This window comes from Pseudomonas sp. GW821-FHT07G06, from assembly GCF_058986625.1.
Genome location: NZ_JBYSVW010000017.1, coordinates 115,343 through 171,650 on the forward strand (window position 1 = coordinate 115,343; position 56,308 = coordinate 171,650).

The 56,308-nt window shown below is 60.4% G+C and carries 55 protein-coding genes and 1 pseudogene (1 of these 56 only partly in view); 36 read left to right on the top strand and 20 right to left on the bottom strand.

What is annotated here, in order from left to right:
• Window positions 1–19: 19 nt before the first annotated feature.
• Window positions 20–784, bottom strand: coding sequence for an SDR family NAD(P)-dependent oxidoreductase (locus tag AC3WJW_RS24450; protein ID WP_493727718.1), 765 nt, complete (start codon window positions 782–784; stop codon window positions 20–22).
• A gap of 168 nt (window positions 785–952) precedes the next feature.
• The gene (locus tag AC3WJW_RS24455; RefSeq protein ID WP_493727719.1) at window positions 953–1,441 is read right to left on the bottom strand and encodes an ester cyclase; all 489 of its coding nucleotides are present in this window, start codon (window positions 1,439–1,441) and stop codon (window positions 953–955) included.
• Between the two features lie 112 nt (window positions 1,442–1,553).
• On the opposite strand from AC3WJW_RS24455, the gene AC3WJW_RS24460 reads away from it, so the two are divergent.
• Together AC3WJW_RS24460 and AC3WJW_RS24465 are read left to right on the top strand one after the other, a co-directional pair.
• Window positions 1,554–2,471 (top strand): LysR family transcriptional regulator, encoded by a 918-nt coding sequence (locus AC3WJW_RS24460; RefSeq protein WP_493727720.1) that lies wholly within the window; start codon window positions 1,554–1,556, stop codon window positions 2,469–2,471.
• A 371-nt stretch (window positions 2,472–2,842) separates the two neighbouring features.
• The gene (locus AC3WJW_RS24465) at window positions 2,843–3,736 is read left to right on the top strand and encodes a LysR family transcriptional regulator (protein WP_493727721.1); all 894 of its coding nucleotides are present in this window, start codon (window positions 2,843–2,845) and stop codon (window positions 3,734–3,736) included.
• On the opposite strand, the gene AC3WJW_RS24470 is transcribed toward AC3WJW_RS24465, so the two are convergent.
• The 3 genes from AC3WJW_RS24470 to AC3WJW_RS24480 all read right to left on the bottom strand — a co-directional run bounded on the left by AC3WJW_RS24470 (window position 3,724) and on the right by AC3WJW_RS24480 (window position 7,135).
• Window positions 3,724–4,896, bottom strand: coding sequence for a (R)-mandelonitrile lyase (locus AC3WJW_RS24470; protein ID WP_493727722.1), 1,173 nt, complete (start codon window positions 4,894–4,896; stop codon window positions 3,724–3,726). The genes AC3WJW_RS24465 and AC3WJW_RS24470 overlap by 13 nt on opposite strands.
• Before the next feature lie 18 nt (window positions 4,897–4,914).
• Window positions 4,915–5,970 (bottom strand): alpha/beta hydrolase, encoded by a 1,056-nt coding sequence (locus AC3WJW_RS24475; protein WP_493727723.1) that lies wholly within the window; start codon window positions 5,968–5,970, stop codon window positions 4,915–4,917.
• Between the two features lie 61 nt (window positions 5,971–6,031).
• On the bottom strand, window positions 6,032–7,135 hold the full coding sequence (locus AC3WJW_RS24480; RefSeq protein WP_493727724.1) for an alpha/beta hydrolase: 1,104 nt from the start codon (window positions 7,133–7,135) through the stop codon (window positions 6,032–6,034).
• A 206-nt stretch (window positions 7,136–7,341) separates the two neighbouring features.
• Between AC3WJW_RS24480 and AC3WJW_RS24485 the strand changes: the two genes are divergently transcribed.
• The gene (locus AC3WJW_RS24485) at window positions 7,342–7,641 is read left to right on the top strand and encodes a DUF4189 domain-containing protein (protein ID WP_493727725.1); all 300 of its coding nucleotides are present in this window, start codon (window positions 7,342–7,344) and stop codon (window positions 7,639–7,641) included.
• Window positions 7,642–7,800: 159 nt separating this feature from the next.
• Window positions 7,801–9,540 (top strand): dipeptidase, encoded by a 1,740-nt coding sequence (locus AC3WJW_RS24490; protein ID WP_493727726.1) that lies wholly within the window; start codon window positions 7,801–7,803, stop codon window positions 9,538–9,540.
• 442 nt (window positions 9,541–9,982) lie between these two features.
• Here AC3WJW_RS24490 and AC3WJW_RS24495 read toward each other — a convergent pair whose 3' ends face one another.
• Together AC3WJW_RS24495 and pdxR are read right to left on the bottom strand one after the other, a co-directional pair.
• A complete protein-coding gene (locus tag AC3WJW_RS24495; protein ID WP_493727727.1) occupies window positions 9,983–10,510 on the bottom strand; it encodes a GNAT family N-acetyltransferase in 528 nt (175 codons plus the stop codon).
• A gap of 3 nt (window positions 10,511–10,513) precedes the next feature.
• Window positions 10,514–11,998 carry a MocR-like pyridoxine biosynthesis transcription factor PdxR gene (gene pdxR, locus AC3WJW_RS24500; RefSeq protein WP_493727728.1) on the bottom strand — a complete coding sequence of 495 codons (1,485 nt, stop codon included), beginning with the start codon at window positions 11,996–11,998 and terminating at the stop codon, window positions 10,514–10,516.
• A gap of 116 nt (window positions 11,999–12,114) precedes the next feature.
• On the opposite strand from pdxR, the gene AC3WJW_RS24505 reads away from it, so the two are divergent.
• The 3 genes from AC3WJW_RS24505 (at window position 12,115) to AC3WJW_RS24515 (ending at window position 15,711) form a co-directional block, all read left to right on the top strand.
• Window positions 12,115–12,879, top strand: a complete 765-nt coding sequence (locus AC3WJW_RS24505; RefSeq protein ID WP_493727729.1) for a sulfite exporter TauE/SafE family protein — start codon at window positions 12,115–12,117, stop codon at window positions 12,877–12,879.
• Between the two features lie 175 nt (window positions 12,880–13,054).
• Window positions 13,055–15,181: a TonB-dependent receptor family protein gene (locus tag AC3WJW_RS24510; RefSeq protein WP_493727730.1), complete on the top strand. Its 2,127-nt coding sequence runs from the start codon at window positions 13,055–13,057 to the stop codon at window positions 15,179–15,181.
• Between the two features lie 188 nt (window positions 15,182–15,369).
• Window positions 15,370–15,711, top strand: a complete 342-nt coding sequence (locus tag AC3WJW_RS24515; RefSeq protein WP_493727731.1) for a hypothetical protein — start codon at window positions 15,370–15,372, stop codon at window positions 15,709–15,711.
• Between the two features lie 51 nt (window positions 15,712–15,762).
• Here AC3WJW_RS24515 and AC3WJW_RS24520 read toward each other — a convergent pair whose 3' ends face one another.
• The 4 genes from AC3WJW_RS24520 to AC3WJW_RS24535 form a co-directional block, all read right to left on the bottom strand.
• Window positions 15,763–16,551 (bottom strand): transporter substrate-binding domain-containing protein, encoded by a 789-nt coding sequence (locus AC3WJW_RS24520; RefSeq protein WP_493727732.1) that lies wholly within the window; start codon window positions 16,549–16,551, stop codon window positions 15,763–15,765.
• 88 nt (window positions 16,552–16,639) lie between these two features.
• Window positions 16,640–17,809, bottom strand: coding sequence for an NAD(P)/FAD-dependent oxidoreductase (locus AC3WJW_RS24525; protein ID WP_493727733.1), 1,170 nt, complete (start codon window positions 17,807–17,809; stop codon window positions 16,640–16,642).
• 4 nt (window positions 17,810–17,813) lie between these two features.
• Window positions 17,814–19,469, bottom strand: coding sequence for an FAD-dependent oxidoreductase (locus tag AC3WJW_RS24530; RefSeq protein WP_493727734.1), 1,656 nt, complete (start codon window positions 19,467–19,469; stop codon window positions 17,814–17,816).
• Window positions 19,470–19,505: 36 nt separating this feature from the next.
• On the bottom strand, window positions 19,506–20,852 hold the full coding sequence (locus AC3WJW_RS24535) for an NAD(P)/FAD-dependent oxidoreductase (RefSeq protein ID WP_493727735.1): 1,347 nt from the start codon (window positions 20,850–20,852) through the stop codon (window positions 19,506–19,508).
• A gap of 126 nt (window positions 20,853–20,978) precedes the next feature.
• On the opposite strand from AC3WJW_RS24535, the gene AC3WJW_RS24540 reads away from it, so the two are divergent.
• Window positions 20,979–21,860, top strand: a complete 882-nt coding sequence (locus tag AC3WJW_RS24540; RefSeq protein WP_493727736.1) for a LysR substrate-binding domain-containing protein — start codon at window positions 20,979–20,981, stop codon at window positions 21,858–21,860.
• An 87-nt stretch (window positions 21,861–21,947) separates the two neighbouring features.
• Here the strand turns inward: AC3WJW_RS24540 and AC3WJW_RS24545 are convergent, their stop codons facing one another.
• On the bottom strand, window positions 21,948–22,778 hold the full coding sequence (locus AC3WJW_RS24545) for an oxidoreductase (protein ID WP_493727737.1): 831 nt from the start codon (window positions 22,776–22,778) through the stop codon (window positions 21,948–21,950).
• A gap of 130 nt (window positions 22,779–22,908) precedes the next feature.
• Here AC3WJW_RS24545 and AC3WJW_RS24550 point away from each other — a divergent pair, with 130 nt between their 5' ends.
• From AC3WJW_RS24550 to AC3WJW_RS24565, 4 genes are all read left to right on the top strand, one after another.
• Window positions 22,909–23,820, top strand: a complete 912-nt coding sequence (locus AC3WJW_RS24550; RefSeq protein WP_493727738.1) for a LysR family transcriptional regulator — start codon at window positions 22,909–22,911, stop codon at window positions 23,818–23,820.
• Window positions 23,821–23,858: 38 nt separating this feature from the next.
• A complete protein-coding gene (locus tag AC3WJW_RS24555; protein ID WP_493727739.1) occupies window positions 23,859–25,136 on the top strand; it encodes a tyrosine/phenylalanine carboxypeptidase domain-containing protein in 1,278 nt (425 codons plus the stop codon).
• 172 nt (window positions 25,137–25,308) lie between these two features.
• Complete coding sequence (locus AC3WJW_RS24560; RefSeq protein WP_493727740.1) at window positions 25,309–26,877, top strand: DUF3300 domain-containing protein; 1,569 nt, start codon at window positions 25,309–25,311, stop codon at window positions 26,875–26,877.
• A gap of 26 nt (window positions 26,878–26,903) precedes the next feature.
• Window positions 26,904–27,797, top strand: coding sequence for a DUF2950 domain-containing protein (locus AC3WJW_RS24565; RefSeq protein ID WP_493727741.1), 894 nt, complete (start codon window positions 26,904–26,906; stop codon window positions 27,795–27,797).
• Between the two features lie 30 nt (window positions 27,798–27,827).
• Here the strand turns inward: AC3WJW_RS24565 and AC3WJW_RS24570 are convergent, their stop codons facing one another.
• Window positions 27,828–28,331, bottom strand: coding sequence for a GNAT family N-acetyltransferase (locus tag AC3WJW_RS24570; RefSeq protein ID WP_493727742.1), 504 nt, complete (start codon window positions 28,329–28,331; stop codon window positions 27,828–27,830).
• Window positions 28,332–28,475: 144 nt separating this feature from the next.
• On the opposite strand from AC3WJW_RS24570, the gene AC3WJW_RS24575 reads away from it, so the two are divergent.
• The 4 genes from AC3WJW_RS24575 to arsH are packed head-to-tail and all read left to right on the top strand — an operon-like array spanning window position 28,476 to window position 31,336.
• A complete protein-coding gene (locus AC3WJW_RS24575; RefSeq protein WP_095966895.1) occupies window positions 28,476–28,823 on the top strand; it encodes a metalloregulator ArsR/SmtB family transcription factor in 348 nt (115 codons plus the stop codon).
• 23 nt (window positions 28,824–28,846) lie between these two features.
• Window positions 28,847–30,130: an arsenic transporter gene (locus AC3WJW_RS24580; protein WP_493727743.1), complete on the top strand. Its 1,284-nt coding sequence runs from the start codon at window positions 28,847–28,849 to the stop codon at window positions 30,128–30,130.
• A gap of 28 nt (window positions 30,131–30,158) precedes the next feature.
• Window positions 30,159–30,629 carry an arsenate reductase ArsC gene (locus AC3WJW_RS24585; protein WP_493727744.1) on the top strand — a complete coding sequence of 157 codons (471 nt, stop codon included), beginning with the start codon at window positions 30,159–30,161 and terminating at the stop codon, window positions 30,627–30,629.
• Between the two features lie 11 nt (window positions 30,630–30,640).
• Window positions 30,641–31,336, top strand: coding sequence for an arsenical resistance protein ArsH (arsH, locus tag AC3WJW_RS24590; protein WP_493727745.1), 696 nt, complete (start codon window positions 30,641–30,643; stop codon window positions 31,334–31,336).
• 142 nt (window positions 31,337–31,478) lie between these two features.
• On the opposite strand, the gene AC3WJW_RS24595 is transcribed toward arsH, so the two are convergent.
• Window positions 31,479–32,204, bottom strand: a complete 726-nt coding sequence (locus AC3WJW_RS24595; RefSeq protein ID WP_493727746.1) for a hypothetical protein — start codon at window positions 32,202–32,204, stop codon at window positions 31,479–31,481.
• Window positions 32,205–32,469: 265 nt separating this feature from the next.
• The gene (locus AC3WJW_RS24600; protein ID WP_493727747.1) at window positions 32,470–32,856 is read right to left on the bottom strand and encodes a YkvA family protein; all 387 of its coding nucleotides are present in this window, start codon (window positions 32,854–32,856) and stop codon (window positions 32,470–32,472) included.
• Between the two features lie 237 nt (window positions 32,857–33,093).
• Here AC3WJW_RS24600 and AC3WJW_RS24605 point away from each other — a divergent pair, with 237 nt between their 5' ends.
• Together AC3WJW_RS24605 and AC3WJW_RS24610 are read left to right on the top strand one after the other, a co-directional pair.
• Window positions 33,094–33,834, top strand: coding sequence for an NAD-dependent epimerase/dehydratase family protein (locus tag AC3WJW_RS24605; protein WP_008047277.1), 741 nt, complete (start codon window positions 33,094–33,096; stop codon window positions 33,832–33,834).
• A 199-nt stretch (window positions 33,835–34,033) separates the two neighbouring features.
• Window positions 34,034–34,930: a serine hydrolase domain-containing protein gene (locus tag AC3WJW_RS24610; protein ID WP_493727748.1), complete on the top strand. Its 897-nt coding sequence runs from the start codon at window positions 34,034–34,036 to the stop codon at window positions 34,928–34,930.
• On the opposite strand, the gene AC3WJW_RS24615 is transcribed toward AC3WJW_RS24610, so the two are convergent.
• Window positions 34,924–35,493 carry a hypothetical protein gene (locus AC3WJW_RS24615; RefSeq protein WP_493727749.1) on the bottom strand — a complete coding sequence of 190 codons (570 nt, stop codon included), beginning with the start codon at window positions 35,491–35,493 and terminating at the stop codon, window positions 34,924–34,926. The genes AC3WJW_RS24610 and AC3WJW_RS24615 overlap by 7 nt on opposite strands.
• Window positions 35,494–35,631: 138 nt before the next feature.
• Here AC3WJW_RS24615 and AC3WJW_RS24620 point away from each other — a divergent pair, with 138 nt between their 5' ends.
• From AC3WJW_RS24620 to AC3WJW_RS24705, 18 genes and pseudogenes are all read left to right on the top strand, one after another.
• Complete coding sequence (locus AC3WJW_RS24620; RefSeq protein WP_493727750.1) at window positions 35,632–37,329, top strand: molecular chaperone HscC; 1,698 nt, start codon at window positions 35,632–35,634, stop codon at window positions 37,327–37,329.
• A gap of 3 nt (window positions 37,330–37,332) precedes the next feature.
• Window positions 37,333–38,925: a J domain-containing protein gene (locus AC3WJW_RS24625; protein WP_493727751.1), complete on the top strand. Its 1,593-nt coding sequence runs from the start codon at window positions 37,333–37,335 to the stop codon at window positions 38,923–38,925.
• Between the two features lie 38 nt (window positions 38,926–38,963).
• Window positions 38,964–39,464 (top strand): SMI1/KNR4 family protein, encoded by a 501-nt coding sequence (locus AC3WJW_RS24630; RefSeq protein ID WP_493727752.1) that lies wholly within the window; start codon window positions 38,964–38,966, stop codon window positions 39,462–39,464.
• A 40-nt stretch (window positions 39,465–39,504) separates the two neighbouring features.
• On the top strand, window positions 39,505–40,086 hold the full coding sequence (locus tag AC3WJW_RS24635) for a hypothetical protein (RefSeq protein WP_493727753.1): 582 nt from the start codon (window positions 39,505–39,507) through the stop codon (window positions 40,084–40,086).
• Window positions 40,087–40,665: 579 nt separating this feature from the next.
• Entirely contained in the window at window positions 40,666–41,517 is an 852-nt protein-coding gene (locus AC3WJW_RS24640; protein WP_116582688.1) for a sugar phosphate isomerase/epimerase family protein, read from the top strand.
• A 14-nt stretch (window positions 41,518–41,531) separates the two neighbouring features.
• A complete protein-coding gene (locus AC3WJW_RS24645) occupies window positions 41,532–42,602 on the top strand; it encodes an isopenicillin N synthase family dioxygenase (protein WP_493727754.1) in 1,071 nt (356 codons plus the stop codon).
• Window positions 42,603–42,647: 45 nt separating this feature from the next.
• A complete protein-coding gene (locus tag AC3WJW_RS24650; RefSeq protein WP_493727755.1) occupies window positions 42,648–43,442 on the top strand; it encodes an ABC transporter substrate-binding protein in 795 nt (264 codons plus the stop codon).
• Between the two features lie 64 nt (window positions 43,443–43,506).
• A complete protein-coding gene (locus AC3WJW_RS24655) occupies window positions 43,507–45,054 on the top strand; it encodes an amino acid ABC transporter permease/ATP-binding protein (RefSeq protein ID WP_493727756.1) in 1,548 nt (515 codons plus the stop codon).
• A 45-nt stretch (window positions 45,055–45,099) separates the two neighbouring features.
• Complete coding sequence (locus AC3WJW_RS24660; RefSeq protein ID WP_429393034.1) at window positions 45,100–45,888, top strand: SDR family oxidoreductase; 789 nt, start codon at window positions 45,100–45,102, stop codon at window positions 45,886–45,888.
• 774 nt (window positions 45,889–46,662) lie between these two features.
• Window positions 46,663–47,439 carry an ABC transporter substrate-binding protein gene (locus AC3WJW_RS24665; protein ID WP_095966922.1) on the top strand — a complete coding sequence of 259 codons (777 nt, stop codon included), beginning with the start codon at window positions 46,663–46,665 and terminating at the stop codon, window positions 47,437–47,439.
• A 111-nt stretch (window positions 47,440–47,550) separates the two neighbouring features.
• On the top strand, window positions 47,551–48,240 hold the full coding sequence (locus tag AC3WJW_RS24670; RefSeq protein ID WP_493727757.1) for an ABC transporter permease: 690 nt from the start codon (window positions 47,551–47,553) through the stop codon (window positions 48,238–48,240).
• A 12-nt stretch (window positions 48,241–48,252) separates the two neighbouring features.
• Entirely contained in the window at window positions 48,253–48,951 is a 699-nt protein-coding gene (locus AC3WJW_RS24675) for an ABC transporter permease (protein WP_493727758.1), read from the top strand.
• A 9-nt stretch (window positions 48,952–48,960) separates the two neighbouring features.
• Window positions 48,961–50,073 (top strand): succinylglutamate desuccinylase/aspartoacylase family protein, encoded by a 1,113-nt coding sequence (locus AC3WJW_RS24680; protein ID WP_493727759.1) that lies wholly within the window; start codon window positions 48,961–48,963, stop codon window positions 50,071–50,073.
• A gap of 18 nt (window positions 50,074–50,091) precedes the next feature.
• A complete protein-coding gene (locus AC3WJW_RS24685) occupies window positions 50,092–50,856 on the top strand; it encodes an ABC transporter ATP-binding protein (RefSeq protein ID WP_493727760.1) in 765 nt (254 codons plus the stop codon).
• A 123-nt stretch (window positions 50,857–50,979) separates the two neighbouring features.
• Entirely contained in the window at window positions 50,980–51,888 is a 909-nt protein-coding gene (locus tag AC3WJW_RS24690; RefSeq protein ID WP_493727761.1) for a MurR/RpiR family transcriptional regulator, read from the top strand.
• 296 nt (window positions 51,889–52,184) lie between these two features.
• Window positions 52,185–52,703 carry a hypothetical protein gene (locus tag AC3WJW_RS24695; protein ID WP_493727762.1) on the top strand — a complete coding sequence of 173 codons (519 nt, stop codon included), beginning with the start codon at window positions 52,185–52,187 and terminating at the stop codon, window positions 52,701–52,703.
• 8 nt (window positions 52,704–52,711) lie between these two features.
• Complete coding sequence (locus AC3WJW_RS24700) at window positions 52,712–53,026, top strand: hypothetical protein (RefSeq protein WP_493727763.1); 315 nt, start codon at window positions 52,712–52,714, stop codon at window positions 53,024–53,026.
• Between the two features lie 170 nt (window positions 53,027–53,196).
• A pseudogene (locus AC3WJW_RS24705) lies at window positions 53,197–53,440 on the top strand (hypothetical protein).
• A gap of 378 nt (window positions 53,441–53,818) precedes the next feature.
• Here AC3WJW_RS24705 and AC3WJW_RS24710 read toward each other — a convergent pair.
• The 4 genes from AC3WJW_RS24710 to AC3WJW_RS24725 form a co-directional block, all read right to left on the bottom strand.
• Window positions 53,819–54,586 (bottom strand): ABC transporter ATP-binding protein, encoded by a 768-nt coding sequence (locus AC3WJW_RS24710; RefSeq protein ID WP_493727764.1) that lies wholly within the window; start codon window positions 54,584–54,586, stop codon window positions 53,819–53,821.
• Between the two features lie 20 nt (window positions 54,587–54,606).
• Complete coding sequence (locus AC3WJW_RS24715) at window positions 54,607–55,320, bottom strand: ABC transporter permease (protein ID WP_007978207.1); 714 nt, start codon at window positions 55,318–55,320, stop codon at window positions 54,607–54,609.
• Entirely contained in the window at window positions 55,317–56,006 is a 690-nt protein-coding gene (locus AC3WJW_RS24720) for an ABC transporter permease (protein WP_493727765.1), read from the bottom strand. The genes AC3WJW_RS24715 and AC3WJW_RS24720 overlap by 4 nt, the downstream gene beginning before the upstream one ends.
• Window positions 56,007–56,092: 86 nt before the next feature.
• Window positions 56,093–56,308 carry the final stretch of an ABC transporter substrate-binding protein gene (locus tag AC3WJW_RS24725; RefSeq protein ID WP_493727766.1) on the bottom strand. It continues 573 nt past the right edge of the window, so 216 of the gene's 789 nt are visible here — the last part of the coding sequence; the start codon falls outside the window, past its right edge; its stop codon occupies window positions 56,093–56,095.

The window sequence follows — 56,308 nt, forward strand, 5'->3', positions numbered from 1 at the left end:
CGCAACTACAACCGGCCACTCAACTGCCCACGGGAATGCTCATGCCGCCATCGGCCATGACGACCGAGCCGACAATGAAACTGGCGCGCTCGGAGGCCAGGAACGCCACGATCTCGGCAATTTCATCGGGCGAAGCGGCACGGCCGATCGGAGCCGACTTGCCGTGCTCTTGCAGGAAGCCCGGGCCGTCTTCCATGAAGTGATTGAGCAGATTGGTGACCACGTCGCCCACGCCAATCGCATTGACCCGAATACCGTGCTCTATCGCTTCCAGGGCCTGGGTTCGGGTCAGTTGCGCCAGTGCCCCTTTCGATGCGGTGTAGGCCGCGATGCCCGGGAACGCGAAGTAAGAGGCATAGGACGCGATGTTGACGATGGCACCTGACTTGCGCTTCATCATTTCCTTCGCCGCTTCACGGGAATGGAGGAACGCGCCCGTCACGTTGGTCTCCATCTGCCAGCTCCAGTCCTCGCGCGTCATCTCGACCAGAGGCTTGTAGATGATCCGTCCCGCGTTGTTGACCAGCACATCGAGCTTGCCGAAGTGCTGAACGGCCAGGGCAACCGCTTTTTCCGCCGAGCCATCGAGCGTGATATCCGCGACCAGGGGCACCAATCCAGGGCGCTCGAGGGCGTTCACTTCAGGGTTGATGTCTTCGGCAACGACCTTGGCGCCACGGGCATGGAACAGCTCGGCGATGGCACGGCCGATACCGCTGGCGGCGCCCGTGACAATCACGACTTTCCCGGCGATCTCGTTGGGGGTAGCAATAAAATCAGTCATCTCGTTTCTCCTGGCAAGAGAGCAGCTGAACCATTCCAGCCGCTGCGCATACGCCTGAACGTATGCGGGTTGTCGCTTTCGACGACTCAACCTTCGCCGATTGCGATCCGCCACTCTTTAGGAGCCTTGCTCACCCTGTCGGGGCTTTGCGCTTATCTGCCTGGGGTTTCAGTTTTTCAGCACGCCGAGCTGATGCAACCCGGTCATCCAGTCTTCCATGTGCCAGGTACGAACGATTTTGCCGTTTTTGAATTCATGGATATCGGTGGCCATGATGTCGATACGTTGACCGGTGGGCGCCACACCGACAAAGACTCCACTTTGAATGCCGGAAATGCGCGAGCGCACGATGACCTTGTCACCGTCCTGCAACACCTCTTCTATCTTGATGCTGAAATCCGAGAAGGTGCTGTGCAGATGGTGCAATACCGCTTTGGCCCCCTCTGGACCTGGCGCCTGGTTCGCGCCGGCGGGGATGTCTACCCAGTCCTTGCTCAAAATGCGGTCGATAAGGCCGGGATCGTTCTGGTCGAACGCGGTGTACCAGAGTTCGACATCCTGCTTGTAGCGGCTGGACTGTCCGCCGCTGGCCAATGTACTGACACACACCAGGGCAACAACACACAACGCTGCCTTCCAGTTTTCTATTGTCTTCATTTCAGTCTCCCTGTGGGTCGGATGGAATCCGCAAGCCGGACAGGCAATCTAGACTGATGAAGCTTTCAGCAATACCGGGATAATATTGGCCATTACGTTCGAGGAAATCGGCATGATCTCTGATCCCGGAACACCGACACTGGACCAACTGCGCGTGTTCCTGACGGTCGTGGAAGTCGGCAGTTTTGCCGCGGCCGCCAGAAAACTGCACCGGGCCACCTCGGTCATCAGTTACTCGATCGCCAACCTGGAAATGCAGCTCGGCGTGTCGCTGTTTGACCGTCAGACCACCCGCAAACCCCAGCTCACCGATGCCGGCCGCACCGTGCTGGCCGAAGCCCGGACCATCGCCAACGGTGTTCATGGATTGCGCGCCAAAGTGAAGGGCCTGCTCCAGGGGCTCGAAGCCGAGGTTCACGTGGTACTCGATGTGATGCTTCCCCCCGAGCGCGTGGTGGACGCGCTCAAATCCTTTCGCGAAGCGTTCCCGACCGTTGCCCTGCACTTGCATATGGAAGCACTCGGCGCCGTCACTGAGCTGGTGATCAACCGTGGCGCGATCATCGGCGTCAGTGGGCCCATGAATGAAGGCATCGACGGTATCGAAAGAATTGGCGTCGGCAGTGTCGAGTTGATTCCGGTGGCCGCCCCCAATCATCCACTGGCATCGAGCGACTCGAATGTTCCGGGCGCCGGGCGAGAGTTCACGCAACTGGTGCTGTCCGACCGTTCGCTGCTGACCAAGGACAAGGATTTCGCCGTGCTCAGTAACCGCACCTGGCGGCTGGCGGACCTGGGCGCCAAGCACATGCTGCTGCGTGAAGGCATCGGCTGGGGCAACATGCCGGCCCCGATGGTCCAGGAAGATCTGGAGAGCGGCCGACTGGTGCAACTGAACATTCCGGAATACAAAAGCGGCCAATATTCCTTCGACGTCATCTACCGCACGGATCTGCCACCGGGGCCGGCCGCGCGATGGTTGATTGACCGCTTCGTCCAACAAGGCTCGGTGCAGGAGGCAACGGCTTGAGGATGGAACTTGTCGATTTTCTGGAGCCAGGGGATCGAAAAATGGTTTTTCGAGCAGAAATCCCCGGGGCATTTTTTGGGTTCTTCACGGAATCCCGGGGGATCTGTAGGAGCTGCCGAAGGCTGCGATCTTTTGATCTTGCTTTTGCGATCTGAAGATTGCTGAAGATCAAGATCAAAAGATCGCAGCCTTCGGCAGCTCCTACAGGGGAACGTGTGCACCACCAGACAACGAGGTTGAGCGTTAGCTCGCCTCGCGGTGCTCGCCCCCCTCGAGAGGTCGAACGTCAGGGGTATGAGCCCTTGGTTACTTGGGGCCATTACTCACTTCAGATGGCATAATCGCAACCGGTTCATAACAGGTGCGAATCAATGACCGTCGAAAGCTACGACCAACTGGCGATCTTCTCGGCCGTGGCACAGGAGCGCAGTTTCACCCGTGCCGCCGCCAGGCTGGGTATGTCGCAGCCGGCCTTGAGCCGCGCCATGCGCCAGCTGGAGGATCGACTGGGTGTCCGGTTGCTGTCTCGCACCACGCGCAGCGTTTCGCCGACTGAAGCCGGCGAGCATCTGCTGCGGGTGATTGCCCCCAGGTTCGAAGAGATCGACAACGAACTGGCCCTGCTCAGCGCGTTCCGCGACAAGCCGGCGGGCAAATTGCGGATCACGGCCGGCGAGCATGCAGCGATCACGGTTCTGCACCCCGTACTGGCCAAATTGCTGCCGGACTATCCTGACCTCAACATCGAAATCATCGTCGACTACGGCTTTACCGACATAGTGGCCGAAGGCTTCGACGCTGGCGTGCGGTTGGGTGAGCAGGTCGCCAAGGACATGATCGCCATGCGCATCGGCCCCGACATGCGCATGGCGGTGGTCGGCTCCCCGGCGTATTTCACCCGATACTCAAAGCCCGTCGTCCCGATTGATCTGATGCAGCACAATTGCATCACCTTGCGCATGCCGACTCACGGTGGGCTGTATTCGTGGGAATTCGAGAAGAATGGCCAGCCAGTGAACGTCCGCGTCGAGGGCCAACTGGTGTTCAACAACATTGCCATGCGCCTGCAGGCCGCCCTGCAGGGGTTGGGCCTGGCCTACATGCCGGAAGACCTGGTGCAGGAGCATGTCGCACAGGGCCGGTTGATCCGCGTGCTCACGGACTGGTGCGAGCCATTCTCTGGCTACCACCTCTATTACCCGAGCCGGCGGCAGAGCTCGCCGGCCTTTACCCTGCTGCGCGAAGCCTTGCGCTATCCGGGCTGATTGGCCTGGGTGATGTCCAGCGCCTCGGCGGCCCGCTTGGCTGCTTCGGCATCCCCCTGGTCGGCCAGTAGCCGGGTCAACTGACGCAATTGCCCGACAGTCAGGCCGACCCGCAGGCTGGCGGCCATGTGCGAACGCAGTTGTGACTCTACGCCCGGCGTGGCGGCCAGCGCCGCGACGGTCGCCAGCTCCCGACTTTGCCAGTCAAGGTTGTCGCGCTCGAAAATGTCGCCGAACAGATGCGTTTGCAGGTACTGATTGATGACAGGGACGAAGTCGAACAGCGGCCCCTGGACAGGCGCCCCGGCAATACGCGTCTGGTTGGCCTTGCCAACCGCCAGCAACTCATCGCCGACGGGAATGGTGCGACCGGGCTCGCGCCCCGCAACATCCTCGATACCCCGCTGTTTGCGTGCCTGGACCACGTTCATCAACTCGCCAAGGGCATTGAGGCTGCGCGGAAAACCGCTGTAGGCGTAGAGCTGCACCAGTATTTCCTTCGCCTCGCTGACCGTCAGCCCCGCATCAAGCCCCTGGTTAAGGGCCGCGTTGAGTCGGGGAATATTGCTCGTGGCCATGGCGGCGGCAATCAGCGGGATGGCCTGCTGCCTGGCGGACAATGTCTCGGAAACGGGTTGCGTAGCAGGCAAGGATTGCGGCGCAACAGAACGCTGGGCGCTGTACTGGGCATCGGTGACCTTCTCCAGCCATTGCACGCTTTTGCCCTCTACCGATCCGGTCACGGCCAGGTGCGTCATGCGGCTCGTCGCAGCGGCACCATGCCAGTGCTTGACGCCCGGCGGGCAGACAATCACATCGCCTGGATGGATTTCCTGCACGGGCTTGCCCCACTCTTGCGTCAGGCCGATACCGGAGGTCACTACCAATCGCTGGCCGGCAGGATGGGTGTGCCAGGCCGAACGCGCGCCAGGCTCGAAGGTGACGTAGGCACCGGACGCATTATTCTCGCCCGTGGCAGGAAACAACGGATCGACGCGCACCTGTCCGGTGAAATAATCCGCCGGGCCGGCGACCGAAGCCTGGCTGCCTGCTCGACTGATCTGCTGGGCGGCCCTGGGCTCACTGACACTGTCGGCCCCTGCTGCGCCGGCAAAAGGCGCCGCGGCGCACACCGCGATGCCAAAAAGCGTGTTTTTCATGATGAAGGATCCCTCAAGTCAGAGTGTTCTGGCGTAGAACGCGTTCAACTGGCCAATGGCGACGTCCACATACTCAGGCACCCAATAGGTTTCGATATGGGTCGCGCCATCGATCGTGAACAGTTTCTTGTCCCCGGTCCCACTGGCCTTGGCGAACGCCTGCTCCGACATGTACAGGCTGTCGGCCTTGCTGCCGGCGATCATCAGCAAGGGTTGGTCGATCAGCTCGATCTGGTCCGTGGCATCGAACCTCATCAGGTCCAGCAGGCTGCTCTGGGTGTAGCGGAAGGTCGAGTTCGGATGGGCGTGGGTCTTGCCGTAATACTCGAAACCCTGCCGATACAGATCGAACGGCAGCCTGGCGATCTGTTCATCGGTCAGCCTGACATCGCCGACGTAGAGCACCTCCCCGCCCGCCGCTTCCTGCGCGCGGGCGGCCGAAGCCTGCTGCAAGCGCTCCTGGATCGTCGACAGTTGCGAGTCCCGGTAGCCATTGCGACGTACCAGCCCGGAGTTGAACATGCTCAAGGTCGCGATCGACTGGAAGCGTTTGTCGGATTGCGCCGCCTTCAACGAATACCCCCCGCCGCCGCAGATACCGAGCAAGCCCAGTCGCGCGTTATCGACGCCCGGATAGCGGGCGATGAAGTCCGCCATGCCATGGATGTCCTCGATGCGGTACGCGGGCTTGTCGATGTTGCGCGGCTCGCCACCGCTGGCCCCCTGATACGCCGCATCCGCCGTGATCGTGATGTAGCCCTGATCGGCCAGGCGCTGGGCATACAGGCCGGCAACCTGCTCCTTCACCCCGCCATTGGGATGCGCCACGACGACGGCCGGGTATTTCTTCGCCGCGTCATAATTGGCCGGGGTGTAGACGTTGGCGGCGATGTCCAGGCCGTTGAGTCTGTAGGTGACCGGATGGATGTTGACCTTGCCTGGTTCGTTCTTCACCAGCGCGCCTGCGTAGGTCAAGGTGTAGGGATTGTGTTTGTAGTCCGCGGCCTCGGCGTCAACGCCGGACATGCCGATCATGGTGGCCATGAGTGTGGCCTTCAGCGTGGTTCGCATCATGTGAATACTCCTGACAATTCCTGTTTCCAAGGGTGTGCGGCAGCGATTGCCCTGCTCGGTATCAATCGAGGTTTTTCTCGGCGAGAAACTGCGAAACCAGGTCCGCGATCTCGACGTTGTTCAGGTCCGAAAACGGGAAGTGGCTGTTGCCCCTGATACCGATCTCCGGCAAGTGAATGAGCCGCACGTCGCCGCCATGGCGGTTCACGGTGTCACGCCACAGTCGCGCCATCTCGAGCCGGGCACGCCAGCTGTCCTGTGCCGGTAAACGAACCGGCTTGTCGGGGATGTTGTCGCCGTAGATGATCAGGATGGGGATATGCGTCAGCGCTTCGAACTGCGCCTTCGATACGACCTGCGCCGAGAGCGTGTCGAACGCGCTGGGAATCGGCGCCGGCACCTCGCCTTCGGGAAACACGAAGCTGCTACCCGGCTCGAACGCGACGATGCCCCGCACCTGTTGGCTCTTGATCGCGGTCATCCAACCGGGTCCACCGCCCTGAGAGTGGGTGAACAGGATGGCGGGCCCGGTCTTGTCCAACAGCGCGGATACGCCATCGGAGGCGACTTCAATGTCATAAGGGCCGGTATTGGGTGTCATAGAACGGAAGAATTGCTCCAGCGCCTGCGGCCCACGGGGGAACTGACTGCCCTCGAAGGTTTCGGGCCACTGTCCGATGCGGAACTGGTTGAACCACAGTTGCTCGTCCGGCACTGGCTTGATCGTCGTTTCCACAAGGCTGCGCCCCGCATCGCCACGGCGCGGTTGGTCAATCAGGTAGGTGGAGAACCCGCGCCGCAGGAAGATGTTCTGGAAGCCTTCGCGGCCATCGGCCGTGGTTTCCCAGGACTTCGCCGATTGCCCTGCGCCATGCCACATGACGATGGGCAACGGATGCGCATCGACCGGTACCTGATAGAACGCGTACACATGGTCGCCATGGTAGGTCTGGCCATCAGGCATCAGCGGTTTGTAAGGATCAAAGCGACCCGGCTGGGTGATCAGTCCCCCGCCGGCAATCAGGCTTCCTTGATCCTTGATGATCAGCGGGCTGCGCTCGCTGCGCTCGTCAGCTTCCACGAGCGCCCCGCCGGTCAGGGTGAGACAGAGCGTGCCCGCCCTGACGGCGGCATGTGCGTACTTGCGGATGGAATCCCGGGTCATGAGTGGCTCTCGACGTGTTATCGCAGAGAGGCAAACTACCGCCCAGGCATTAATTAATGAATAGACCCAATCGGATAGCAGTAATACCAAAAACACATAACTCTATTGATTGAGACAGGTCCAGCCGAAGGTGGAGGATGTCCTGAAAGAGGCCTAATCTGAATAGGCACGACCTTGAGCACGCCTCTTGATACAGGGGAACCGCAATGACGGGACAGACTGCACGCCAAGGCTGGTCATGGGTCCTGCTTTCCCTGCTCGCTGCCAATCTGGCGCTGACAGCCGGATGTTCAGGCAAAACCACCACGGCTCGCCCTGCAGCCTCAAGCATCGGCTCAACCTGCTATGCAAAGGCACTTCCCACTGTCGGCGAAGGTGGCCTCGCCTGGGGCGACACCTTGAACATCGCTCGCCAGAAATCCCTGGATAATTGCAAACGCTATGCCGGTCGATCGGGCGGCACGCCGAATACCTGCAAGGTGGTGTTGGCGGAATGCAAACACTGATAGAGCGTTTTGCGTTTCTGCGTCGCTTTTGCATTTCTGTGCGACAGATCCCACTTCAGGGGCTCCCGTTTCACACGCGCATGGTGTTAGTTTTGAAATGTTTCTGATCAGACGATCAGATATTTCTTACAACCCGCCTGCAAAGGAATGCCCCCAGCAATGGATTTTTCACTCAAGCACCTGGCTGCGACCACCCTGATGCTCGCCAGCCTTTCGTCGTTCACCGGCGCTGCCCACGCCAACATCACACCGCAACAGAGCGCGATCATCCTCAAGACGTTCAATGATGCTTCGGTCAAGGATTTCCGCCAGTTCCTGCAAACCCTGGCCAAGAGCGATGTTGCCAAAACCGACGACCTCGGCCCGGCCATCAGTGCCTTCCTCGGCAACAAGACGCTGTCCGCTGAGCAGCAGAACGAAATCCATCGTTTGCTCGGTCTTTATGCCCGGGTGAAATACGGCAGCGCGGCCACCGAAACCCTGAAGGAGCTGGTGGCCATTCCGACCGTGCGCGTGGACGGCGTTGACCAGCACGACAACCCCGAATTCCTCAAGATCGCCGAGAAGATCAAGGGCCTCGCCCAGGCGTTCAACCTGAACTTTCGCAACATCGACAACCGCGTGTACGAGATCTCCCTCGAAGGCAAGGGCGACGAGGTCGTGGGCATTCACGCCCATGCCGATGTGGTGCCGGTGACGCCGGAGAACTGGGTGCTGCAGGACGGCACCCGCCTCGATCCGTTCAAGGTCACCCTGGTCGGCGATCGCATGTACGGCCGCGGCACCGAAGATGACAAGAACGGCATCGTGGTGGCGCTCTACGCCATGAAGATCATCAAGGAGGAGCAACTGCCGCTGGCGCGCAACTTCAAGCTCCTGGTCGACACCACCGAAGAAACCACCGGTGACGCCATCCCCTACTACTTCGAGCGCAACCCGACGCCCAACTACAACCTGGCGCTGGATGGCAGCTACCCGGTGGTGATCGCCGAGAAAGGCTACGGCACCGTCATGGCCAGCTTCGCCAAGCGTGCTGGCGAGGGCAAAGGCGCAGAAATCATTTCGATGACCGGCGGCCTGGCCACCAACCAGATTCCGTCGACATCGGTCGCGACCCTGGTGACCGACAAGCCCGCCGAACTGGCTGCCAGCCTGCAAAAGGCCGGCACTGAGTACGCCAAGCGCAACGGCGGCAACTTCGAAGTGGCTGCCAAGGTCGACGGCAAGGACGTCAAACTGACGGTCACCGGCGTTTCCGCCCACTCCTCCGAGCCCGAGTCCGGCGTCAACCCGGTGGCCAGGATGCTCGACTTCATCAATAGCCTCGACGGCAAGGTCGCGCTCAAGCACAACCAGATCACCGACGCCGCCCGCTACGCCGCCGACAACTGGGGACTGGACTACTTGGGCGGCAAGCTGGGGGTCGGTTTTGCCGATGAGTTCATGGGCCCGCTGACCACTTCCCTGACCTATGTCGGAATGGATGACAAAGCCTTCAAACTCGCCGTCAACCTGCGCGTGCCGAAAGGCAAGACGCCCGAGGTGCTCAAGTCCGAAATCGCCACCAAGCTGGACGCCTGGAGCAAGAAGACCGGGATCGCGCCGACCTTCGACCTGTCGATTGCCGAACCGATGTTCCGCAACCCCGAGGGTGAATGGGTCAAGGCCCTGCTCGCGGTGGCCAGCGAAAACCTCGGCATGGAACACAAGTTCGGCACCTCCGCCGGCGCCACGTCCGTGCATGAATTGCCTAACGGCGTGCAATTCGGCCTGGCCATGCCGGACGTCAAGTACACCGGGCACAACGACAACGAGTTCAAGACGACCGAGCAGTTCCTGCTGGACTTGCAGATCGTGACCGAAATGATGGGCCGCATCGGGCAATTGCCGACGCTTTGATCGGTTCTTTCCCTGATTTGGACCCGGACACGGTCCCCTGTAGGAGCTGGCCTGCCAGCGATGGTCGTTAACGATAGCGCGGGTGACCTGGATAAACGCGGTGCACTTGAGTCCATCGCCAGCAAGCTGGCTCCTACAGCTTCAGCGTGGGCACGGTCCCTTGTAGGAGCTGGCTTGCCAGCGATGGTCGTTAACGATAACGCGGGCAAACGGGATAAACGCGGCGCACTGGAGTCCATCGCCAGCAGGCTGGCTCCTACAGTTTTCAGCGTGGGCACGGTCCCTTGTGGGAGCTGGCTTGCCAGCGATGGTCGTTAACGATAACGCGTGTTAAACGGATAAACGCGGCGCACTTGAGTCCATCGCCAGCAGGCTGGCTCCTACAGTTTTCCGGGAATGCGTGAAGAAGATTCCCCTCCCGGCGGGTCCGGTTTGATGCCGGCTACGGGACCTGGGGTACCCGCCACGACATGGCGCAGCGGCTCCCGGGTTCAAAACCGCAGCCGTACTCTTGTGCCAGGATGTCTGCAAGGCGCTTGCCCAGCGTTACCCCAGCGGTGACTTCAAACCCCAGCCGCCGGTAAAAGGGCGCGTTCCACGGCACCTGTGTGAAGGTCGTCAGCGTGACACAAGCCAGCTGATTCAAGCGTGCATATTCCATCGCCGTTTCAACCAGCCTTCGACCCCAGCCCTGTCCCTGCACGGACTGTTTGACCGACAGCTCATGGATATGAAGATCGCTGCCGTGGCGTTCTGCACTCAGGAACCCCATGGGCCGAGCTTGCGCATCGACAACCACCCAGCAAGTCGATAACGCGATCAACTGCCTGTGACGATCGACTGTCATGGTGGCAGCGTCCGCCAGCCAACCCAGCTCATCGATCGAGCGGAATGCCTGAGCGGCGCAACGCTCAACAGCGGGCAGCGACAGTGCATCATCGGGTACAGCCAGGCGAATATGTGCAGGCATGATTTACATTTTCTCCTCGACGTCCCGAATCACGGCAGCAAGAATGCGGACCCCGTCATGAACCTGCTGCGGTGTCAGGCCGGCATAACCCAGAATGAGTCCTGCGGGTCGCTCATGCTCTGTGCACGAGGGTTCGGCAAACAACGGCGAGAGCGGATAAACGCCAACCCCGCGTTCGAGCGCCAGCGCCTGTAGCCTGGGCTCATCCTGAGCGCACAGTGACGATAACAGCAGTACGCCATGCAGGCCCGCCGCCATGCCGACCAGTTGCCCGAGCCCCGCCAGATGTTGCTCGACGGCCTCCAGCAACGCCCTTCGCCGCTGCTCATTGTCCCGGCGCAGACGGCGTACGTGGCGCTCATAGGTGCCACTCTCGATCAACGAGGCGAGCACGTTTTGCTCCCAGCGCGGTGAGTGACGATCGGTCAGCCGTTTGGCTTCACGGAAAACGTGCACCAACTCCCGTGGCAGCACCAGATAGCCCAACCTGAGCTGCGGTGAAAGTGCCTTGGAGAAGGTCCCGACATAAATGACGCGGGCTTGCGCGTCCATCGATTGCAGCGCGTCGATGGGGCGCTGACCGTAACGAAACTCGCCGCCGTAATCGTCCTCAATGATCCACGCGCGATGTCGACTCGCCCATCCCAGCAGTTCCAGGCGACGTGCGACAGGCAGCACCGCCCCCATGGGAAACTGGTGCGACGGCGTCACATAGGCCAGGCGCACGCCATCATCTTCCGGTAGGGCGCCGGTATTGAGTCCAAAGGTGTCGACGGACAGGGGCAACGCCACGGCGCCCACGGCCTCAAAGCAATATCTGGCCATGCGGTAACCCGGTTCCTCGAAGACGAACCCATCGCCGGGGTTCAATAACAGTCGGGCACACAGGTCAAGTCCCTGCTGCGAGCCATGCACGACGAGGATTTGCTCCGCATCGCACGTCAGGCCTCGTGCCCGTTGCAGATAGCCTTGCAGGGCGCTGCGCAAACGCGCCTCCCCTTCGGGCTGCCCGTACGCAAGGCTCGGCTGGCGCTTGACCAGTTCGGCACGATAGGCGCGCTGCCAGCCCAGGGCCGGAAAGTCCCTCGAAGCGACCGAACCGTAGCGGAAATCGATGCGCGCACCCGGCGATGCCATGCTGTAGGGCTTCAGGTCGGCAACACGCTGCCCGTACAGGGAAAGCGCAGGTGGCAGCGCTTTGTGCCGCACCGCGTTCCCCCTGGTGTGCCCGGACGAGGGACTGATCATGCTCGCGACCGTGGCAGCCTTACCCGTCGATGTCGCGACAAAGCCCTCGGCTGCCAGTTGCTCATACGCCGCCGTCACCGTGGTTCGCGACACGCCGAGCTCGGCCGCCAGTGCCCTGGTCGACATCAGCTTCGTACCCGCTGCGAGCGTGCCCTCTTCGATCTGCGCCCGCAGCCTGGCATAGATGCGGCGCTGCGCCCCGCGCAAGGATGCATCCGGCCCATCTGAAAACTGGCCCATGGAAAAACCTCAAAACTGGCACTTTCTGTGAAGCAGGTCGTGGTCGACATTATGGATACCCGGCCACCCGGAATGAAATCCCCATTTTCAACCGATAACTGCAAGGAGACCGCCCCTTGGAACTGGAACTGACCGCCACCACGCTCCTTGTCACCTTCGCCGGCGTCTTTCTGATCTGCTTCATGAAAGGCGCGTTCGGTGGCGGCTTTGCCATTGTCGGCATCCCGCTGCTGTCGCTGGTGATGGACCCGATCACCGCCGGCGGACTGCTCGCGCCGCTGTTCATCGCCATGGACCTGTTCGGCCTGCGCTACTGGAAGCCGTCCACCTGGTCAAAACCGGACCTTCGTTTGCTGGTACCCGGCCTGGTCGTCGGCATTGGTGTCGGCTATTTACTCTTTCGCGTGATGGACCACCGCGCGGTCGCCATTGTGATGGCAGCGATCACACTGATTTTTGTCGGCCTCTGGTTCAAGGCCGGTGGAGAAGTCAGCGCACGCCCGCGCTCATCGCCCAAGGCGGTGGCCGCGGGCGTCACCTCGGGCATCACGACCATGGTCGCGCATTCAGGTGGACCACCCTTGGCGATGTACCTGTTGCCGCTGGGCCTGAGCAAGCAGCTCTATGCCGGCACCACCAGCCTGTTCTTCACCGTGGGCAATCTCCTCAAGGCGGTGCCCTGGCTGCTCCTGGCCAAGCCCACTGGAAACGTGCTGAGCCTGATGCTCATTTGCCTGCTCGCGGTTCCCAGCGGTGTCTGGCTTGGCTGGCGCCTGCACGCCAGACTGGATCAACGCCAGATGTACCGCGCCTGTTACGGCTTGCTGGTGGTCACCGCCGTGAAGCTACTTTGGGATGGCATTGGCGGCTACATCGCCTGAGACTATTCCGCCATCTGAACGTATTGCTCAGCCTGACCCGGACTCGGGCATTGCAGTGACGTCAACGCCACTGGACATATCCGGTGGGCAAAAAACCAAATTGCCATGTGTTCCCTTCGTTCATTCTTGCGTCGCACTGTTCATTGTCCGTTCCCTGTACGTCTGGAGTTTCCCAATGCCCTCGCCTAATTCCTTGCCCGCCGCGCTGCTGGGCCTGGCCCTTGTTTGTCCGGCCATGACCGAGGCTCAGGGCCTTGAACTGGGGCAAGTGCTGATCGGGGCCGAGGACCAGAGTGACGAAGACCAGGGGATCGAGGACGCCAGGGCCCGGCTGGCCCAGGTACCCGGTGGTACCAATGTGGTCGACATGCGCCGTCCGCTGCAGGGCCGTGTGGCGAGTAACCAGGATGTGCTGGCTTATCAGCCCGGGATCTATGCCCAGTCGGCGGGCAATGAGGGGGTGAAGATCTCGATCCGCGGATCGGGCATCAACCGTGCACCGGGTGCCCATGCCTCGGGGCTGTACACCATGCTCGACGGTCTGCCGCTGACCGGCCCTGGCGGCACGCCCTATGAACTGCTGGAACCGCTGTGGCTCGACCATGTGGAAGTGTTGCGCGGCGCCAACGGTTTCGACCGCGGTGCCCTGGCCTTGGGCGGGGCCATCGATTACGTCAGCCATACCGGCTACAACGCGCCAAAGTTGCAGGTACGCTACGCAACGGGCAGTCACGGTTATCAGCAGCGTCAGGTCAGTTCCGGACAGGTGCTGGGTGACTTCGATTACTACGTGGCCATGACCGACGCAAACGCCGACGGCTACCAGGACCATACGGCCAGCGAGAGCCAGGGCGTCATCGCCAACTTCGGTTATCGCTTCAACCCGAACCTGGAAACGCGCTTCTACCTGCGCCACCGCCAGACCGACAACGACCTCGCGGGACGGGTGACCAAGCACTCCATCGAGCACGATCCACGGGCGGCCAACCCCGCTTACGTGGCGCGGGACGATCGCCGCGACGAGCCCGGCAGCACCTTTATCGGCAACAAGACCACCTGGTACCTCGATGACGATTCGAGCATCCAGACCGGCCTGGTCTACCACGACTACCCCATGGACTTGCGCGAGGGGCCCAACCGCCTGAAGGTGGCGTACACCGACGTTAGCGGCACGTTCGACTACAAGCGCCGCGACACGCTCTGGGGCCTGCAAAGCCAGAGCACCCTGGGCTTGCGAGTGACCAAACACCTGCCCAACTCAGGCGCCAGCGAGTTCGTGCGCATCCCCACCGGCAACACCGCCGGTTACGCACCGGGCACGCTGATGCGCAACTTCACCTACCAGGGCTCGGACACGGTCCTGCATGTCGGCAACGACCTGGAGATCGCCGACGACCTGTGGCTGACCACGGGCCTGGCCGCCATCTACACCCGCCGTGAAAGCGACGTCACCTATCCGCAGGAAGGCGGCAAGACCAGCCTGCACGACTGGGACTATGCACCGCGCGTGGGCTTGCGCTACCAGCTGACACCTGACCTGCAACTGTTCGGCAACCTCAGTCGCTCGGTCGAGGCGCCGCACCCCTGGTCGCTGATCTACAGCTCCAACATTCGCTTCCCCGCCGGCAGCGGCCCCGCCACAGGCGCCCAGCGCGATCCGGTCACGCTGCAAAACCAGACCGCCACCACCCTGGAAATCGGTGGTCGCGGTGACAGCACCCTGGGCCAGTGGAGCCTGGCCTGGTACTACGCCCAGGTGCACCACGAATTGCTCTCGGTGTTACCGGACGCCAACGCCACCACGCCGTACGAGCTCAACGCCAGCCCCACCGTGCACCAGGGCGTCGAAGCCAGCCTGCTGAGCCCGCTCTGGTCGCCGGGCGATGGCGGCCAGTTGAGCCTGCGCCAGAGCTATACCTTCAGTGACTTCCACTACCGCGACGATGACCGCTTCGGCGACAACCGCCTGCCGGGCCTGCCGATGCACTATTACCAGGGCGAACTGCGCTACGACTGGCCACAAGGCTTCTTCGCCGCGGTCAACACGCAATGGGTGTCCAAGGTGGCGGTCGATTACGCCAACAGCTACTACGCCGATCCCTACGCCATATTCGGCGCGACCCTGGGCTACAACGCGCCCAAGGGCGACTGGCAGACCTGGCTGGACCTGCGCAACCTGACCGACAAGCACTATGCCGCCACGGTTACGCCGGGCTACGACGACAAAGGGCTGGACGCGGCACGCTCCACACCCGGCGAGGGCATGGCGATGTACCTCGGGGTGTCGTGGAGCCTGCTCTGAGATGAGCCTCTACACGGACCTGTAGGAGCTGCCGAAGGCTGCGATCTTTTGACTTTTAACGGACCCAAATCAAGATCAAAAGATCGCAGCCTGCGGCAGCTCCTACAAAGGGTGTACGGCAGATGTAAAAAAACGGCGCCCTGGGGCGCCGTTTTGCATTTTCATATCCCAGTGTGGGCATCGCCTTCATGGTGGTCGCGACCGTAGTGCTGGTTGCTGGTCAGCGGACGCGGGATGCGCACCTGACCTTCCTTGTAGGAGCTGCCGAAGGCTGCGATCTTTTGGCATTTAACGGGCCCAAATCAAGATCCAAAGATCGCAGCCTGCGGCAGCTCCTACAAGGGGTGTATGGCAGATGTAAAAAAAACTCCGCCCTGGACGCGTTGGTCAATGTGCAGGCCAGCTGGATCGCCTACGTGGACGACTTCAAGCTGCTGATGCTGTTGTCACTGGCGGTGATGCCGTTGTTGCTGATCATCAAGGCCCCGAAAGCCCTGACCAATGAAGAACCGACACCGGTCATGGAGTAACCCGAGGGGCGCAAAGCAGCACCTATGGGGCTGCTTTGCGGCGTTCAGCCTTCACTCCGGCCACAAATCGATCGGGAAGTACTTCTGCGATATCTGCGTGTACTTGCCTGAATCATGCAATTGCGTCAGCGCCAGATCGATTCGCGCCTTGAGCTCGGTATCACTTTTGCGCAGGCCCGCCCCTACGCCCAGCCCATAGAGCAAAGGGTCCATCTTGACGCTGCCGGTGCCTTTCTCCTCGAACGTCGCCCCGTCAGCGGACTTCAGGAATTCGATGTCGCCAAGCTTGTCGAGGAACATGATGTCGATCCGGCCAGCCAGCAGGTCGGCATTGCAGTCGTCCTGCGTGTTGTAGATACGGATAGTCGAGGTGTTCCCGTAAGCGGAACGGATGAACTCGGCGTTGGTGGTCGAGCCCTGCACACCGATGGACTTGCCCGCCAGACCTTCTGGCGTGAGTGTCAGGTCGACGTTCTTCGCGGCGACAAAGATCCCCGTCGTTTCGTAGTATGGCCGCGAGAAGGCAATGACTTTCTGGCGTTCCGGACTGATCCCCATCGAGTTGAAGAGTACGTCGAACTTGTTGGAGAGCAGTGCGGGAATGATGCCGTCCCATGCCACTTCCCTGATCTCGCACTGGGCTTTCATTTGCTCGCAGAGCGCCCGGATCAGATCCGGCTCGAAGCCGGTGAATTGCCCGGTGGGTGTCTTGACCAGAAAAGGCGGATACGGCTCGGCGGCCACCCCGAAACGCAGCGTTTCCTGTGCTGCACTGGCGAACGTTGAAAAGGAACACAGCGTCATGCCGATTGAGGCCAGCAACGTCAGATTGCGGAACATTCGTTTCATGGTCGATCCTTTTTTTATCAGGAGGATAGTGACAAATAAATGGTCCAATTACGCACAGCGATTTTCATTTCTACCTTGTTCAGGCCCCGGGAGCAGGCAACGGCAGCCAGCCCTGGATGGCTTGCCAGTCCCGCTCCAGCGTCGCAAAACGCGAGAGCGAAAAGGTCGTGAGGTCCGCGAAACTGCACGTGCCGTCGACGACGAGATCGCGAATGGCATGACCGCTTGCCGGCGAGAGTCCGAAACCGACACCGGACATTGACGCAACGGTGACGTTATCCAGCCCCGCAGGACGATCAATGACCGGGCGACCGTCCGGTGTGTTTTCGATGAAGCCGGCCCAACTGCGAATCACGCGTTTATGCGCCACCTTGGGAAAAAGCTCGGCCAGTCGCCTGGCGATATTGCATTGCAAGGGCGTCGACTGCGGGCGAGTGCCATGCAGATCGGCGAGCTCGACCCATTCGTGGGGGCCGCCACCGTACGCCAGGTTGCCGCGCAGGGTTTGCCGGCCATACAGACCGTTACCGTCCACCCCGCCGACCTCAAGTAACGGCAGCGGCTCGGTGACGATCATCTCGGCACGCGCGGTCACCAGCGGAATATCGACGTCCAGTTGCGCCGCCAAGGCTCCGGTGTGCGGACCCGCGGCAATCACCAGGTGGTCGCAGGAGATCAGGCCTTGTGCAGTACGCACGCCCGTCACGCGCTCGCCGTGGCGCTCGATGGCAACGACGGGCGAGTGTTCGTTTATCCGGCCGCCGAGATTCTGCAGCGCCCAGGCGTAAGCCTGCAGGGTACGGTGCGGATTGGCGTGGCCGCCGAAATGGTAGTAATAGCCGGCCAACACGTTGTCACCGGCAAAGGGGACCAGCTCACGCACCTGTCGAGGGTCCAGCCGATCGGTACGCAAGCCGTACCAGGCGGATTCGCCCACGACTTTTTCATCGAGCGCAATCTGCTGTTCGGTGAGGTCGATACTGATGCGGTCCGCACGATACTCGGTCGGATAGCCGAGCAGCTCATCGAGCATCGGCCAGAGCCGCTGTTCTTCGACAAACAGCGGACTGTGGTGATGCGAACAACCGCCGCCGTTACGTCCCGAGGCGCCCCAGCCAATCATGCCGGCTTCCAGGACCAACACATCGACGCCATCGCGTGCCAGCCACCAGGCGGCACTCAATCCGGTCACACCGCCCCCGATGATCACCACGCTCGCACTGTTGGACGACTTCTTGACTGTTTGCATGATGTCAGACCTCCTGATGCGTCGGGATGGAGTCAGGGCCCGCGTCTTGCGGGTACCTGGCCGTGGTCTGTTGCCCGGTGCACAGCCAGAACGGCATCCACTGCGACGGCATGTCGAACCATGCATCCCAGCGACTGCGCATTGGCGGCGATTCCTCGAGCTGCCCCGCCTGTTGCAGCGACAGTGGGCGAACCGGCGGACGAAACGAAGCCAGCGCAATGGCGTCGACACTCACGCCGGCGCCGATACCGAGCAGGCAAGCGACCTGCTCGCGGCAACGGCGGCCCTGGCACGGCCCCATACAGGCACGTGTCAGACGCTTGGTCACATCCGGGTTGAGCGAACTGTCCTGCATCGTGCTGGCCAAGGCGGCATCGGCGGGTGCCCAGCCCAGGTATCGCGGCGGCTGTTGCGCCAGGATTTCGCTGGCCGTCACCTCCTCGCACTGGCAAACAAAGGGTTGGTTCTGCCCATGGACCGTGGACGCGCGCACCCACGCCGTGCGATAGGCGGCGATGTCGAAAACAGGCTCGTCAGGCACAACCGCCTCGTCGTGTCGGGCGATATCGATACCCAGTGCGGCAAGCGCCGTGTGGGCGGCGACTTGCCCTTCGTGTCGGGCAATACGCTCGTCGAGGCTTTTCGATGCCCAGACACCGGCGCAGTCACCAGCTACCAGCACGAAGGGCAACGAAGTGCGCTGTGCGCCGTCCGTGTCAGGAACATGGCCGCCGCGACTGGCTTGAAATGAAGCGCTGCACCCTGCTGCTTCGACCAGTTCGATCGCTGGAATGGCCGCTACGCCCAGCAGTACCGTGTCGCATTCGATCTCTTGTACCGCCTCGCGCAGGTGGCGACCCTGCGCGTCGACAGCGACAGCGGCAATCCGCTTGACACCGGATGCATCGCCGAGCGCCTCGCGCACGACATGCCCGGTCAAGACCCGGGCGCCCTGTTCGACCAGCAGGCCGAGCAGCGTTGCATCGCCGCTCACCTGCCCGGCCTGTTCAATGATTGCAGCAATCTGCACGCCCCTGCCGAGCAGCGCATGGGCCGTCGCCAGTGCTTGTGTATCGCTGCCGACCAGCACGGCGCGCTTGCATTCCAGCGCCTGGTAAACCGTCGCCAGCCGATGAGCCGCGCTGACGCCCATGACGCCGGGGCGATGCCAACCGTCAAACGCGAGCCCCATGTCACGCCTTCCGGCGGCGACGATCACCTGTTTGAAACCCAGCAGGCAGGTGTTTTGCCCATCGGCCAGACCGGCAACGGCGCCCTCGATCCACGCTGTGGTGGGTTGTTGGGGAAACAGCCCCCAGACGGCCGTGCCCAGCCGCACATCGACACCGGCTTCAAGCGCCTCGGCAATCTCCGGGCGGGCGTCAAGGAGGGTCTGCAGCACACTGTTGCGATTGGCGACCGCAGCGCCCATTCTTGCGCCGAAATGCAGTGGCACCTCCTCGCCCATGGTTTCCAGGGGCACCGGATTTTCGTCCACCAGCGTGACACGTAGGCCATGGCCGGCCGCGGTCAGGGCGGCAGCCAGCCCGGCCGGACCGGCGCCTACAATCAGAATGTCGGTCTGGTCGTTGATCGGCGGCGCCTTGCCTGCCACCGACGCGGGATCGTAGTAGGTATTGGGTGCGAGAGGTTTTGTCACCGTGATGCCCTCCAAAGGCAGGCGCGTGGATATCGACTAAAACAGTGAAGATGGCGGCTTGACGTCACCCTCGGCGAACCGCGACAGACGCAGCTGGCGCATGTCCAGCCCCGGATCGCCCGAGTCGATCCAGTTCGCCAGGGTTTTGCCCACGATGGGCCCCATGGCAAAGCCGTGGCCGCAGAAACCGGTGGCGACGGCGAGGCCGCGCGGCGACGTCTGCGCGTCGATGACCGGAATGCCGTCCGGCAAGACATCGATGCCGCCCGCCCAACGGTCAACAACTTGCGTATCGATCTGCCCGGGGAACGCGGCCTTGAGCGCCCCCATGGCCGCTGCCAGCCCCTTGTCGTTGGGCTTGATCAGCGGATTGCGCTGGTGAATCCCGGCGCCAGAGCGCGATGCTTGCGACCACGGCATGCGCTGGTGCAGGTCCGTCAGGCAGGCCCCATTGAGATTGAACCGGAAAGACTTACGGTGCGCCCACAGCGAAGGTGCATACCAATGCAGTGCGCGCAGATGGCCAAGCGTCATGTCGACGTCGACATGGGCGTCGTCCGCAATGTTGAAGCTGCCATCGATCCGTTGCCGAAAGCCCACGCCGTTGGCAATCGTGGAAATGCCGCTCAGCGCCGGTCCCGGCGTGGTCCGCGCCACCGTCCCCCGGACCAGCTGCTGCGGCAGCGAGATACCCAGCAGTTTGAGCAGGCGGAATGAGGTGACACCGGCGGCGCACACCACGGTGTTCGCCTTCACGTAACCCCGTTCGGTTTCAACGCCCACGACCTGACCCGCGGCCACGTCGATACCTTTGGCACCGCACTGTTCAACGATGCACGCCCCCAGTTCCAGGGCGCGCCTGGCGAAGGCGCGAGCCACCAGCGTGGGCTCCGCCTGGCCATCGCTGGCCGTGAACAAGCCACCCATTTGCGGCACGGCGTAACCCGGCAGTTTCTTTGTCACCTCACGCGCCGACAGCATGACGGTATCGACCGAAAAGCTGCGGGCGACCGTCAGCCAGGATTCGTAGCCGTCTCGTTCAGCCTCATTGCCCGCGACGAACAGGCAGCCATCGTTGCGCCATCCCAGGTCGGCCTGGAGTTCGTGCTCCAGCGAGCGCCAGATGTTGATGCTGGCTTGCATCAGCGGCACTTCGGCCTCGTCACGCGATTGCTGGCGGACAAAGCCCCAGGCGCGGGACGATTGCTGACCCGCCAGGGTGCTTTTTTCCAGGACAATGACCCTGGCGCCCGCTTTGCTAAGGTAATACGCACACGCACAACCCATCAGGCCGCCGCCGATGATCGCCACGTCGACTTCACGGGGCAGGCGCTCGTGGCTGGATGCCGACACAGTGGCAAATACCGCTTCAGGTGAGTTCATAAGGGGGCCATCACATTGAGAATGACGCGTAGCGCGACGTCGATGTTTCGGCTAAGAATGTGCCCCGATCATTCGAATGAACAGCGATGTATCTGCATTAATCCCATGTGAGGAACGCATAGAAACATGAGCCGCCAACTGCCATCGATCGAGCTATTGCAGGCATTTCTCACGGTTGCGAAAACGGGCAACTTTGGCAAGGCAGGTGAGCAGCTCAACCTCAGCCAAAGCGCGGTCAGCCGGCAGGTCGCGCAACTGGAGATGCGCCTGGAAACCCGTCTGTTCGAGCGGCACACGCGCAAAATCGTGCTCACCGCCGAAGGCAGCGCGCTGGTGCCGGTTGCCGAGCAGGTCATTGGATTGCTCTCGGATGCGTCGCACATGCTCGCAACGGTGGGCAGAAGTGTCAGCCTGCGCGCCCATCCCACCATGGCGGCACGCTGGTTGATTCCGCGCCTGACGGCGTTTTATCAATTGCACCCCGAAGTGACCGTCAGCGTCGACACGGTGTATCACCGTTTTCCCGACTTTGCGTTTGAATCGATCGACGCCATGATCGCCTATGGAACAGCCACATGGCCCGACTTCGAAGTGTTGGAACTCTGGGAGGAAGAACTGATTCCGGTGTGCTCACCGGCATTGCTCGCCGGGACGACCCCGCAAGCGGTACTCAAGAGCGCGCGGCTGGTGGACTCGAGCATGGATCGTCTCGACTGGCGTCGCTGGGAAGAGTACTACCCGGGTTCAACCGGGGGCGATAACGCTCACCTGACGTTCGATACGCTTGAGTCCGCCATCGTCGCCGTGAAATGCGGCCAGGGCATCGCGCTCGTCGACGCCGTGCTCACCCGCGATGAATTGCTCACCGGGCAACTGACACGCGTGCACGACGGCCGCATCGTTACCGGTGGTCGATACACCTTGGTCTACCCCAAGCGAGTGAAGCATTCGAGCGGCTTTTGCGAGTTCCTCGACTGGCTGCAGCAAGTCGCGGTCGACATGGGTTAGAAGACTTCATTGCATTGAAAGTGATCACGGTCAATGCAACAACCGGGACCCGCCCGGTTGTTGCAAGACACCCGCAAAGACCTGGATTCAAACCTCGAAGTCGGTGGACAGCGCCAACGCTTTCCATTCGCTCAACTGCGCCTCCACAAAGCGGTTTTTCGCCTCGATGCGTGCCACGGTGTCGCTGCCCAGCGCCAGGCGTTGTGGCGGTTTCGGCGCGTTGACCAGCGCGAGCATCGCTTCGGCAAACTTCACCGGATCCCCAGGCTGCGCATGGTTGGCGCCTTCGGCAAACTGGCGCATCTTGCCGACGGTCTCCTCGTAGTCCGGCAGTTCCAGGGCGGTCTTGATCAGCGACTGCTCGTCCAGGAAGTCGGTGCGGAAGAAGCCGGGTTCGACAACCGTCGCATGGATGCCCAGCGGCGCCAGCTCCTGATGCAGCGCTTCGGTAATGCCCTCCACCGCAAACTTGGTGGAACCGTAGACGCCCCACCCCATGTAGGCCTGATAGCCGCCGATCGACGAGATATTGATTACATGACCGCTACGCTGGCGACGCATGTGCGGCAGTACCGCGCGGGTGACATTGAGTACACCGAACACGTTGGTGGCGAACAGGCGTTGTGTTTCGCTGGCGCTGGTCTCTTCCACCGCGCCCAGCACGCCGAAGCCGGCATTGTTGATCAGCACATCAATGCGCCCGAAACGCTTGATGCCTTCGGCGACCGCCTGATGCGCCTCTTCCTCGCGGGTGACGTCCAGCCGCACGGCGAGCAGGTTCGGGTGATCGCCCAAGCGGTCAGTGATGTCTTGTGGTTGACGAGCGGTGGCAATCACAGCGTCGCCGGCACGCAGGGCGTGTTCTGCGATGAGGGTGCCAAAACCACGGGAAGCGCCAGTAATGAACCAGGTACGCATTTCAACTCCTCCTGTCAGCGACCCGAGCGTTGTTGCCGGGCCTTCTCGATGAGTTGATGCCACTTTAAGGCTGTGCTACTGATGTGATAATCCCAGCAATTTTGCATGACTTTGTGAAAGGCGCTCACAAATGAAATCCCCCTCCACCGCCGACCTGTCGATCTTCCTGTGCATCGCCCGGCACCTGAACTTCAGCCGGGCAGCGGTCGAACTGGGTCTGACGCCCTCGGCACTCAGTCATTCATTGCGAGCGCTGGAGAATCGCCTGGGCGTACGCCTGTTCAATCGCACGACGCGCAGCGTGGCGCTGACCGACGCCGGGGAACGCCTTTTCGCACGGCTGAAACCAGCCTTCCGGGACATCGATGATGCCTTGGAAGACCTCAATAGCTTTCGCGACAAGCCCTCAGGGAACCTGCGCATGACCGCAGGCCGACAGGCGTGCGAGTTGGTGCTCTTGCCGATCGTCAGCCGGTTCCTCAAGGAGTATCCGGATATCCGCCTTGAGATCGTTGAAAGCGACGCCTTGGTCGACGTGGTGGCTGGGGGTTTTGATGCGGGGGTACGTTTCGGCAACCGTCTGGAAGCCGACATGGTCTCGCGGCCTGTCGGGCCGAACATGCGCTCGGTGGTCGTGGGCTCGCCGGCATTCTTCGAGCGACATGCCGCCCCCCGAAAACCCGAGGACTTGCATGGCATCCCGTGCATCCGCCATCGCTTCCCCAGCGGCACGATGTACCGCTGGGAATTCGAACGCGGCGCGATCACCCAGGAAATCGACGTCAGCGGCCCGCTCACGCTCGGCGATGTCAGCCTGATGGTCGGCCCGGCATTGCAAGGTGTGGGGCTGGCCTACGTGTTCGAGGACATGGTCACCGCGTACCTGGCCGAGGGCCGCCTGATCCAGGTGCTGGCCGATTGGTGCCCCTTTTACCCGGGCCTGCACCTGTATTACCCCAGCCGCCGTCATGTGCCCGCAGCGCTCAAGGCCTTCATCGACTTTGCCCGTACGGATCAACACGCCACCGCCCGCGACGACTAAGCTTTTGTAACGTCACCTCGTCCCTCAAGGAGCTATCCATGAGTGCCGCTGCCCTGTCCGAACTCGATGCCGCCCTGCCCGGCCTGACCCGCAAGATCCGCGTGCTCGATGCGCTGTCCTGGCCCGATGGCGTCGAGGAGGACTTCCTGGCGAAATGGCGCAGCGGGCGGGCCACGCTGCCCGATGTCAAGTTGCAGCCCCGGGACCACAGCGCCGACATCGCCGCCCTGGAAACCTTTATCAGCCATTGCGATGTGGGGCATCCGGCCGGGAATTTCCTGGCCCGGACCGCCCGTAGCTATGCCACGGCCGGGCACATGCTGGGGGCCATGGGGACTCCCGCCTTTACCCAATACTCGTCAGCGCTGTACCGGCGTCCGGATTTCTATTACTCGCGCCTGCAACTGAGCATGCTCGACGCGGCCCGATTCTTCCTCCAGACCACCGACGCCCTGCTGGGGGGCGCACGAATTCCATCCTGCCCCGCCGAGATCCCGGCCAAAGTGTTCGCCGCCTGGATTCAACCGGAACTGGACCGTTTCTTCGGCGCCGGACAGATCACGGTCGTGCTCGATCCGAACCTGGCCGCCAAGGCCATCGCCGGATCGAGCCGCATTCGCCTGCGGGCCAGTGCGCTGTTCACGGAGCTGGACAAGCATCAACTGTTGCAACACGAGGCCTTCGTGCATGTCGCCACCGCCCAGAACGGCGCGCGGCAGCCCAACCTCACAAGCCTGGGCCTGGGCGCACCGCGCACAACCCAGACCCAGGAGGGCATTGCCACCCTGGCCGAACTGTTCACCGGCAGCATGGACATCAACCGCCTGCGTCGCCTGGCCCTGCGCGTGCTGGCCGTCCAGCAGGCGCTGGAGGGCGCCGATTTCATCCAGGTCTTCGAAGGTTTTCTGGCGGCCGGGCAGACGCAGGAGGAATCCTTCCGCTCTACCCAACGGGTGTTCCGCGGCGCCGATCTGCGGGGCGGTTCAGCCTTTACCAAGGATGCCGCTTACCTGACCGGGCTGCTCGGCGTCCACACCCTGCTGCGCATTGCAATCCGCGATAACCGGCCGGAACTGATCGGGCATCTGTTTGCAGGGCGCCTCAGCCTGGCGGACACCGTACGCCTGGCGCCACTGTTCGAGTCCGGCTGGCTCAAGGGACCGACCTACCTTCCGGCCTGGGCCTCTGATCTGCGTCTGCTGGCGGCGAACCTGGCCTTCTCGGCGTTCATTTCCCGGATCAGGCTGGATGTGCTGGACCTGGACGTGTTCATGGCATTTGCCGAAGAACACGAAAGCGATGCCAGCGCACATTGATCAGAATCAGGACCTGGATCACAGCGTTTCAAAGCCAGCCGGGGTCCTTCAAATGAGCTGCTACCATTAGGAAGCGGTGTCGAGGCGCAGCTCTGTGGCTTGCAGAGTCGGCTTGCACCTGCCAGGGATTGATCCACTCATTTCAAGCCTGCCTGACCACATGGGGGGTGCAATGCACATTCCATTACTTTACGCGTTGTCGGCCGTACTGTTATTGAGCGGATCTTCCAGCCTGGCACGGGGTGCGGATGAGACCGCTGCCGCACCGGCCCCGGTTCCGGCACCCGCCGCAGCCCCCGCACCGGCAAGCGCGGCCGATGCGGCGCCCGTCGCCCCGGCGACCAAGGATCCGGTGTTCAACCAGGAACAGCTGGATCAGATGCTGGCGCCCATTGCGCTGTACCCGGACCCTCTGTTTGCACAGGTGCTGATGGCCACCACCTACCCCGGGGAAGTCGGCGAGGCCGTCAGCTGGTCCAAAGCGCACCCGGACGCCAAGGGCGACGACGCGGTCAAACAGGTGGCGAACCAGCCCTGGGATCCGAGCGTGCAGGCGCTGGTCGCCTTCCCGCAGGTTCTGGCAACGCTGGGGCAGGATCCCGTCTGGGTGCAACGCCTGGGTGATGCCTTCCTGGCGCAGCCCGACGATGTCATGGAAAGCGCGCAACGCTTGCGTCGCCAGGCACAGGCGGCCGGCAATCTGCAGAGTAACCAGTATCAGAACGTGACGATCCAGAATGTCGCGGCGCCAGCACCTGCGACCACGAATGCGGCGCCAGCGCCAGCGCCTGCTGCGGAACCGGCGCCGGCGCCGGCGCCGGCCAGCAGCTCCACCATCATCATTCAGCCTGCCGATCCGCAGGTGGTGTACGTCCCCACGTATAACCCGACGACCACCTACGGCACCTGGCCCTACCCGGCGTCGCCGCCCGTGTACTACCCACCGCCACCGGCCTATTACCCTGGCCAGGCCCTGATGGCCGGGCTCGCGTTTGGCGCCGGCGTGGCGATCATTGGATCGTTGTGGGGTGAATGTGACTGGGGCAATAACGACATCGACATCGACGTCAATCGCTACAACAACATCAACGCCAACAACCGGATCACCAACAACAAATGGCAGCACAACCCGGTGCACCGCAATGGCGTGCCCTACCGGGACAATGCGAGCCGCGCACAGTACGGCCGCCAACTCAACGGTGCCAGTCAGCGTGAAGCCTATCGCGGGGACACTGCCCAGCGCGCCCAGGCCCGTGAAAAGGCCCGCACTTCAATGGACAAGCACGGTATCGAACGACCCGCCACCAGCAACCGCGAAGCCCGTGATCAAACGCGCAAACTCCAGTCCGCAGCCGCGGACGGCAATCGGCTACAGGGCGGTGCGGACAGGCCCAAGGCGGCTGACAGAGGCCAGGGTACCGCCAGAAACACCCGGGAAAATCAGCAGCCGAGGACCCAGGCCCGCCAGGAACCCAGAAACCAGTCCGCCCAGTTGAACCAGCGCAGAGAAGGCGCGGCGCAGACGCGGCAAGCGCCGAACAAACGGCCGGCCGCCAGTGCCGGCAGTGCCCGCAACAATGCGTTTGCCGGCGCACGCTCACCGTCCCAGGCCAACGTCCAGGCCAATCGTGGCCGGGCCAGCCAGGCATCCGCCCATCGTCCCAGTGCCGCCCGTTCGGCCGGTCACCAGGTCAGTCGGCCGTCCAATCCACCAGCGCGTCAAAGGGGGGGCCGTCGTTGAAAAACCATCCTCGAGTGAAAGGACTCATGGGCTTGCTGCCTCCTGTCCTTGCGGTAGCTGCCGGCTTGTTGTGGTCGTGCATGGCGACGGCGCAGCAGGCCTTTCCAACCCCGGAAAAGGCCGCTGAGGCCTTGGTCCAGGCACTGGGTACGGAACACGCCGACCAGGCACGCCTGACGGAACTGCTCGGCAGTGACTGGCACAATTACATCCCGCGTGAAGGCGTGCAGCGCAAAGACGTCGATGCGTTTTTGCAGCAGTACCGCGAGCAACACCACATTGAAAAAAGCGGTGACAACAAGGGCATCCTGGCGGTCGGCCCCGAGAACTGGACACTGCCGATCCCCCTGGTAAAAGTGGCAAGCGGCTGGCGCTTCGACCTGAAGGCCGGCAGTGCCGAGATCCGCGCACGCCAGATCGGCCGCAATGAACTCGACGCGGTGCAATCGGTGCTGGCCTATCACGACGCCCAGATGGACTATGCGTCAGTCGATCGGGACGGTGATGGCGCACTCGAATATGCGCAGAAAATCTTCAGCACCCCCGGCAAGCACGACGGACTCTATTGGGCGCAAGACGATAGCGGCCAGATCAGCCCGCTGGGGCCTTCGTTCGGCAAAGCCATTGCCGACGAAGAATGGCATGGCTACCGCTTCCGCATCCTTCACGGCCAGGGGCCTTCGGCACCGGGTGGTGCCTACAGTTACCTCATCGGTGACAAGATGAGCCGCGGCTTTGCCCTGATCGCCTGGCCGGCGAAGTACAACGTCACCGGGGTGATGAGCTTCATGATCAGTCACGAAGGCCAGGTGTTCGAAAAAGACCTGGGGCCCGAAGGTGAAAAACTGGCGCTGGCGATGAAGCGCTTTGACCCCGATGACAGCTGGCAAGAGGTGGCGGCAGATCAGGATCAGGAGTAACCCGCTGCAACCTGCTGCGGGCTGGCAGAACTATTGGAACGACAGGACGAATCGCTCTTCGCTGCCCGGGCTGTCGTCACGGCAAGGTTGCTCAAGCTTGAATCCGCAGCGGTCCAGTACCTTTCTGGAGCCCAGGTTTTCCCTGTAGGCATAGGCCACCAGTTGCGCCAGTCCCCAGCGCATCCGTGCCTGCTGGATCAGATGCCTCAGCGCCAGTGTTGCCAGCCCCTGCCCGCACGCGCGCTGATCGATCCGATAACCCACTTCGGCAGACCCCATCGCCAGGTCGATGCTTTTCAGATTGGCTCGACCAACGATTGCCTGGCTTGAGTCCTCGATGACAAACGGGTGCCAGGCGCCGCTGGCCAAACCCGACAGATAGCTGTCGATATGATCGACGACACCGCGCAACGAATAGAACGAAGGGTCGCGCGCATCGATATGCGATTCGAACCATTCACGGTTGCGGATTTCGAACGCCAGTAAAGCTTCAGCGTCAGTGGTTTTCAGCTCGCGAACGCTAAACGATTCCATGCACTGCATCTCCATTGCCTTGTGTCGAAACAGCGCAAGTCTATCGCATACCTGAACCACCTTGCCCTTCTTGAGTCCGAGCGACTTGCACTAAACATATGGATAAACGTATATTCGAATAACCATATGTACAGAGCCACACCAATGCTCAACCCTGCCGCTGTATTCAAATGCCTGTCCGACGAAACCCGCGCCCGGGCCACTTTGCTCATCGCCCGTGAAGGCGAGTTATGCGTGTGTGAGCTGGTCTGCGCCCTGGACGATAGCCAGCCAAAAATTTCCCGTCATCTTGCACAGCTTCGCGGATGCGGCCTGCTTCTCGACCGCCGCCAGGGGCAGTGGGTGTATTACCGGCTCAACCCTGATCTGCCCGCGTGGGTGCGTGATGTTCTGCAGACCACGCTGGCAGCAAACGCCGACTGGCTCGAGGACAACAGCACCCGCCTGAACGCCATGGGCGACCGCCCTCTCAACACTGCCGCCTGCTGCTGACCCCTCAACCGTCGAGAATCCACATGCTGACTGCGTTTTCCATTTTCCTGCTCACCATGGTGTTGGTCATCTGGCAACCCAAGGGCCTGGGCGTCGGTTGGAGCGCCGCCCTGGGCGCGGTTCTGGCCCTGCTGGCAGGCGTTGTGACGCTGCACGATATTCCGCTGGTGTGGGCCATTGTCTGGAACGCCACCGCGACCTTCATCTCGCTGATCATCATCAGTCTGTTGCTCGATGAGGCCGGGTTCTTCCAGTGGGCCGCCTTGCATGTGGCGCGCTGGGCCAAGGGTGACGGGCGACGCCTGTTCGTCTTCACGATACTGCTGGGGGCCGGGGTCTCCGCGTTGTTTGCCAATGACGGCGCCGCCCTGATCCTGACCCCCATCGTTGTTTCAATCCTGCTCGCACTGCGTTTTTCGCCAGCGTCCACCCTGGCGTTCGTCATGGCCGCCGGCTTTATCGCCGACACGGCGAGCTTGCCCCTGGTGGTGTCCAACCTCGTCAACATCGTTTCGGCGGACTACTTCGACCTGGGGTTCGCCGAATACGCCGCCATCATGGTGCCGGTCAATCTGGTTGCCGTGGCGACCACCCTCGTGGTGCTGTACCGGTTTTTCCGTCGTGACATTCCCCGGCACTACGCGCTCGATGACGTGATGGATCCGCGACGCGCCGTGCGTGATCCCCTGACCTTCCGCGTCGGCTGGATGGTTCTGGCCCTGTTGTTGGTCGGGCTGTTTGCCCTGGAGCCCCTGGGCATTCCGGTCAGCGCCATCGCAGCCGTCTGTGCCGCGCTGCTGTTCGCCGTGGCGGCGCGCGGGCATGTGATTTCCACCCGCCGGGTGCTGCGTGAAGCGCCCTGGCAGGTCGTGATCTTTTCCCTGGGCATGTACCTGGTAGTGTACGGGCTGAAAAACGCCGGCCTGACCACCTACATGACCATGGCCCTGAACCGCATGGCCGAGTTCGGCGTCTGGGGCGCCGCGCTGGGCACCGGCCTGCTCACGGCCTTGCTGTCATCGGGCATGAACAACATGCCCACGGTGCTGGTGGGCGCACTGTCGATTCAAGCCAGTGACGCCACAGGCGTGGTGCGTGAAGCCATGATCTACGCCAATGTCATCGGCTCTGACCTGGGCCCCAAGATCACCCCCATCGGCAGCCTGGCCACCCTGCTCTGGCTGCATGTTCTGGAGCGCAAGGGCATCCGCATTACCTGGGGTTACTACTTCAGGGTCGGCGTGGTCCTGACCCTGCCGATCCTGCTCATCACCTTGTCTGCCCTGGCCTTGCGCCTGAGCGTATAGCCCTGTACGACCGCAAAGAGGAGTCACCATGCGCGTTCTGTTTATGTGTACCGCCAACAGCTGTCGCAGCATCCTGTCCGAAGCCATGTTCAACCATCTCGCGCCAGAAGGCTTCGAGGCGATCAGTGCCGGCAGCTTCCCCAAGGGACAGGTGCTGCCCCGCAGCCTGAGCACCTTGCAAGAGGCCGGCATTGCCATCGACGGCTTGAGCAGCAAAGGCAACGAGGCTTTCGAAGCCAACCCGCCGGACATCGTCATCACGGTCTGCGACAAGGCTGCCGGCGAGGCGTGCCCGGTGTACTTCGGACCGGCACTGAAAGCCCATTGGGGCCTGGAAGACCCCTCGGACATAACGGGCGATGAAGCACAGGTAGCGGCAGCGTTCCACTCAACCCTGGCGCGCATCGAAACGCGCTGCCGGGCCTTCCTCGAACTGCCTTTTGCACAACTTGACCGCGATGCATTGAAGCGCGAACTCGAGCGCATCGGCACGCTTTGACCGGAGCCCCTATGACCCATTCCTTGCCCAATCTCGACACGGCACTGACCCACCCCATCGACAATGGACGCAACGACCAGCACAAGCCGCGCATCCTGTTGTTATACGGCTCGACTCGTGCGCGGTCGTTCAGTCGCCTACTGGTCGAGGAATCAGCCCGGTTGCTCGAACACTTCGGCGCCGAGACGCGGATCTTCAACCCCTCCGGCCTGCCGCTACCGGACGACGCGCCCTCCGACCACCCGAAAGTTCGGGAACTGCTCGAACTGATGCAGTGGTCTGAAGGACAGGTCTGGTGCTCGCCAGAGCGCCACGGCTCGATGTCTGCAGTGTTCAAGGCGCAAATCGACTGGGTGCCGTTGGCGTTGGGGGCCATTCGCCCAACCCAGGGTAAAACCCTCGCGGTCATGCAAGTCTGCGGCGGCTCCCAGTCCTTCAATGTGGTGAATCAGCTTCGTGTGCTGGGACGCTGGATGCGCATGTTCACCATCCCCAATCAATCCTCCGTGCCAAAAGCTTTTCTGGAGTTTGACGACGCCAATCGCATGAAACCCTCATCGCTGTACGACAGGGTGGTAGACGTCATGGAGGAACTGGTGAAATTCACCCTGCTGCTACGGGATCGCCCCGACCTGGTTGACCGCTACTCGGAACGCAAAGAGTCCGCGCAAGCGCTGACTCAGCGCGTGAATCAGCGGTCGATCTGACTGTAGAGATTTGGCTCGATAGCCGAAAAAAGTCGCAAACCCATGACGTTCCAGGGCTTGCGACTCTTTGCCGATACGTCCCTCAAGTTCCCGGGACGTTTTCTACGGTATGCCTGCGGTGTTCATTGCCGAACGTGCAGGCTCAGTTCTCTACCTCAACCGCGTCGAGATCCGGTTCGTCCGGAGCATCCGCCACATCCTCTCTGGCGTCCTTCGCGTCGGCTTTGGCGGCCTCTCTGGCTGCCTTCGCGTCGGCTTTGGCGGCGTCCCGAGCGGCATCCGCGTTAGCCCGGGCAGCATCCCTGGCGGCATCTGCGTCGGCCTTGGCCGCATCCCTCGCGGCATCTGCAGCGGCACGGGCAGCGTCTCTGGCTGCGTCTGCGTCATCGTCCGCTACGCCAGCCGCTTTTGCGGCATCCCGGGCGGCATCTGCTTCAGCCCTGGCGGCGTCCCGGGCGGCATCTGCAGTTGCTTTTGCCGCATCCCGGGCGGCATTGGCATCAGCCCTCGCAGCGTCCCTGGCGGCATCCGCGGCATCGTTGTCAGCGTCGTCCGCGTCGTTGTCATGGGCATTGCCCGGGCCTTTGTTCCCGGCTACACCACCATGGTCAGCGTCATGGCCTGCAGCACCATGATCGGCACCCTCTCCACCATGGCCGCCGGCACCGTGACCGCCGTCACCACCGTGGCCGCCGCCGTCACCACCACCGTGGCCACCACCGCCTCCACCGCCTCCACCGCCTCCACCGCTGCCGCCATCCTTGGCATACACGCTGGAGAAACTACCGATGTAATCGGGCACCAGCACAGTCGATGCCGACAGGACTCCACCAATTGCCAGAGCCAATAAACATTTCTTGAGCAGCATGATGCACCTCCGCATGGAGTTGCGAACTCATCTCCGTATCGAACGCAATGTCCAGTAAGTTCCCGGCCGCCCATTGGAGCAACCGGCCAACCGACACGGCCATCAATCTGCAACATTGACGAGCTACTGCGGTATCCGCACGATCCCTCAGAGCCAGTTGGCATCGTTGCGTGGGAAACATTCCCACATATTTTTTGGATAAGTGCTTTCAGCCCGAGTTCAAAAAAAATCAGGACTGACGCATGGGTTGAGCAACAACTTCAACTCACAGCAAGCAAGCTGCCAAACTGCCCGCGGCAACGAGCCAGACCAATACAACGATCACCGCAGCAATTCTGTTCGCTGGTCGCGTCCTGTGGTTTTTCTCCCACTCACTCGCTTTGAACCGACACTCCTCCAGCACCTGTGCAGGCATCAAGCGAATAGCGAGCAGAATGCCAAGCGGCAAAATAATCACATCGTCCAGATACCCAAGCACAGGAATGAAATCGGGAATGAGGTCGATTGGACTCAGTGCATACGCCACGACAAAAACCGAAATCCATTTGGGTAACCAGGGTGTTTGCGGATGCTGGTAGCAAAACCAGAGGACCATCGTTTGCCGTTTGAGCTTTCTGGCCCAGCCACGTAAACGATCAAGTATGTGCTTCATATCGGCATCGTCTGTACTTGAAGGAGCGTGCCTGCGAGCGTAGCGCCTTGGGTGATTGACAGCTATGAGTCGAGAGCTGCGGCCCCTCACGCAAGGCTGCTGCCAAAAGCAGACAGCCGTGATCGGCATAGAACGGCCAGAAGCGGACGTGTTGACGCTTGTTACTCTCAATGGAGATTGTCAACCGACCACGACGTTGGGAAGCTACAGTGACGTTTACCATAAGGATATGCTGAAATGAACGCGCGAAAAATTTTAATCACAGGTGCTGCGGGCCGAATCGGCAGCGCTTTTTGGAAAGCGCATTACGATAAGTCAGATTTGCGTTTAGCCGACATAGATGTATCAACACTTCCGCAATCGGCGCAACGTTTCGCTCTCGACATCAGCGTTCAAGCCAGTTGCCTTGAAGCTTGCGAAGGCATACATACAGTGATTCATTTAGCTGCTGACCCTCGCCCAGATGCCGATTTCATGACATCCCTGCTTCCTGTGAATATTGTGGGCACCTACAACATGCTATTCGCCGCAAAGGCTCAAGGCTGCGAGCGCTTTATATTTGCGAGCAGCGCTCAGGCTATCGAGGGTTATCCAGAGGATGTCCAGGTACATGAATGTATGGCACCTAAGCCAGGCAATCTATACGGGGTCAGCAAAGCGTTCGGGGAAGCTCTGGCTTCGATGTATGCAAACGATGGTCAAATGACAACAATCGCAGTCCGTATTGCAAACGTAGCTATATTTCACCAAGGGGAAAACCACAGTCACAGGGATGTAGCTGCTTTTATTAGTATCAGGGATGTTGTCGCACTACTTAGTAATTGCGTCGAGGCCGAGCTGAGCGGATTTCATGTTATCCACGGGGTCTCAGATAACAGATATAAGCGACTCTCTATCGAGAAGACCAGAAAAGTTGTGGGGTACGCTCCCTTTGATGATGGATTTGAGATTCTGGAAGGACACGCTCAACCTGACTGAACTACTTCATTAATTGCTGCCCCTTCGACTATCTATATCGGGTCGAAATCAGCCCTTCAAAGCAGGTTGTAGTCTGCCGGAAGCAACCACTCTCTCAGGACAGTACACAAGCCTCTTCCTGACTTTGGAACTCTCCCGAGCAAGGGCGGATGGGATATCTTGTCGACCTGCCGATCCGCTCAACCATTCAGGGAAGTCAATGCTGAGTTCACTCGTATTAAATGGTCAGCCACTGGCGTGCGCTTCATCAGATCTTTTCGCCCCATGGTGGAGCTTCACAAAAACAGTCTTGGCCGTGACCGCCCTTTCAATGGTGCGTGACGGGATGGTCGGACTGGACGATCCGATCCTTGATCAACCTTTCACGTTGCGCCAGCTGCTGAGGCATGAGGCAGGCCTCGCCGATTATGGCGAACTGGCGGATTATCACGCCGCCGTCGCCAACAATGAGGCAGCCTGGTCGGCAGATGAAATGATGCGACGCCTTGATGGTGCCCGGCTTCGATATAGCCCCGGAACAGGCTGGCGTTACTCGAACGTTGGTTATTTGCTCATCGGCAGGCTCATTGAACGGCTGACGGATCTCACGCTGGAAGAGGCAGTGGGTCGACGCGTATTGATGCCCTTGGGCCTGTCGAGAGTTCGCTTCGCCAGGACGCGAGCAGACTTACAGGACGCCCATGTTGCAAACCCATCAAATTATGACCCCGCCTGGGTCTATCACGGCTTGCTGATCGGACCGGTTTCGCAAGCAGCGCTATTGCTCGACCGCCTTCTCGCGGGACATGTCCTCCCCCCGGACTTGCTCCAGGCAATGCAGACAGCAAAAGCATTGGGTGGCTCGATTCCAGGACGACCCTGGATTACCCCGGGTTATGGCCTTGGCTTGATGCAGGGTTCGATCGAAGGTGGCTATACACTGCGAGGACACACAGGCTGCGGGCCTGGCAGCGTCATCGCCGTCTACCGTATCTGCGATGGCGCCGCATCGGCCTGTTGCGCTGTTTTTGATGCAGACACCAGTGAAGGCGCTGTCGAAGCCCTGGTTGTTGATCAGCTGCAACAGGTCCTGCGGCAGGGGCCAAGCAGTCAGTAAAGGCCTGTGGCGCTATCAGGTTCGCATACCGGAACCTGGTGCGCGCTGACCATGTTGTAGTTGAGCATGAAGCCGACGCCGCCCTCGGACTCCATCACTTCAGCCACCCAGCCAATAGGGTTGATGAACAATGAGTTGTCGTGGTTCAGCACTCCGACAGCCGCAGTGGTCTCATCAAAATCCCAAACGACATCGCCCCAGTGCCAGCCTTGCCCTTTTACGTATTGGCTGCCTAGCAATGCTCCAAGCGCAAATATGTCGCCCTCGGGCAGCGTTGTGCCACTCGCTTTGCAATCACGCACCCGCTCCGTAATCGCCGCAACCACATCAGCCGAGGCATGATCCTGAGTAAGGCTCAGTAAGTCGAGCCCCTGTTGGCTCAACACTTTGATCTCCTCTGCCAACTCGGCAGACACCTTGCTGATTTCAGCCATTTTCATTCCTTCGTTTAAAAAACTGCGTCCAGATTCAATATTGGCACAACGTATTGGTTTTGGCTTGTCAGCCTCTTTAGCCTCATCAGCGGATACTGAGTACTCAAAGGGTTGCAAGGTGTCATGCATCGCGGTCCGGTTCGTTCATCGAACGTGCGAGCATTGAACCTTCATTGGAAAAAGTGATCGCACATCGACTACGATCTGTCTCTGCGGTTCAAGGAAGAACAGGTTCATGAAGTCACGCCAGGGAAAAGGAACGCATTGATGATTGTCGGAATCGACTTGGGTACCACCAACAGCCTGGTGGCTGTCTGGCATAACGGCGTTAGTGTTCTGGTGCCTAACGCACTGGGTCAGGTGCTGACCCCATCGGTGGTGGGACTGGACGATGAAGGCCGCATTCTGGTCGGCCAAGCTGCCCGCGAGCGCTTGCACACCCATTCCACCATGACCGCCGCCTTGTTCAAGCGCTATATGGGCAGTGCACACACCGTGCAATTGGGTACGAAGTCGTTGCGTCCTGAAGAACTGTCGGCGCTGGTACTCAGGAGCCTGAAGGAAGACGTCGAGCGTGCCTACGGCGAACCGGTGACCGAGGCGGTCATCAGCGTCCCCGCGTACTTCAGTGATGCGCAGCGCAAGGCAACCCGTATCGCTGGCGAACTGGCCGGACTGAAAGTCGACAAGCTCATCAACGAACCGACCGCTGCCGCACTGGCCTACGGTTTGCCTCAGCACGGCAAGGAAACCACGTTCCTGGTCTTCGACCTGGGCGGCGGCACCTTCGATGTGTCAGTCCTGGAACTGTTCGACGGTGTCATGGAGGTACGGGCCAGCGCTGGCGACAACTATCTGGGCGGTGAGGATTTCGACCAGGTGCTGGCCGAGCGTTTTATCCAGACCCAGCGCGACCAGCCAGGATTTGCACCGACACAATCCATTGCCCACGCGCTGCGCCGCGAAGCCGAGCGAGTCCGCCAGGCGCTGGGACAGGACACGGCGAGCGAGTTTGTTTTGCGGGTGGACGGGCAGCAATGGAAGCATGTGTTTTCACAGGACGAGATGGCCACATTGTTCGCGCCCTTGCTCGAACGCCTGCGCAATCCGATTGAGCGCGCCCTGCGCGATGCCAGAATCCGTATCAACGAGCTCGATGAAGTGCTGCTGGTGGGTGGCACCACACGCATGCCGCTGGTGCGCAAGCTGGCCGCGGGGCTGTTTGGCCGCTTCCCGTCCATCCACGTCAACCCTGACGAAGCCGTGGCTCACGGCGCAGCCATTCAAGCCGCGCTGAAGTCCCGCAGTGCCGCCCTGGAAGAGGTGGTGTTGACCGACGTCTGCTCCTACACCCTGGGTATTTCAACCTCGGTATGGGTGGGCCAACACTATGAGGAAGGGCACTACCTGCCGATCATTGAGCGCAACAGTACGGTCCCCGTAAGCCGGGTAAAGACCGTGTGTACCGTCCATGAACTGCAGGAAAGCGTACTGGTGAAGATCTACCAGGGTGAGAGTCGTCTGGTGCGTGACAACATCGCCTTGGGTGAACTGGAGATTCCGGTCCCGGCGAACACCGGTGGCGTTGTCGAACTGGACGTGCGCTTCACCTACGACATCAACGGCATTCTTGAGTGTCAGGTGCGCATCCCCATGACCGGTGAACAGCATGCACTGGTTATCGAAAACAACCCGGGTGTGCTCAGCAGCGAAGAAATTGCCGAGCGTCTGCAAGCGCTGGCCGAGCTCAAGGTGCATCCCCGCGAACAGCAGATCAACACGGTGCTGATCGCCCGCCTGGAGCGTTTGTACCAAGAAAGCCTGGGCGAGCTTCGAGAGCAGATCGCTCATTGGGCCAACCTGTTTCAACAAGCACTGGCAAGCCAGGACGAGCGCCTGATTCGCCAGGCTCGCCATGATCTGAGCGGGCGCATCAGCCTGCTCGAAACCGGTGCCGGATACTGAGCCATGGCGTCTGATTTCGATTGCTGGGAGGTCCTTGACCTACCCGCCCGATCCGACGAGCGCAGCATCAAGCGCCAATACGCCAAACTACTAAAGGTCACGCGTCCGGACGAGGATCCCGGCGCCTTCCAGCAACTGCGTGAAGCCTATGAGCAAGCCTTGCACATCCTGCACGAGGGCTGGAGCGAGGTTGATCGGGATACCGCTGACTCTACAGTTCGGCCCACTGCAGAGAACCGGACACACCCGGGTCTGAAGCCCACGCGGTCCCTACATGAGCAGGCCGTCGGGCTACTGGGCGGATTTGAAGACCGGGCGGTTGATCAATACTGGAACGAGGCATCGACCAGAGGCTGCGACGCCGAGTTTGAACGGCTGCTGTTCCAACGTTGCGTGAACGATCCTGAAGCGCATTGGCACCTTCTGACATGGGGCATCGAACAGCGCCAATGGTTGACGCCCTGGCAGCGGATCCCCGCCACTGAATTTGAGCAGCATCGTCTTGCCCGCGCCCTAACCGCAGCGCTTTACCGCAAGCTCGACCAGCAGTTGGCAACCGGCGAGGAACAGAACTTCTTCGACTGCCTGGAACACCACAGCCAACAAGCCTGGCTTGGTGATTTCGCACGTCGTCAGGCATTGCAGGTGCATGTCCTGAATCTGTTCTTGAATACCGAAGACTGGTCACCGCTGCTGTTTCAACGAATGTGTCGATTGTTTGCCTGGGATGTTGAAGCGGCGGTGGTGCCCATTGCCCAGGACCAGTGGCAAGCGCTGCACAGGCGCTGCGAGCAGCAAACCTGGCTCGGCGAACTGCGTTCCTTGATGCAGCAACGTCAGCAACACCCCAGTGCGCGCGCCAATGCCGCCACGCTGTTCCTGCTGTCGACCCAACCGGCGCAGCAGGCGGAGCTGGCCACAGGTTTCGTTGAGGCTGACTGGCAGGCCTGCGAACAACTGACAGAGACCTTTGCCACTCGTTTCCCCGACCTGCTGGGGATGTTCCCCAATCATGATCCTTGGTTCTGGAAGACACTCATCGGTCACAAGGACCCGCCCCATGGCGTGAAACGTGCAGCCTGCGTCTTGACCCTGACCCTTGCACTGAACAACCTGCCCGGCTCCGGACTCATGGTGACGCTGCTCATGCTGCCACTCTATGCACTGGGTGGTGTGTTGGCGGCACAGGTCGGCAAATGGCTGCTCAGCCATTGGACCACCTTGACGCAATCGCTGCATGACCTCGACCAGCGTGCCAGTGAATGGTGTGTACGACACAAACTGACCGCGGATCGCCGTTACCTGGTGATCCGCAATGGCGGCCCGTTGTTGGCACTTGCCATTGTGATCTGGAACTGGCTTGGGGTGCTGGGGCTGGCGACTTATTTGGTCAACGGGGCGATCGGCCTGCTGCAGCCCGCCAGTGCAGTCCCGGCGGACCGCCAGTACCGTTGGCGAAGGCCACTGCAGGCGACCTATCGGATTGCCGGGCTCAGTAGGCTGCAATGGGTGTTTTGCGTATCGATGGTGATTGTCATTGGCTACGTGCAACTGCGCATGCCCGGCACCCTGCTCACTCAAGGTCGATTGCGCTAAATATCGTGCAGTCAATTCATCAAATCAGGGGAAATGGAATGTTCGAAAACATCAACGTCATAGGCGAGCCCAGAGCGCTGTCGACAGACGCCGAAGTCGATCAAGCGCAACATGTGCTGGGTAGTCGATTTCCCACCGGTTACCGTGAATACGTGACGCAGTTTGGCGAAGGCATTCTCGGTGGTGTGTACATCCGGATATACCCGCCACATCAGATACTGCACGGTGAAAACAGTCAGGCTAACTGGCTGGAACGCATTAACCAATACTGGTTCTGGGATGATGACAAAGAACTGATGCCCAAGGAAAAGGCCCTGCAGTGCATCATCATTGGTGATACCTACGACGGTGACGAACTCATTATTCACCCCGAGGATCCTGAGCGCATTTATGTGTTGCCGCGACACAGCGAAGCCGCGCTGGTTGCCGGCCACGGACTGGTGGAAGCGATTGAATGGCTGTGCAGTTCGAACGTTCTGACGGAATCCTTTACCGAGCGGGATTTCGAACCGTTTGACAGCCGAGTCGAAGCCTCTTGATGCATCACAGGCCCCGGTAAACGAATCGCAGGATAACCGTATGGATCACCGGTTGAAGGTGTTTGAAAGTTTTGTAGCCCAGTTCAATTCGTGGCCAGGCTCCCTCGGCCACCTGAAATTCAACGAGACCCCAGCCAATGTTTCTGCCATCGCAGAAGTCCCGAAAAGCGGCGTAATGCGCGATTATTTCGAACGGATAGACTTCTCTGCCCGACCGATGATCGGCGCGGACTTCAGCTTGCAGCTTTACGGCCCCCAGAACCTGGCAAAAGCGCAACAAGGCTGGCATACCACGGAAAAGGAAGATCCGGCATGGGGATGGAAAGACAGCTTTACGGTCTTTGCCGATCGAAATGGCGATGTGCTGGTTTTTGATCGCTGCGATGAGCATTCACCGATCTTCGGCTCGATTCAGAAAAGGTCGTTCAAGGTAGCGACAGACATCCTGGCGTTGATGGGTGCCTTGCAGGCGGGCATCGCCGTGCAAGTGCAGGAATTCAACGACGAAACAATCGATGAAGAGCAGAACTACAAACCCGCCTTCCTGCACAGAGTCAGGGAAGTTGTGGGCACCGTTGCAGGTGCAGACGTGAACGGATTCATGAAATTCTTTTTTGAATGAGTATGCTAAAAATCTTTCATCTGGTGCATCCGAGTGAACGTGCGTTACACAGAAAAAAACCACCTGCAGACGTTGAAAAGATCACCTGCACAGCGCCGCAGCTATCCATCAACCCAGGTTCATGGATAACCAGATTCTGGTGGTCCTGCGACGGTGTGAAAAAGATTGACGGTGTACGGGGACACGCCCTGAGGAAGTCAGTCAGCAATCGGCTAGCCCCTTCGCCGCCCGATATCGCTTGGCAGTCTTCAAAATGATGTCGTAGTAAAGGCACCCCTCGCCAACACCCAACGTAGACACGTACTCACCCACAAAACCCCTCCTTGCCAGCGGGATAAATAGCCAGCTATTGGTTGACGAAAGTCTGAAGTATTCATTTGAACTTTCGGATTCTTTCGCCCCTCGGCCTGTGCCTAACATCGGCTCCACAGCGAACCAGCCTCGGCATCGCTCAGTGGGACCGAGTTACGCAGGGATCCAGATCCAAAGGCCTCTGCCACCACCGACCATTGATCGCTTCGCCGCCTGGTGCCGTCGAAGTGCTTTTGCCGTAGGCCCTGGGATTTTTGAGGATCACCGATGAAGCTGGAAATTTTCCGTACGCTGTGGGGTTACACCGCCAGCAAGGCTCAGGCGCTCGAAGAGTTGCTGCAAGCGGGCTTTGATGGCATGGAAGCGCGTCTGCCACTGGACGCCCGCGAGCGGGCTGAGTTTGGCGCCTTTCTCCAGGCCAACCGCCTGGGTTATATCAGCACCGTCTTCAGCGCCTACGACGTGCTGCCGGATCAGTCGGCAACGCCTGCCGTCCACCTCAATGACCTCGACCAGAAGCTCGCGTGGGCCGCTGAACTCTCCCCGCGTTTCGTCAACGTGCTGGCGGGCAACGACCGCTGGTCCTTGGCGCAACAGGTGGAGTTTTTTGGCCAGGCGCTGGAGCTGGCGCGCAAGCACGGTCAGGTCTGCAGTTTCGAAACCCATCGCTCGCGTTCGCTGTTCAACCCCTGGGTGACCCTGGAGTTGATCCGGCAACTGCCCGATCTGCTGTTCACCAGTGACATCAGCCATTGGGTCGTGACCTGCGAGCGTCTGTTGAATGATCCGGCCGATGACCTGAGCGCGTTCATCGAGCGGGTTCACCATATCCAGGCCCGGGTCGGTTATGACCAGGGACCGCAGGTTCCGCACCCGGCGGCGCCCGAATATGCAAAAGAACTGGCTTTCCATCAGCAGCACTGGGAAAGCATCTGGCGTTCGCAGCAGGCCCGCGGTTACCAGGTCAGCACCCTGACGCCGGAGTTCGGCGCCGACGGCTACCTCCATCACTTGCCCTTCACCAATGTCCCGGTCGCCGACCTGTGGTCGTTGAACGTGTGGATGGGCCAGACCGAGCGCGAACACTTCGAGCGTTTCCACCACTCAAGCCATCCTTAGGGAGCCGATGCGTCATGCCTGACAATAAAAACAACAGCGCCAGCACTGACACACTCAAAGCCAACTTCAACAGCATCCCGGTGATCAACATCGCCGGTCTGTTCAGCTTTGAACTGGAACACCGCCTGGCCGTGGCCGAACAATTGGGGCGCGCCGCCAGCGACGTCGGGTTTCTCTATATCACCAACCACGGTATCGACCCGCAACTGATCGCCAACCTGCGCAAGGCGGCCAAGGACTTTTTCGACCAGCCCCTCGACACCAAGATGCGCCACTACATCGGCACCTCGCAGACCCACAAGGGCTTTGTGCCCGAAGGCGAAGAGGTCTATTCCAAGGGCAAGCCGGACCACAAGGAAGCCTTCGACGTCGGCTTCGAAGTCCCGGCCGATGACCCGCTGGTGCTGGCCAACACCCCCTTGCTGGGGCCCAACGACTGGCCGCAGCTGGCAGGTTTCAAGACAGCGGTGCAGGCCTACTATGAAGCGATCTTCGCCCTGGGCCGGCGCCTGTTCGGCGGTTTTGCCCTGACCCTGGGCCTGGAAGAAAACTATTTCGACAGCCTGGTTACCCGTCCGCCATCCAAGCTGCGCCTGATCCACTACCCGTTCGACGGTGCCGCCCATGACGCACCGGGTCTTGGCGCCCATACTGATTACGAATGCTTCACCATCCTCCTGGCCGACAAACCCGGCCTCGAGGTGATGAACAATCTTGGCCAATGGATCGATGCACCACCGATTGCCGATGCCTTTGTGGTCAACATCGGCGACATGCTGGAGGTGATGACGGCAGGCGCATTCGTTGCCACTGCGCACCGGGTGCGTAGCGTGAAGGAGGAGCGTTATTCCTTCCCGCTGTTTTATGCCTGTGACTACCACACCCAGATCAAACCGCTGCCCGGGTTCGCCCAGGCCGGCAACGACTACGAAGAGATCACGATCGGCGAACACATGTATGGCCAGGCGCTGCAGACCTATCAGTATCTGCGCCAGAGGGTGGCCAACGGGGAAGTTCAACTGCCAGGCAAGGCACGCAAGCCCGCCAGTTTCGGACATTTGAAAAATCAGGCGCAACCGTCCTGATTGAAGTTTTCAGCTAAACCCCTACCTATGCCGGAGTCAGTAAAAATGAAAAACAATAAAAAGAACCTCTTGTGCCTGACTGTATTGGCAGCCGGCATGTTCGGTGCCTCGGCGAGCATGGCCGCGGCAGATTCGTTCAAGGTCGGCATGGAGATCACCTACCCTCCTTTCGAGTCCTATGACAAGGACAAGAATGTGGTGGGTTCGGACCCCGAGCTGGCAACGGCACTGGCCAAGCACATGAACGCCAAGGTCGAGTTCGTCGACACCAAGTTCCCGAGCCTGATCCTGGGCCTGAACTCCGGCAAATACGACGCGATCATTTCCGGCATGTACATCACCCCGGAGCGCCAGACCCAGGCGCAGACCATCGCCTATGCCAACACCGGTGCCGCGGTCATGGTGCCCCAGGGCAGCGAGATCAATGCGAAAAAACCTGAAGACCTGTGTGGCCTGAAGCTGGGCCTGGAACAGGGCACCACCTGGGTCAAGGAATTCAGAAAGCTGTCCGACGAATACTGCGTGCCGAACAACAAGGGCGCCATCACCGTCAGCGAGTACCCCTCGGCGCCCGAAGTGACTCAGGCCCTGCTGTCCAGGAACATTCAGGCCCAGGTTGAAATCGCTGGCGCGGCAAAAATGATCGCGGAAAAGACCAATGGCCGGGTCGTGATCACCACTGAGCACCCGATCTATCAGCAAACCCTGGGCATCTTCGTCAAGAAAGGTAACGACGAAACCTACCAGGCCGTGCAAAAGGCCTTCGAGGAAACGAAAAAGAGCGGAGAATACGCAGCAATCCTCAAGAAATACGGCCTGGAAGAACCGACCGCCAACTAAGAACCTGTCCTTGTAGTCTGGTAATCTGCCGCCCCTGCGCGGGGGCGGCAGATCGAGGTGCCCCATGCAATTCGATTGGTCGTATTTCTTCTCCCTGTTCTCCCTGCCGGACTTCTGGAATGCCTGCGTCACGGTCATCCAGCTCAGTGCCCTGGCCTGGTTCATCGGCATGTTGCTGGGTTTTGTCCTGGCCACCGCCAAGCTGTCCCAATCGCCCTTGCTGCGCATTCCCGCAGCGGTCTACATCTGGTTTTTCCGCAGCATCCCCTTGCTGGTGCTGGTGGTGTTCGTCTACAACCTGCCGCAGTTGTTTCCCGGTAGCGGACCGATTCTGTCCAACCCCTTCTACTCCGGCCTGCTGGCCCTGGTGGTCACGGAAGCGGCGTACATGGCGGAGATCCATCGTGGCGGCCTGATTTCCGTGGCCAAGGGCCAGAAGGAAGCCGGGCGCGCGCTGGGTGTCGGCGTGCTCGGCATGCAACGCCTGATCGTGATCCCCCAGGCGTTCCGTATTTCGCTGCCCACCCTGATCAATGAATACATCACGGTGGTCAAGCTGACTTCGCTGGTCTCGGTCATCTCCCTGACCGAAATCCTCACGGTCGGCCAACGCCTCTATGCCACCAACTTCCTGGTCATGGAAACCCTGGCGGCGGTGGGCGTCTACTACGTGTTGATCGTCACTGTATTCGGCTATTTCCTGCAGCGCCTGGAGCGCTACCTGGACCTGAACTTCCGCAAGCCGCACACACTCGACGCGGCCACCATTGCCAGGTTCAAGGCCAGCGCCGAAGCCTTGCCCGACATTGCGCGCAAAGCCGCCGGCAACAACACAACGCCGATCCTGCAACTGAACAACATCCAGAAGAGCTATGGCACCCACAAGGTGCTGCTGGGTATCGACCTGAATGTCGATTACGGCCAGGTGGTCTCGATCATCGGGCCATCCGGCTCCGGCAAGACGTCGCTGATCCGCACGGTCAACGGCCTGGAAAGCATCGATACCGGCGACATCAAGTTGTTCGGCGAAACGTTCATCGAAGCCTCGGACAAACCCAACAGCTCGCGCCTGCGCAAAGGCGTGCGGCACATCGGCATGGTGTTCCAGAACTTCAACCTGTTCCCGCACCGCACCATCCTCGACAACATCACCCTGGCACCGCGGTACCACGGCCAGCCGGGCGAGCTGAGCGAGCATCGTGCCTATGCGCTGCTGGACAAGGTCGGCCTGCTGGCCCATGCCCACAAGTACCCGCACCAGCTCTCCGGCGGCCAGCAACAGCGCGTGGCGATCGCCCGGGCCCTGGCCATGGAGCCGCAGATCATGCTGTTCGACGAGCCGACCTCGGCCCTCGATCCGGAGCTGGTCAATGACGTGCTCAACGTGATCCGCGACCTGGCCAGGGAAGGCATGACCATGCTGATCGTGACCCACGAAATGGACTTTGCCATGTCGATCTCCGATCGGGTGATTTTCATGGAGAACGGCAACATTCAACTCGATGCCGCACCTGAGACCATTCGCTGCGAAGCTGAAGGCGAGAGGGTACGACGCTTCATGGGCATCGGCGCCCGATCGCCAAACCTGTCTGCAGCGGTGGATCACGCATGAACAGGCCGCGTTTAACATGAGCTTCTTTCTGTCAGGAACACACGCATGAATCTTGGAATTGCAGGACGTTGGGCGCTGGTGTGCGCCGCCAGCAAAGGTCTGGGTAAAGCCTGCGCACAGGCACTCGTCACCGAGGGCGTGAACGTGGTGATCACCGCACGGGGCGAAGACACGCTGAATGAAACAGCCCGTCAGCTCAGGGCGATCAATCCTGAAGTGACGGTCATCGCCGTGGCCGGAGACATTTCCACGCCCGAGGGTCGGGCGGCAGCGCTCAAGGCCCATGAGCATTTCGATATCCTGATCAACAACGCCGGTGGCCCTCCTCCCGGGGATTTCCGCGAATGGAATCGCGACGCCTGGCTCAAGGCACTGGATGCCAACATGCTGACCCCTATCGAGCTGATCAAGGCCACTGTAGACGGCATGGCGGCACGCGGATTCGGCCGGATCATCAACATCACCTCGAGCGCCGTGAAGTCCCCGATCGAAAGCCTGGGTCTGTCCAATGGCGCGCGCAGTGGCCTGACGGGGTTCGTTGCGGGGCTGGCCCGGCAAGAAAACATTGCCAGCCGCAATGTGACGATCAACAACCTGCAACCCGGCTCGTTCGACACCGATCGACTGCGCGACAACCTGGTCGCCGCTGCCCACGAAATGGGACAAGACAGTGAGGCATTCCTCGACGAATGCCGTCGCGAAATTCCTGCCAAACGCTTCGGCTCACCCGAGGAGTTCGGTGCGCTTTGTGCCTTCGTCTGCAGCAGCCATGCGGGCTACCTGACCGGGCAGAACCTGTTGATTGACGGAGGGGCCGTTCGCTCCAGCCAGTAACAACCGCCGGCACCCTGGGACGGATGGCACAGAGACTTTCGCCATCCGTCCCGCCCTCTCGACACTCCCCGCCAACCCAGTCGTAACACCCTTCGTCCCCCTCCCCCAAACAATCTTTTTTGGGTTCTTTCACCGGTTTGAAGGTCACTTCATTTTGTAGGAGCTGGCCTGCCAGCGATGGTCGTTAACGATAACGCGTGTGAACTGGATGAACGCGGCGCACTGGAGTCCATCGCCAGCAAGCTGGCTCCCACAGTTTCAGTGTGAGCACACCCCTTGTGGGAGTTGGCTTGCCAGCGATGGTCGTTAACGATAACGCGTGTGAACCGGATAAACGCGGCGCACTGGCGTCCATCGCCAGCAGGCTGGCTCCCACAGTTTCAGTGTGAGCACACCCCTTGTGGGAGCTGGCTTGCCAGCGATGGTCGTTAACGATAACGCGTGTTAACCGGGTAAACGCGGCGCACTGGCGTCCATCGCCAGCAAGCTGGCTCCTACAGTTCAGCATGGGCACGGTCCTTTGTGGGAGCTGGCCTGCCAGCGATGGTCGTTAACGATAACGCGTGTTAACCGGGTAAACGCGGCGCACTGGCGTCCATCGCCAGCAGGCTGGCTCCTACAGTCACGCCCGAAACTGATATGTTTTTTTTCAGTTATCTTGCATATGGGTTTTTATTGTGTCATTTATAGCCTCGCCGATCACAGGACTGATCCACCGCGCCAACCCGGATGGCGGGCACCCGTTCCCCCCATGCCCTCCAGGGAGTCAACAATATGAACAAGACAGAACTTCTAGGTGCTCTGGCGCTATGCGCTTTCAGCTTTCTGGCACATGCCGACGAAGACAGCCTGCGTATCGGTATCGAAGCCGCCTACCCGCCCTTCTCCTTCAAGACACCGGAGGGCAACGTCAGCGGGTTCGACTACGACATCGGCAACGCCTTGTGCGAAGAAATGAAGGTCAAGTGCGAGTGGGTCATTCAGGAGTTCGACGGCATGATCCCGTCGCTCAAAGTGCGCAAGATCGATGCCGTGCTGTCGTCGATGTCCATCACCGAAGACCGGATGAAGTCCGTGGACTTCAGCAAAAAGTACTACCACACGCCGGGCAAGTTCGCGATGAAGGCCGGCAATGTGATCAACGACCCTCTGGTCGACCTCAAGGGCAAGAAACTCGGCGTGCAACGCTCCTCGACCTACGATCGTTTTGCCACCGAGCAACTGGAAAAAGCCGGCGTCGTCGTGGTGCGCTACTCCTCGCAGAATGAGGCCTTCCTCGACCTCGCCTCGGGTCGTCTGGACGCCACCCTCGCCGACATCGTCAACACCGACGAGAGCTTCATCAAGACACCGGCGGGCCAGGGTTTCGCATTGACCGGGCCGGACATCAACGACCCGAAATATTTTGGCCGGGGCGCCGGGATCGCCGTGCGCAAAGGCGACAGTGCCAACGTTGCGCGCCTGAGTGCCGCGATCGACGCCATTCGCGCCAATGGCAAGTACCAGCAAGTGATGGCCAGGTACTTCGCGTTCGATATCTACGGCGAGTAAGCCGGCGCCCTGAAACCTGAAACCTGAAACCTGACCCCGGCGCCGCCCCCTGCAGGCGTCTGCCGGGGTTTGTCCTGCGCGCCTCGCGGCGCTCGCTTGAGGAACTTCATCATGCTCCACGGCTACGGATCGAGCATTCTCGATGGCGCCTGGCTGACCATCAACCTGGCCTTGACCTCCATGTCCCTGGCGATTGCCCTGGGCCTGATCGGTGCGGCCTTTCGCCTGTCACCGCTCAAATGGCTGGCCCTGCTCGGGGAAAGCTACACCACCCTGATTCGCGGCATTCCAGACCTGGTGCTGATCCTGCTGATCTTCTACGGCGGCCAGGACCTGGTGAACCGCCTCGCCCTGGCGCTCGGTTACACCCGCTATATCGACATCAACCCCTACATCGCCGGCGTCTGCACCATGGGCTTCATTTTTGGCGCCTACCTCTCGGAAACCTTTCGCGGCGCCTTCATGGCGATCCCCAAAGGCCAGGCCGAGGCCGGCGTGGCCTATGGCATGGGCGGTGCGCGGGTGTTCTGGCGAATCCTGGTACCGCAGATGATTCGTTTCGCCATTCCCGGGTTCACCAACAACTGGTTGGTACTGACCAAATCCACCGCGCTGATCTCGGTGATCGGCTTGCAGGACATGATGTTCAAAGCCAAGAACGCAGCGGATGCCACACACGAGCCCTTCACGTTTTTCCTCGCGGTGGCGGCGCTGTACCTGATGCTCACCAGCCTGTCCTTGCTGGTGCTGCGCTATCTGGAAAAACACTATTCGGTCGGCATCAAAGCCGCCGAATTGTGAGGGGAGCCACCCATGATTCTCGACTACAACCTGATCTGGGAAAACCTGCCGCTGTACTTCAACGGCGCCTTGTTGACCCTCAAAGTCCTGCTGATTTCCCTGGCCCTGGGCCTGGTCTTGGCGATTCCGTTGGCGCTGATGCGGGTGTCGCGATCGCCGCTGATCAACTTCCCGGCCTGGCTCTATACCTACGTGATTCGCGGCACGCCGATGCTGGTGCAATTGTTCCTGATCTATTACGGCCTGGCGCAGTTCGAAGCGGTGCGCCAAAGCGTGCTCTGGCCCTACCTCTCCAGCGCCACCTTTTGCGCCTGCCTGGCCTTCGCGATCAACTCCAGTGCCTACAGCGCAGAGCTGCTGGCCGGCAGCCTGAAATCCACTAACCATGGCGAGATCGAAGCCGCCAGGGCCATGGGCATGTCACGCCTGACCCTGTACCGGCGCATTCTCATGCCGTCGGCATTGCGCCGGGCATTGCCGCAGTACAGCAACGAAGTGCTGATGATGCTGCAAACCACCAGCCTGGCCTCCATCGTCACCCTCGTCGACATCACCGGGGCCGCGCGGACTGTCAGCTCACGGTTCTATCTGCCGTTCGAGGCGTTTATCACCGCCGGCCTCATCTACCTCGCCCTGACCTTCATTCTGGTGCGTCTGTTCAAGCTGGCCGAGCGCCGCTGGCTGGCGTACCAGGCACCGCGCAAGCACTAAGGAGCTGACATGGAGCACATTCAATACCTGTTGCCGTGGAGTGCCTCGGGCACCGAACGCACGCTGTCGCTGTTCCGCTTTGGCAGTGGAGCACGCAAAGCCTACATCCAGGCGTCATTGCATGCCGACGAATTGCCGGGGATGCGCGTCGCCGTCGAACTCAAGCGCCGTCTGCTGGAGCTGGAAACCCAAGGCCGCCTGACCGGGGTGATCGAGTTGGTGCCCATGGCCAATCCGATCGGTATCGCCCAGATGTTCCAGGCCACCCATCAGGGGCGCTTCGAGTTTTCCAGCGGCAAGAACTTCAATCGCGACTTCCCGGAGTTGGTCGATGCCGTCGCACCGCTGCTGGAAGGCAAATTGGCAGACGATGCCGACGCCAACATCGCCCTGATCCGCCGCGCCATGGGCGATGCCCTCGCAGCCCTGCCGGCACCGGCTTCGGAACTCGACGGCCTGCGCCGCCTGTTGCTGCAGCATGCCTGTGACGCTGATGTGGTGCTGGACCTGCACTGTGACTTCGAATCGATCATGTTGCTGTATGCGATGCCGCAACACTGGCCACGCTTGCAGTCCCTGGCCGCACGCCTCGGTGCGGAGGTCACGTTGCTGGCCGAAGGTGCCGGCGGCAGCGCCTTCGACGAAGCCTGTGCCATTGCCTGGCTGCGCCTGGCCGAGCGGTTTCCCGAAGCCAATATTCCCCTGGCGTGCGCGGCCACCACCATCGAACTGCGCGGCATGGCAGACACCGGGCGCGAACAATGCCTCGACAGCGCCCAGGCCATTCTCGGCTATCTCGCCGAACAGGGCCTGATCAGCGGTGACTGGCCAGCGGCACCGCCGAGCCGTTGCCAGGCCATGCCATTCGCCGGCGCCCAGTACGCCTGTGCGCCCCATCCCGGTGTGGTGAGCTTTCTGCAACCGCTGGGCGCGCAGGTCAAGGTCGGCGATCCGCTGTTCGAGGTCATCGACCCGCTGACCGACCGCCATAGCGTGGTGAGCGCCAGCACCGACGGCATTCTCTATGCCCGCGAACGCCTGCGTTTTGCCCAGCCCGGATTGTGGCTGGCCAAAGTGGCAGGCATCACCCCCATTCGCCAGGGTCGCTTGCTCAGCGACTGATTCCAGAGAGTTCAAACCATGTACAAACTTGAAGTTCAGGACCTGCACAAAAGCTACGGCGCACACCAGGTACTCAAGGGCGTGTCCCTGCAAGCGCAGGCCGGCGACGTGATCAGCATCATCGGCTCCAGCGGCTCCGGCAAGAGTACCTTCCTGCGCTGCATCAACCTGCTGGAGCAACCCAATGCAGGCAACATCGTACTCAATGGCGAACCGCTCAAGCTGGTGACCAACAAACTTGGCGGGCTGAAAGCGGCCGAACCCAGGCAGTTGCAGCGCATGCGTTCGCAGCTGTCGATGGTGTTTCAACATTTCAACCTCTGGTCGCACATGAGCGCTCTGGAAAACGTCATGGAAGCCCCGGTGCATGTGCTGGGCCAAGGCAAGAAAGAGGCACGGGAAAAGGCCGAGCACTACCTGGACAAAGTCGGTGTGGCGCACCGCATGCACGCCTGGCCGGCGCACATGTCCGGTGGCGAGCAGCAACGCGTGGCGATAGCCCGCGCACTGGCGATGGAACCGCAAGTGATGCTGTTCGATGAGCCGACGTCGGCCCTCGACCCCGAACTGGTCGGCGAAGTGCTCAAAGTCATGCAGGACCTGGCACAGGAAGGCCGCACCATGGTGGTGGTGACTCACGAAATGGGCTTTGCCCGCGAGGTTTCCAACCAACTGGTGTTCCTGCACAAGGGCGTTGTCGAAGAGCGCGGCGACCCGCGTGAGGTGCTGGTCAACCCGCAGTCCGAACGCCTGCGGCAGTTTCTGGCCGGGAGCCTGAAGTAAGACCGCCACCCGTCCACTGCTCGGCGCTGCCCTGACAAGGCAGGCTTGGGATACACTCCGGCCAACCTTGTCAGGGCATCAGGCACAGCCCTACTCTCACCTTCAGGAAACGTTGAGCCGGATATGCCAACCCCATCGAAAGACACCACCGTCTATGCCGCGCCGGTCATGCGCAAACTGACGGAAATCGTTTCCGAACTGCCACCGTCACTGCGCAAGGTGGCGGACTTCATCCTGCGCCATCCGCTCAAGGCCGCGACGCTGACCATCGAGGAGATGGCTCACGAAACACTGACCTCACCCGCCGCCGTCAACCGCCTGGCCAAAGCGCTGGACCTCGGTGGCTACAGCGGCATGAAGGCCGAACTGGTCGCAACGTTGCAGCAGATGGTCTCGCCGGTGGACAAACTGCGCAACGAACTGGCCCATCGCCCGGGCGGCGCGTTTGGCCTGCATGAGCAATTGCAGAGCGCCAGCAGCAACCTGGCCACGGCGGTGACCAACAACCACGCCGACACCTTTGAAGCCTTCGTCACTCGCCTGACCACGGCACGCAAAATCTACATCCTGGGGTTCGGCAACAGTGTTTACTTCGCCGGCCTCGCCGCGTCGACCCTGATGCCCTTCTGTGCCGAAGCCACGGCCATCAGCATGGAGGGAGGCAACGAAAATGCCGCGTACCGCCTGGCCGCGATCACCGATCAGGACGTGTTGCTGGCAATCTCCCTGCCGCGCTACTCCCTCGACACCCTGCAACTGGCACGCTTCGCCAATGAACGCGGCGCATCCGTGCTGGCAATCACCGACTCACCCGCCTCGCCGCTCACCGGCATTGCCGAGCACACGCTGTTTGCCCCTTGCGACCACCCGGTGCTGACCAGCTCCAACATCGCCGTGCTGGCCCTGATCGAAGGCCTGGTCGCCGGCGTGATGGCGCGCAATAAGGAAGCGGTCAAACTGGCCACCGAACTGACTGAAAGCGTGATGTCGTACCTGCACATCCCCGCCAGCGGCAAACCCGCGAAGAAGTGATTGCGTTGTGGTTTTGCCTTGCAGACCTGTGCCGTCACTGACAGCCATGGGTTGAATCCACAGTCGTTTTCTGCCTCTTGCGACGGGCAGAAAACGGCCAAAAGCGGACCCTCCAAGCAAGAATGTTTGCGTCCGCTACGCCATTCCACCAAGCACGATGCTGAAAGCGAGGATAGGAATGACAGTTGGCCGCAGAGATGATCTTGCCTTTTCCATCCTGTTAATCACTCCGGTTCTCCTTTACGCCAGATTAGGGGGGGGTCACTTCAGTTGAGAAGCTTGCGCGGGAAAATCAGATGCGTGAGTTTTACGCGAAGCAAGATACTGAATTCGTTTCAGCCGAAAATAAACGAAAGTCGGTAAAGACATTTGAGCCAAGGGGTTTAAGTAACCAGGAAATCCATAATTATCTCCAGAGCGCGGACGGGCAAAAATACATCGCTAAACTCGCATTGGCAGACCCTAAGGCATCATCTGCAAGTCTCTTAGAGAGAGTTTTTGGCCAAGTGGCATCAGGAAGTACTGTACCCGTTACCACTAGCATAAGAACGCCGCTTGTGAAGATCGTACCTGTGGGTGAAAAAGGCATTTCCGACTATTCACCATTGTTCACTACAATGGAAGAATTGAAGGCGGCAGCTAAGTCCGATAAAACTTTAGCGGATTCACTCGGTTTGCCGGTCATCAGCGAAAATGCCAGATATTCTATTTTTGAAATTAAGCCACTTGAGCCTACGGAAGTTTTCGTTAGCAAGGTCGCGCCAACGGTAGAATTTGGGGGTAGAATCACGAGAGCGGGAGAAATCGACAATTAGGAACCAGCATGGATATTCTAGCGTTAAAACAGGCCGCAATCGAGTTGCGAAAACAACTGGAATTGTATAAAAAACAAGAATCGGCAGCCCTGGTTTTGTATGAACAAATGGAATATTTGATATCCGCAGCTGAGCGTGGTGAGATCAACACCCAAGTTGAAGCAAGGGATATACCAGGCCATCGCATCATGGATGAATCAAACCTTCGGAAATATCGCGAGCTTTCGGATGCTTACAGCAATTTTTATGTTGAACTTATCGAGGGGCGTGGCTCGGACACGCTTAAAATGATAGAAGAGATCATGAAAAAAGCCAGACCGTAAAATAGCTACTTCTCGGTTGAACTTGCGCTGATATTCACCAAAAACCGAATTAATCGGTGATATGACAACAGCCCTACTGTTGAGCGGTCAGCAGTTTAGCTAATGGGTAACATTCCGGGCATCTGTAAGCGACTGGCAAACCCACTTTGGCTGATTACGCTGGTTGCCACATGCGGCAGCAACTCGTCAATCTGATTCATCTTCTGCGTCGGCAGCCGCACCAGTACGTCTTTCAAATAACCACAGCCGACGCACTAACGCTGCTCCTGCACGCCATTTGTGCGGCCATTGAAGAGGTGACTAAGTGGCTCTCTGAGAGTGAAGTGGGAGTACCGCCGCTAACGCGCCATGGAAACACTGGACACGAATGCTCTAGGCATCACGGACGCCATCATGCGACTACGGAGGTTGTAGGCATCATCTAACGCCCCGCGGCCCCTCCTTCATGAGCGAGACCCATTGCAATGCGGGAAGAATCGGACTCTTTGAGGGTGGAATATTGCATCCATTTGACCTACAGGCGCCGCAGTGATGACCGACCGGGAACGGTCAAACGCTGACTGCTGCGAGGGACTAAAAACGCCCCATTGCTGCCTGTCGCGAAGGGCAACTACCGGCCAGAAGCAGCCGGTCGGTTGCTGTGCTGACGTTAGTACTCGAAATTATCCTTCACGACTCGAAAGTCGAAATACTCTCTCGGCACTGCAGTCAGAAATCCCCCTTGTGAAGTCTGTCTCCACTGGGCACCCGCAATTGAACGCCGGTGCCTTTCTTTCGCAGATTAACGGGCAGCTACTTGAGACTCCCGGCCAGGAACTGCTGCAACCGCTCGCTTTGCGGCTGTTCCAGCAGCGTGCCTGGCGCTCCCGACTCCTCCACCCGCCCCTGATGCAGAAACATGACGTGGTTCGACACCTGTCTGGCAAACGCCATTTCGTGGGTGACGACCACCATCGTCCTGCCCTCTTCGGCCAGTTGCTGCATGACCTTGAGCACCTCACCCACCAGTTCAGGGTCAAGGGCCGAGGTCGGTTCGTCGAACAGCATCACCTCAGGCTCCATCGCCAGCGCACGGGCAATGGCCACCCGTTGTTGCTGCCCGCCGGACAAATGCACCGGGTACTGGAGCTCGACTTTTTGTGGCAGCCCCACCTTGGCAAGGTAATGACGCGCCCGCTCCAGTGCCTGCGCCCGACTGATACCGAGCACGCTCATCGGACATTCGATGATGTTTTCCAGCACGGTCATGTGGCTCCACAAATTGAAGTGCTGGAACACCATCGACAACCGGCTGCGCAGGCTCCGCAGCTGCCCGGGGTCAACCACACACAACTCGCCCCTAGGGTTTCTGCGGGTGAGCAACTCTTCGCCATTGACGACAATGCGCCCGGCCGACGGTTGTTCAAGATGGTTGATACATCGCAGGAAGGTACTTTTCCCGGACCCGGAAGAGCCGATGATGCTGATCACATCACCCGCCCTGGCCTTGAGCGAAACCCCTTTCAACACTTCATGGTTGCCGTAGTTTTTATGGATATCTTCAACGATCAATTTATACATTCGAGCAAGTCCGATAGGGGTCAGTGCGTGCGCGGTTTGAGGTAGGCCAGCCAATGCAGTTCGCCGCGTCGAAACAGCCAGATCAGGAAAAAAGCACAGGCGGCGTACAACACGCCGGCAATGCCAAAAGCAGTGAAGGATGCATAGGTCGCCGAGTTGACATCCCGGGCGATCTTCAGCAAATCGGGCACCGTGGCGGTAAAGGCCACGGAAGTGGAATGCAACATCAGGATCACTTCATTGCTGAAAAACGGCAGCGCGCGGCGCAACGCCGACGGCAGGATAATCCGCCGATAAAGCGTGAACCGGCTCATTCCGTAGGCACTGGCGGCCTCGACTTCACCGTGGGCGGTCGCCCTGATGGCGCCAGCAAAAATCTCGGTCATGTAGGCGCAGGTATTGAGCCCGAACGCGAGCACCGTGCAGTTGAAGCCGTCACGGAAAAACGCGTTGAGAAAGTCCTGGGACCGCACCACATGCAAGCTGTACACCCCGGTGTAGAAGAACAACAGCTGGATGTACAACGGCGTGCCACGAAACACGTAGGTGTAACACCAGACCGGCAGGCGCAGCAGCGGGTTGCGGCTGACGCGGGCCATCGACAACGGCACCGCCAGCAAAAAGCCCATCGCCACCGCCAGAATCAGCAACCACAAGGTCACCACCAGCCCGGAAAAGTGCGGCCCGTCACTCCACAGGTAAGCCTGCCAGTAGTTTTCGAGAATGGCGGTCATAGCGCAGCCTTCCTGACGCCGACCGAGTAGCGGCGCTCAAGCCACAGCAACACGCCATTGGAGACCGTGGTAATGGCGAGGTAAATCAGGCCGCCGACCAGGGTGAAGTAAAAGAACTGCATCGAGCCCTTGCCCGCATCCTGCGTGGCCTTGACCACGTCGGTCAGGCCGATGATCGACACCAGGGCCGTCGACTTGATCAGTACCTGCCAGTTGTTGCCAATGCCCGGCAAGGCGTGGCGCAGCATTTGTGGAAAGAGGACCTTGCGAAAGGTTTCCCCGCGGGTCATGCCGTAAGCCCTCGCCGCCTCGATCTGCCCTGCCGGGACGGCCTGGAAGGCACCGCGAAACGTCTCGGTAAAGTAGGCCCCGTAAATGAACGCCAGCGTCACGACACCGGCCAGAAACGGGTCGATGTCGATCTGAGTGATGCCCAGCCAGTCGGTCATCCGGTTGAGCAACATCTGCAGGCTGAAGAACAGCAGCAACATGATCACCAGGTCCGGCATGCTGCGGATCACGGTCGTATACCCTGTGGCCAATGCGCGCAGCAATCGATTGGACGATAACTTGGAACTGGCGCCAATCAGCCCGGCCAGGACGGCGATCAGCAATGAACAAAGCGCCAGTTTGACGGTAGCCAGGGTGCCCAGCAGGATCTGCGGGCCAAAACCTTCCAGAAGCATCTCACTCTCCTTGTTCTTGTTAGGGTGAGGTGAAGGGGGCAACAGAGCGCTCGAACAAGCGCCCTGCTTAAGGTCACGACGACGCCTTACCGGGAGCCGTAGACGTCGAAGTCGAAGTACTTGTCGTTGATCCGCGCGTAAGTACCGTTGGCGAGAATGGTGGCCAGGGCTTTGTTCAAGTCTTCGCGCAACGCGACATCGCCCTTGCGCAGGCCAAGGCCATCGCCGACACCGAAGAAGCCCGGGTCCTCGAGAGTGGCACCGGCAAATTCATAGTCCTGACCCGCCGCGGTTTTCAGGAA

Coding starts and splice junctions, on each gene's coding strand:
- AC3WJW_RS24450 (WP_493727718.1), bottom strand. CDS start 784: ATGACTGATTTTATTGCTACCCCCAACGAGATCGCCGGGAAAGTCGTG.
- AC3WJW_RS24455 (WP_493727719.1), bottom strand. CDS start 1,441: ATGAAGACAATAGAAAACTGGAAGGCAGCGTTGTGTGTTGTTGCCCTG.
- AC3WJW_RS24460 (WP_493727720.1), top strand. CDS start 1,554: ATGATCTCTGATCCCGGAACACCGACACTGGACCAACTGCGCGTGTTC.
- AC3WJW_RS24465 (WP_493727721.1), top strand. CDS start 2,843: ATGACCGTCGAAAGCTACGACCAACTGGCGATCTTCTCGGCCGTGGCA.
- AC3WJW_RS24470 (WP_493727722.1), bottom strand. CDS start 4,896: ATGAAAAACACGCTTTTTGGCATCGCGGTGTGCGCCGCGGCGCCTTTT.
- AC3WJW_RS24475 (WP_493727723.1), bottom strand. CDS start 5,970: ATGATGCGAACCACGCTGAAGGCCACACTCATGGCCACCATGATCGGC.
- AC3WJW_RS24480 (WP_493727724.1), bottom strand. CDS start 7,135: ATGACCCGGGATTCCATCCGCAAGTACGCACATGCCGCCGTCAGGGCG.
- AC3WJW_RS24485 (WP_493727725.1), top strand. CDS start 7,342: ATGACGGGACAGACTGCACGCCAAGGCTGGTCATGGGTCCTGCTTTCC.
- AC3WJW_RS24490 (WP_493727726.1), top strand. CDS start 7,801: ATGGATTTTTCACTCAAGCACCTGGCTGCGACCACCCTGATGCTCGCC.
- AC3WJW_RS24495 (WP_493727727.1), bottom strand. CDS start 10,510: ATGCCTGCACATATTCGCCTGGCTGTACCCGATGATGCACTGTCGCTG.
- pdxR (WP_493727728.1), bottom strand. CDS start 11,998: ATGGGCCAGTTTTCAGATGGGCCGGATGCATCCTTGCGCGGGGCGCAG.
- AC3WJW_RS24510 (WP_493727730.1), top strand. CDS start 13,055: ATGCCCTCGCCTAATTCCTTGCCCGCCGCGCTGCTGGGCCTGGCCCTT.
- AC3WJW_RS24515 (WP_493727731.1), top strand. CDS start 15,370: ATGGTGGTCGCGACCGTAGTGCTGGTTGCTGGTCAGCGGACGCGGGAT.
- AC3WJW_RS24520 (WP_493727732.1), bottom strand. CDS start 16,551: ATGTTCCGCAATCTGACGTTGCTGGCCTCAATCGGCATGACGCTGTGT.
- AC3WJW_RS24525 (WP_493727733.1), bottom strand. CDS start 17,809: ATGCAAACAGTCAAGAAGTCGTCCAACAGTGCGAGCGTGGTGATCATC.
- AC3WJW_RS24535 (WP_493727735.1), bottom strand. CDS start 20,852: ATGAACTCACCTGAAGCGGTATTTGCCACTGTGTCGGCATCCAGCCAC.
- AC3WJW_RS24540 (WP_493727736.1), top strand. CDS start 20,979: ATGAGCCGCCAACTGCCATCGATCGAGCTATTGCAGGCATTTCTCACG.
- AC3WJW_RS24545 (WP_493727737.1), bottom strand. CDS start 22,778: ATGCGTACCTGGTTCATTACTGGCGCTTCCCGTGGTTTTGGCACCCTC.
- AC3WJW_RS24550 (WP_493727738.1), top strand. CDS start 22,909: ATGAAATCCCCCTCCACCGCCGACCTGTCGATCTTCCTGTGCATCGCC.
- AC3WJW_RS24555 (WP_493727739.1), top strand. CDS start 23,859: ATGAGTGCCGCTGCCCTGTCCGAACTCGATGCCGCCCTGCCCGGCCTG.
- AC3WJW_RS24560 (WP_493727740.1), top strand. CDS start 25,309: ATGCACATTCCATTACTTTACGCGTTGTCGGCCGTACTGTTATTGAGC.
- AC3WJW_RS24565 (WP_493727741.1), top strand. CDS start 26,904: ATGGGCTTGCTGCCTCCTGTCCTTGCGGTAGCTGCCGGCTTGTTGTGG.
- AC3WJW_RS24570 (WP_493727742.1), bottom strand. CDS start 28,331: ATGGAATCGTTTAGCGTTCGCGAGCTGAAAACCACTGACGCTGAAGCT.
- AC3WJW_RS24575 (WP_095966895.1), top strand. CDS start 28,476: ATGCTCAACCCTGCCGCTGTATTCAAATGCCTGTCCGACGAAACCCGC.
- AC3WJW_RS24580 (WP_493727743.1), top strand. CDS start 28,847: ATGCTGACTGCGTTTTCCATTTTCCTGCTCACCATGGTGTTGGTCATC.
- AC3WJW_RS24585 (WP_493727744.1), top strand. CDS start 30,159: ATGCGCGTTCTGTTTATGTGTACCGCCAACAGCTGTCGCAGCATCCTG.
- arsH (WP_493727745.1), top strand. CDS start 30,641: ATGACCCATTCCTTGCCCAATCTCGACACGGCACTGACCCACCCCATC.
- AC3WJW_RS24595 (WP_493727746.1), bottom strand. CDS start 32,204: ATGCTGCTCAAGAAATGTTTATTGGCTCTGGCAATTGGTGGAGTCCTG.
- AC3WJW_RS24600 (WP_493727747.1), bottom strand. CDS start 32,856: ATGAAGCACATACTTGATCGTTTACGTGGCTGGGCCAGAAAGCTCAAA.
- AC3WJW_RS24605 (WP_008047277.1), top strand. CDS start 33,094: ATGAACGCGCGAAAAATTTTAATCACAGGTGCTGCGGGCCGAATCGGC.
- AC3WJW_RS24610 (WP_493727748.1), top strand. CDS start 34,034: ATGCTGAGTTCACTCGTATTAAATGGTCAGCCACTGGCGTGCGCTTCA.
- AC3WJW_RS24615 (WP_493727749.1), bottom strand. CDS start 35,493: ATGCATGACACCTTGCAACCCTTTGAGTACTCAGTATCCGCTGATGAG.
- AC3WJW_RS24620 (WP_493727750.1), top strand. CDS start 35,632: ATGATTGTCGGAATCGACTTGGGTACCACCAACAGCCTGGTGGCTGTC.
- AC3WJW_RS24625 (WP_493727751.1), top strand. CDS start 37,333: ATGGCGTCTGATTTCGATTGCTGGGAGGTCCTTGACCTACCCGCCCGA.
- AC3WJW_RS24630 (WP_493727752.1), top strand. CDS start 38,964: ATGTTCGAAAACATCAACGTCATAGGCGAGCCCAGAGCGCTGTCGACA.
- AC3WJW_RS24635 (WP_493727753.1), top strand. CDS start 39,505: ATGGATCACCGGTTGAAGGTGTTTGAAAGTTTTGTAGCCCAGTTCAAT.
- AC3WJW_RS24640 (WP_116582688.1), top strand. CDS start 40,666: ATGAAGCTGGAAATTTTCCGTACGCTGTGGGGTTACACCGCCAGCAAG.
- AC3WJW_RS24645 (WP_493727754.1), top strand. CDS start 41,532: ATGCCTGACAATAAAAACAACAGCGCCAGCACTGACACACTCAAAGCC.
- AC3WJW_RS24650 (WP_493727755.1), top strand. CDS start 42,648: ATGAAAAACAATAAAAAGAACCTCTTGTGCCTGACTGTATTGGCAGCC.
- AC3WJW_RS24655 (WP_493727756.1), top strand. CDS start 43,507: ATGCAATTCGATTGGTCGTATTTCTTCTCCCTGTTCTCCCTGCCGGAC.
- AC3WJW_RS24660 (WP_429393034.1), top strand. CDS start 45,100: ATGAATCTTGGAATTGCAGGACGTTGGGCGCTGGTGTGCGCCGCCAGC.
- AC3WJW_RS24665 (WP_095966922.1), top strand. CDS start 46,663: ATGAACAAGACAGAACTTCTAGGTGCTCTGGCGCTATGCGCTTTCAGC.
- AC3WJW_RS24670 (WP_493727757.1), top strand. CDS start 47,551: ATGCTCCACGGCTACGGATCGAGCATTCTCGATGGCGCCTGGCTGACC.
- AC3WJW_RS24675 (WP_493727758.1), top strand. CDS start 48,253: ATGATTCTCGACTACAACCTGATCTGGGAAAACCTGCCGCTGTACTTC.
- AC3WJW_RS24680 (WP_493727759.1), top strand. CDS start 48,961: ATGGAGCACATTCAATACCTGTTGCCGTGGAGTGCCTCGGGCACCGAA.
- AC3WJW_RS24685 (WP_493727760.1), top strand. CDS start 50,092: ATGTACAAACTTGAAGTTCAGGACCTGCACAAAAGCTACGGCGCACAC.
- AC3WJW_RS24690 (WP_493727761.1), top strand. CDS start 50,980: ATGCCAACCCCATCGAAAGACACCACCGTCTATGCCGCGCCGGTCATG.
- AC3WJW_RS24695 (WP_493727762.1), top strand. CDS start 52,185: ATGCGTGAGTTTTACGCGAAGCAAGATACTGAATTCGTTTCAGCCGAA.
- AC3WJW_RS24700 (WP_493727763.1), top strand. CDS start 52,712: ATGGATATTCTAGCGTTAAAACAGGCCGCAATCGAGTTGCGAAAACAA.
- AC3WJW_RS24710 (WP_493727764.1), bottom strand. CDS start 54,586: ATGTATAAATTGATCGTTGAAGATATCCATAAAAACTACGGCAACCAT.
- AC3WJW_RS24715 (WP_007978207.1), bottom strand. CDS start 55,320: ATGACCGCCATTCTCGAAAACTACTGGCAGGCTTACCTGTGGAGTGAC.
- AC3WJW_RS24720 (WP_493727765.1), bottom strand. CDS start 56,006: ATGCTTCTGGAAGGTTTTGGCCCGCAGATCCTGCTGGGCACCCTGGCT.